The following is a 56417-nucleotide window of genomic DNA, read 5'->3' as shown; positions in this document are numbered from 1 at the left end:
GGTCGCGCGCGGTGATCTCGCCGACATGACGGATGCCCAGCGCGAAGAGGAAGCGGTCGAGCGCTATGTCGCGCCGCGCGTCGATCGCGGCGAGCAGTTTGTCGACCACCAGTTCGGACATGCGCTCGCGCTGGATCAACGCCTCGCGATGCTGGTGCAGACGGAAGATATCGGCGGGCGAGGCGATCAGGCCATCGCGGAAGAATTCCTCGACGCGGACAAGGCCGAGACCCGTAATGTCGAAGGCGTGGCGCGAGACGAAGTGGATCAGGCGTTCCACCCGCTGCGCCGGGCAGATCAACCCGCCGGTGCAGCGGATGACGACCTCACCCTCTTCGCGCGTTGCCAGGCTGCCGCATTCGGGGCAGTGATCGGGGAAGACGAAGGGTTCTCGCGCGACGTCGCGGGTCAGATTCTCGACGATCTGCGGGATGACGTCGCCCGCGCGTTGCAGGACCACGCGGTCGCCGGGGCGGACGCCCAGCCGTTCGATCTCGTCGGCATTGTGCAGCGTGGCGTTGGTGACGACGACACCGCCGACCGTCACCGGCTCCAGCCGGGCGACGGGGGTGAGGGCACCGGTGCGGCCGACCTGGATGTCGATTTTCTCCAGGGTGGTCTGGGCGCGCTCGGCCGGGAATTTGTGCGCGATCGCCCAGCGCGGCGTACGTCCGACGATGCCGAGCCGGGCCTGCCAGTCGAGCCGGTCGACCTTATAGACGACTCCGTCAATGTCGAAGGGCAGGTCGGCACGCTGCGCCTCGATGGTGCGATAGATGGCCAGTGCAGCGGCGGCATCGGGCACGCGGGCAAAGGCGTCGGCGATGGGAAAACCCCAGCGGCGCCACGCCTCGACCATGTCGAATTGGGTCTCGACCGGCACGTCGCTCGCCTCGCCCCAGCCATGCGCCAGGAAGCGCAAGGGACGCCCGGCGGTGATCGCCGGGTTCTTCTGGCGCAGCGATCCGGCGGCGGCGTTGCGCGGGTTGGCGAACTGGCGCGCCTCCTTGCCGGTTTCGGCCGCTTCCTGCGCCAGCCGGGCGTTGAGCGCGGCGAAATCGGCCTTGCTCATATAGACCTCGCCACGCACCTCGAACACGTTCGGCGCGTCGGCGGGCAGAGTCTGGGGTATGTCGGCGATGGTGCGGACATTCTCGGTCACGTCCTCGCCGATCGCGCCATCGCCGCGGGTCAGCGCCTGGACCAGCCGCTGGTCGACATAGCGCAGCGAACAGGACAGGCCGTCGATCTTGGGCTCGGCGGTCAGGGTGACCGGCTCGTCCTCGGGCAGCTTGAGATAGCGGCGGACGCGGGCGACGAATTCCTCGACCTCTTCGTCGGTGAAGGCATTGTCCAGGCTGGTCATCGGCCGGGCGTGCGGCACCTTGGCCAGGTGCGCGGCGGGGGCGGCACCGACCTGGGTGTTGGGCGAGTCGGCGCGGATCAGATGCGGGAAGGCCGCCTCGATCGCGCTATTGCGGCGGACCAGCGCGTCATAGTCCGCATCCGAAATCTCGGGCGCATCCTCGGTGTGGTAGAGGCGGTTGTGATGGGCGATCTCGCGGGCGAGGCTGGTCAGCTCGGCGGCGGCTTCGAGATCGGTCTGGGGCAGGGGGGGCTGGGGCGTCACGCGGCCCGTGCTAGTCCAGCCCCGGTCACGGGATCAAGGTAGCAGCGTGCGAAGGACGTCAGGACGCGCGGCGATGCGCCGGCCCACACCGGGTCAAGATAGGGGAGCGGCGCCGGACGGCATGAAGGATTTCGGCGTCGCGCAGGGCAACTCGTTGACGTCACAACCATTTTCGAGGAGCCAGCAGCGCGCCTCGTCGATATGGATCGCGACGCGAGACAGGTCGAGCTTGTCCGCCAGCGCCAGACAAGACTGAAGCCCCGCCAGCAACGCGGTCATATCGTTTGCGCTGGGCGGCATGGGAGAAGAAGTCAGTCGGCTCAGCATCGGCTACGTCCAATGGGATCACGAAAACATTCCGGCGTTTCCGTCCTACCACAAGCACGTATCGTGTATAAAATAATTTTCCACTAATTGTCAGTGGGACTCCAACAGTCTGTCGGCCTGGGCGCGCGCTTCGTCGGTAATGGTCGCGCCGGACAGCATGCGGGCGATCTCCTCGCGCCGCTCGGCTTCGCTCAGGCGGCGCACGCCGGTGCGGGTGACGGTGCCGTCATGGCTCTTGGCGATCAGCAGATGCGCGGCCCCGCGCGCCGCGACCTGCGGGCTGTGCGTGACGACAAGCAGCTGGGTCCGCTGCGCCAGGCGGTGCAGCCGGTCACCGATCGCCGAGGCGACCGCGCCGCCCACGCCGCGATCGATCTCGTCGAAGATCATGGTGGATGCGCCGCCTTCCTCGGCCAGCGCGACCTTCAGCGCCAGGATAAAGCGCGACAATTCGCCGCCGCTGGCGATCTTCATCAGGGGCGCGAAGGGGGCGCCGGGATTGGTCGAAATCTCGAATTCCACCCGGTCCTTGCCCGCCGCCGACCAGCCGCCCGACTCGACCGGGGCGACGACGGTGCGGAAGCGCGCGGCGTCGAGCTTCAGGGGCGCAAGTTCGTTCTTCACCGCTTGGTCCAGCCGTTCGGCAGCGGCGGCCCGGGCGGTCGAGACTTGCGCGGCGACCTTGTCATAGGCGGCGCGGGCGGTGGCGACCGCCGCCTCCAGCCGTCCGATGCCTTCCTCGCCCGCATCGAGCCGCTCCAGCCGCCCCTGTAGCTGTTCGGTCAGCGAGGCCAGATCGTCGGGCTGGACCCGGTGCTTGCGCGCCATGCCGCGCAGCTCGAACAGCCGCGCTTCGTCCTCCTCCAGTGCGCGGGGATCATAGGCCAGCTCGCGCTGCGCCTCGATCAGCCGCTCCTCGGCCAGCGACGCCTCGATCACCGCGCGGTCGATCGCGGCGAGCGCGTCGGCCAGCGCCGGGTGATCCTCACCGATCCGCTCCAGCACGCGGGCGGCTTGGCGCAGGCCCGCCAAGGCTCCGTCCGAGCCCTGCAGATGCTCGTCGATCGCGCCGAGTTCGCCCGCGATCTTCTCCGAACGCTGCATGGTGCGGCGGCGATCGGCCAGCGTCTCTTCCTCGCCGGGTTCGGGGGAAAGCTTGGTGAGTTCGGCGACCGCATGTTCCAGCCATTCGCGGTCGCGCGCCGCCGTCTCGATCTCGTCACGTGCGGTCGCCAATGCGGTCTCCGCCTCGCGCAAGGCGGCCCAGGCGACGCCGACGGCATGGGTGTCGATCCGCCCGAAGCTGTCGAGCATCATCCGGTGGCCGCGCGGGTTCAACAAGCCGCGATCGTCATGCTGGCCGTGAATCTCGACCAGGAAGGGCGCGATTTCGCGGAGCAGGGCGGCGGAGGCGGGCTGGCTGTTGACGAAGCCCCGGCTGCCGCCATCGGCCTTGACCTGACGGCGGACGATCAGCGGCTCGCCGGGTTCGACCTCGATCCCGGCTTCGTCCAGAATCAGCGACAGGCGGCTGTCGGGGGCAGGGGGCTCGAAACTGGCGGTGACGATCGCCTGTCCCGCGCCGTGGCGGACCAGTCCGCTATCGCCGCGCCCGCCCAGCGCCAGGCCCAATGCGTCGAGCAGGATCGACTTGCCCGCCCCCGTTTCGCCCGTCAGGACGCCCAGGCCACGGCCGAAATCGAGGTCCAGCGCCTCGATCAGGACGACATCACGAATGGACAGCGCGGTCAGCATGGCGCGCGATATAAAGGCAAACGCCGCGCGATGTTATCCCCCGCGACGAAAATGATCCCGATTTGTTCGGGGGTGAGGCGTGCAGCCAATCGACCGCTAAGCCAATGTCTCCCCTCGCCCCTCTTTGAGGGGAGAGGGGTGCGCAGACTTGGTCTTTGCGAATGCAAAGGCTTAGTCGGAGCTGGATGAGGGGTGAATGCTCGCGTGAGCAAGCGCGACCCAAAGGCTCGCACGACCCCTCACCCAAGCTGCGCTAGCCAGCAGGCTGGCAAGCTCCGCTAACCCTCTCCCCTTCCCAGGGGAGAGGGAAAAGACGTGGAAATTTTACCCCGTCGGCGAGCTGTTGTTGCCCGTCGGCGTCGGACGGCCCGGCGCGGCTGCGCTGGGTGTCACGGTGCCGCCGCCGCCACCCGGCTGGCCGATATTGACCGAGCCCGGCGTGCCGGTCGGGACGATGGGCTGGCCCGGCTGGATCGCGGGGATCGGCTGCACCGGATACTCGCGCATCAGCTTATAGGCGCGGTTGTACCAGTCGCTGCCCGGATAATTGGCGCCCAGCACGGCGGCAGCGCGCTCGGCCTCGGGGCGGACACCCAGCGCCAGATAGGTCTCGGTCAGCCGCATCAGCGCCTCGGGCGTGTGGCTGGTGGTCTGGTATTTGTCGACGACGGTGCGAAAGCGCATCGACGCGGCCAGCCACTGGTGGCGGTCCTCGTAGAAGCGGCCGATCTCCATCTCCTTGCCCGCCAGGTGATCGTTGACCAGATCGACCTTCAACCGCGCATCGGCGGCATAGCGGGAATTGGGATAGCGGCGCATCAGTTCGCCCAGCGCGTCCAGAGCCTGGCGGGTGATCTTCTGGTCGCGGGTCACGTCCTGGATCTGCTCGTAATAGCCGAGCGCGATCAGATAATAGGCATAGGGCGCGTCGCGATTACCGGGGTGCACCGACAGGAAGCGCTGCGCCGACTGGATCGACTGGGTATAGTCGCGGCCGAGATAATAGCTGAACGCGCTCATCAACTGCGCGCGGCGGGCCCAGATCGAATAGGGGTGCTGGCGCTCCACCTCGTCGAACAGCAGCGCCGCTTCCTTGTAGCGGTGCTGGTCCAGCCGGTTCTTGGCGGCCGTGTACAGCGTGCCCACGTCGCGCGCGACATAAGGCAGGTCGGTGCGGGTGCGGTTGCGGGCGCAACCCGCGATCGGAAGGGCCATGGCGGCGATGAGCGCCAGCGACAGCGCACGGGAACGGGGGTTACGCATCGCGCATGTCCTTAGCGCAGCATTGGGGCGGGGAACAGTCCTTCCGCGCACATGGCATCACGACGGATTCGCGGGCGGAACGGCTTGCCTTCGGCTATCGGCTCGCGGCATGGGCGGGCGCGACGATGACCGGGCGGGCAGCGGGGCGGAACGGCCCGACGCACCGACGGTTTCATCGTCGCCCGATCGGAAGGATTGAACGACCCATGCCCGCCACGCTGCTCCACACCCACCGCGTCGAAAAGCCCTGGGGTCGCCACACGCTGTATCCCGGGTTCGAGGATACTCCGGCCGATGGCGCGCCGATCGGCGAAGTGTGGTTCCAGGAGCCTGGCGACACCTCGCCCGACCTGCTCATCAAATATCTGTTCACCAGCGAGAAACTGTCGGTGCAGGTCCATCCCGATGACGAACAGGCCCAGGCGCGCGGCCTGCCGCGCGGCAAGGACGAATGCTGGACGATCCTGACCGCCGAGCCCGATTCGACCATCGCGCTGGGCCCCAAGGCGCCGATGACCAAGGAACAGTTGCGCGCCGATGCGCGGGACGGCTCAGTCGAGGCCGATCTGGACTGGGTGCCGGTGAAGGAAGGCGACTTCTATTACGCGCCCTCGGGCACGATCCATGCGATCGGCGCTGGGCTGACCGTGATCGAGGTGCAGCAGAACAGCGAAACCACCTATCGCCTGTACGATTATGGCAGCGACCGCGAACTGCATCTGGAGGACGGTGTCGATGTCGCGCATCTGACCCCGTATCAGCCGATCGTCTCGCCGGGACCGGCAGGCGAGGGACGCGATATCCTGGTCGAGGGGCCGAAATTCGTGCTCGAGCGCTGGGCGGCGGGCGAACATGCCGTGGCGCTGCCCGAGGGGCGGACGGCGTGGCTGATCCCGATCACCGGATCGGGCGAAGTCGCGGGCGTTGCGTTCCAGGCCGGCCAGTGCCTGACGGTCACGGGTGCGGAGACGGTCACGCTGTCGGCTGATGGCGATGCGCTGTTCGCCTATGCGGGCACGCAGCGGCTGTAAAATTTAGGTGCCTCCCTCTCCCAGTGGGAGAGGGAGGCGGCCCAGCCGCTCTGGCGGGTGGGAAGGGTGAGAGTGGTTCGTCGGCTAAGACTGCGGGCTTAGAACAGTCCGGGCACGTCGCGCTGCGCTGGCGAGGGATTGTTTGGCTGAACCAGCTTGCGCGGGCCGTCGCTGATTGACAGTGCGCGGAACGACGATGTGCTGATCGGCGTACAGCTCTTGCCCTGCAGAAAGTTGAGCGCGGCGCGGGTCGAGCTTTCCTGCGGATCGCCCATGCGGCGGGTCAGGTCGTCGCCCGCTTGGCAAGTGGCGCTCATCCGGCTGGCCAGCCCGTCATAGTAATCGCCTTGGCGATTGGCGTTTTGGGAGGCAAAGGCGATGACGCGCAGCCGGTCGTCGCAAGCCGCATTGTCGAGCCCGATCTGCCCCACCGGCTTGCCATAAGTGTTGGCGCCGATCAGGCCGCTGTTCGATCCCATATAGGGCAAGCTGCGATTAATGACCAATTCGCTCGCCGAGGCGGTGCCACCGGTGCCGATAAAGGCGATGCGGGTCGGTGCGATCGATTCGGGCTGTGGCGCGAAATAGTCCGTCTCGTTCTGCGCCGATTTGCTGGGGCGCAGCGTCACATAACCCAGCACGTCCGTCTTCTGACGCGCGCCGCCGAGCAAGTTGTTGAACAGGTCGGCAATATTGACTGCGCCGCCACCATTATAGCGCAAATCGACGATCACTTGGGTGATCCCCTGCTGCTTGAAGGCCGCGAAGGCGGCGCGCAGTTGTGGATCGGCGGTGCTGATGAAAGTGCGCAGGTTTATGTAACCGTAACGCTGGCCGTTTTCGACGATCACCTGCGTGCCGTAATTGGGCGAGACCGGCTGGATGGTATAACTGGCCTTGGTCAGCGTGACGTTGCGGACATTGCCCGACGGATCGGCGACGCGCAGCACGCGGGTGGTCCCCGCCGTATCGGGCCCGAGTGCGTTTTCGATTCCGTTATTCTGGTCGGCGCGCACGATGTCCGAGATCGAGCGGATGGTCGAGCTGGAGGTGCCGATCCCCTGAATCTCGGTTCCGCGATCGATCCCGGCGGCCAGCGCGACACCGCTTTCGAAGGATTCGGCGACCATCAGCTTGGTCTGGGTCGAGTCGGCGGTCAGGCGAAAGCCGAACCCGGCGTCCGAGCCGGAATTGTAATAGGCGTCCTCCTCCTTGATGGAGGTGATGTGCGTGAAATAGCGATCCTTGCGCTGGGCGCGCGCTGTCGCGGACAGCGCGTCGATATAGTCGCTGATATTGGTATATTGGCTGGGGTCGAGGCTGGTCGGCAGCGTCTCCGGGAAGAGATACCATTCGTTCATCTGGGCTAGCACCCAGTTCTGGCGGTCTCGCAGCGAACATCCCGCGACCGCCGTCGATCCGCCACCGCCGCCGGATACGATCTGGCCGCCACCACCGCTGCCGCCGCCGCCATCGCCGCAACCTGCCAGCATGGCCGTCAAAGCCAAAAGCGCGCCGAACCGTCCCATCTGCTTCATGAAAACCCCCTCGAACGGGATGACTCCATCCCGCCGTGTCAATGTGTCCGTGTCGAACTGTCCGGCGCATGAACGATTCGAGCGGGTGCCGATCATCGATCGACAATCTTACGCTGCCATGACGTATCCCGTGCTGACAAGACGATGCTGACGCGCAAACATCGTGGCGATCATCGCCCGGGGCGGTTACGAACAAAGCTCGGCCAAGCTGGTCGAAGGCGGTGATGGGGATCGGAAGAGCGGATGATGCATGTCCTGACCCTGTCGAGTCTGTTCCCCGATGCGACGCGGCCCAATTTCGGTATCTTCGTCGAACGGCAGACCGCGGCACTGGCGTCGCGGCCGGGCGTGGCGGTGCGGGTGGTCGCGCCGATCGGCCTGCCGGTCTGGCCGCTGGCGGGATCGGCGCGATTCCGGGCGCAGGCGGCTTTGCCGAGCCGGGAAAGCTGGGCCGGGCTCGACGTATCGCGGCCGCGCTTCACCACCCTGCCGGGGACGGGTGGGCGATTCCATGTCGCGGCGTTACGCCGGGCGCTGGTCCCCGTGCTCGACCGGCTGCGCGACGAGCAGCGGTTCGACGTGATCGACGCATCCTTCTTCTTTCCCGATGGTCCGGCGGCGGTGGCCTTGGGGCGGCGCTATGGCGTGCCCGTCTCGATCAAGGCGCGCGGGGCCGATATCCATCACTGGGGCCACATGCCCGCCACGCGGCGCCAGGTCGCGCGCGCGGCGGCGCAGGCGGATGGCCTGCTGGCGGTCAGCGATGCGATGGCCGAGGATGTCGCGGCGCTCGGCGTCTCGCGGCATCGCATCCGGGTGCATCATACCGGGGTCGACCAGGCGCGGTTCCAGCCGGTCGAGCGTCTCGCGGCCAAGCAGGCCTTGGGCATCGCGGGGCCGCTGGTCGTGGCGCTGGGCGCGCTGATCCCGCGCAAGGGGCATGGCGTGGTGATTGACGCCGTCGCGCGCCTGCCCAGCGTCACGCTGGTCGTCATCGGCGAGGGGGCTGAGCGCGGCGCGCTGGCCGCACGGGCGGAGCGGGCGGGCGTGGCGGACCGGGTGCGGCTGATCGGCGGTGTGCCCCATGCCGCGCTGCCGGAGTGGCTGGCGGCGGCGGACGTGATGGCGCTGGCGTCGGTGTCCGAAGGGCTCGCCAATGCCTGGGTCGAGTCGCTGGCCTGCGGCACGCCGGTCGTCATCACCCCGGCGGGCGGCGCGGCCGATGTCGTGACCAGCCGCGCAGCGGGCCGGATCGCGCAAGCGGACCCGGACTCCTTTGCGACCGCGATTCGTGAGTTGCTCGATCAACCGCCCGAGCCGTGGGCGACGCGCGCAGCGGTGCGCGACTTTACCTGGACGGCCAATGCAGCGGCACTGCACTCGCATTTAGCGGAATTGGTGGCGGTAAGAAGTCAGGCGTCGAGCGGGTAGAGGGCGGCGACGATCTTGCGACCTTCGCCCCGCAGCACGCCCCAGGAGCGGGCGGCGGCACGGCTGTCCATCACCTCGACGCCCAGACCACGCGCTTCCAGCGCGGCGACGAAGGCGGCGGGCGCGCGGCGCAAGCTCGCACCGGTGCCGAGCAGCAGGAATTCGGGCGCCTCGTCGACCAGCGCGGCCACCGCCTCGGCGGTCAGCGAGTCGAAGGGCGGGGGGCTCCAGGGCTCATGCCAGTCGGGCGCGAGGAGCAGCGCCGGATAGGCGATCTCGCCGACCCGATAGCCCGTGGCGGCAAAGCCACGGACGATCGGGCCGGGCGCGGTCGGATCGCGCGTGATGCGGATCGAGTCGCTCATATTGTGCGACTCAGCCCTCGCGCGGGGTGATGCGCTCGGCGTCGGACACCTTGCGCTTGTCGGTCGTGCCCGGCTTCTCGCGGTTCGGCTCGGCGCGCAGGCCTAGCGTGATGAGCAGCGAGGACGAGACGTAGATCGACGAATAGGTGCCGACCACGATGCCCAGGATCATCGCGGCGGTGAAGCCGCGCAGCACATGGCCGCCCAGCAGCAGCAGCGCGATCAGCGCCAGCAGGATCGTGACCGAGGTCATGACCGTGCGCGGCAGTGTCTCGTTCACCGACAGGTTGATGATCTCGCGCATGTCCATCTTGCGATAGCGGCGCATATTCTCGCGGATGCGGTCGTCGATGACGATCTTGTCGTTGATCGAATAGCCGATGATGGTCAGGAACGCCGCGATGATCGTCAGGTCGACCTCAAAACGGGTGACCGCGAAGAAGCCCAGCGTCACCAGAAGATCGTGCACGATGGCGACGATGGTCGACACGCCGAACTGCCATTCGAAGCGGAAGATGGCGAACAGGCCGATGCCCAGCACCGCCAGGACGACCGCCAGCACGCCGTGCTTGATGAGCTCGCCCGAAACCTTGCCCGACACCGTGTCGTAACGGCTGAAGGTCGCGCCGGGGAATTGCTGGCCCAGCACGGCCTCGACCTTGCGGACGACGGCATTGGTCGCGCCATCGTCGTTCGAGGTGGGAGCGGGCAGGCGGATGCTGATGGTCCGGCCGTCGCCGACCGTCTGGATATTGGCTTCGCCGACGCCCAGCCCGTCGATGACCGAACGGACCCGGTCGACCGACGGCGGATTGGGGAATTTTTCTTCGATCATCAGGCCGCCGACGAAGTCGACGCCCAGATTGAGGCCCTTGGCGAACGTGACCCCGACCGCCAGCAGGGTGAGCGCGAGCGTCAGCCCGAACGCCCAGCCGCGCAGGCGGACAAAGTCGATGTTCGTGTTGTCGGGGACGAGTTTCAGGAGGCGCATGATCTGTTCTCCTGCCTCAAATGTTGATGGTCTTGGGCTTTTCGCGGCGCAACCATAGCGCCACGAGCATCCGGGTGAAGGTGACGGCGGTGAACACGCTGGTCACGATGCCGATCAGCAGCACGACCGCGAAACCCTTTACCGGGCCCGAGCCGAGCACGAGCATGATGATGCCCGAGATCGCATGGGTGACGTTCGCCTCGAAGATCGTGCGGCTGGCTTCCTTATAGCCCAGCTCGACCGACTGGACGACGCTTCGTCCCCGCCTGCGTTCCTCGCGGATACGCTCGTTGATCAGCACGTTGGCGTCGACCGCGGTGCCGATGGTCAGGATGAAGCCCGCGATGCCGGGCAGGGTCAATGTCGCCTTGATCATCGCCATGACGGCCAGGATGACCAGCACGTTGATGACCACCGCCAGGTTCGCATACATGCCGAACCGACCATAGGTGACGGCCATGAACACGATCACCGCGACCGCCGCGATCGCCGAGGCCAGGATGCCCGCGCGGATCGAGTCGGCGCCCAGGTCGGGCCCGACGGTGCGTTCCTCGATGACCTTCAGGTCGATCGGCAGCTTGCCCGAGCGCAGCGCGATGGCGAGTTCGTTGGCCGACTGGGCAGTGAAGTTGCCGTTGATGACGCCGCGACCGCCCAGGATCGGGGTTTCGATGTTCGGGGCCGAGATCACCTTGTTGTCGAGGATGATCGCGAACGGCTTGCCAACATTCTCCTGGGTGATGCGCGCGAACTTGCGGCCGCCCTGTCCGTCGAAGGTGAAGGCGACCTGTGCCGCATTGGTCTGCTGGTCGAAGGTCTGCTGCGCGTCGATCAGCTGATCGCCCGAGATGACGACCGGACGCTTCACCGCGATCACCGGAATGCCCAGCGGATTGCCCGGATAGGGCAGGACCTGGCTACCGGCCGGGGCATTGCCCTTCAGCAGGTCGGCAGGGTTGGCGGTGGTGTCGACCAGCTTGAATTCCAGCTTGGCAGTCTTGCCGAGCAGATCCTTCAGCGCCTGTGGGTTCTGGAGGCCGGGCACCTGCACGACGATGCGGTTGGTGCCCTGCTGCAGGATGGTGGGCTCCTTGGTGCCCAGTTCGTCGATACGGCGACGCACGACCTCGGTCGCGGTCTTCATCGCGGTGTCGATCGCCTGGGTCAGGCCCGCCTGGGTCGGCTTCAGCACGAAGCGCGAGGTGTCGACGACCGAGATATCCCATTCGCGCTGGCCGGTCAGGCCCGCACCGCCGCCGGTGATCGACAGCAGCCGCTCGCGCGCCGCGTCGACCTGCGACGGGTCGCGCAGCATGAAGCTGAGCTGGCCGCCCCGGACCGAGATGTCCCCGATGTCGATGCGCGGGGTGCCGCGCCGCATCTCGGCCGCGACCTGGTCGCGCATCGTCTCCAGCCGCGAATTGGCGAGATCGTCGGTATCCGCCTCCAGCAGCAGATAGCTGCCGCCCGCCAGGTCCAGACCCTTGCTGATACGCGGATGGGGGATCGCTCCCCATGTGTCCGTCATGCTCTCGGGCAGGAAGCTCGGGATCGCCAGCAGGCACAGGGCCGCCAGGAACGCGACGATGGAAGCGACCTTCCAGCGGGGGAAATCCAGCATGGGATCAGTCGTTCGCGGGCTTGGCGGTGGGGTCGATGACGTCGGTCAGCGTCGCCTTGACCACACGAACGCGGACGTTCGGCGCGATCTCGACCTCGACCAGCTGGTCCTCGACGCGGGTCACCTTGCCGACGATGCCGCCTGCCGTGGTGACCTGATCGCCCTTCTTGACCGCCTCGATCGACGCCTGCAGCGTCTTCATGCGGCGCTGTTGCGGACGGATCATCAGGAAATAGAAGACGACGAAAACGAGGAGCAGCGGCGCGAGGCTCAGGAACGAGGCGGCTCCGCTGGATGCGGCCCCGGAAGCGGCCTGGGCGGTGAAGGGAATGAACATTCGGACCCGTCTATGCTGAATGGGCACGGGCACCGGTCGACCGATGACGATCGACAAGCCCCCATGTCGGATAGCCTGCCCGCTACCATCGCAGGCGGACAGGCGCAATGGAGACGCCGATGTGGGGTGTCGACTATCTGCACATCAAGGCTTGCATGTCCCGAACAACCCGCCTAAAGGCCGCCGCTCGGTCGGGGCGTAGCGCAGCCTGGTAGCGCATCACACTGGGGGTGTGGGGGTCGCAGGTTCGAATCCTGTCGCCCCGACCAATCTTCTACTGACATCGGTGGTAAGACGACGAAGCGGGCGAAAGCCCGCTTTTTTCGTTTTTGGCGTATCCGGTTTTCCCGCCGCCATCGCGGATCGCATTGGCGCAGGTTCAATGTCTACTTTGGGTGGTTAGCGGACATTCCTCCGCAACCAGCGCGGCACCATCTGTCGTGGTTCACCCACATGGTCTAGCCGCACGCTAGGCCTGCCAAACGCGGTTCCCTCCACTTCTCCGTCGACTTGAGCCTCATAGAACAGGCGCTCGGGAGGAACGCTCAAGTCCGCACCTCCATAGCCGGGAAGAACCACACCGTCTGGCAGGTCGACCGTGACACCACCGTCGCATGCGACCGGAAAAATCATTGGCCTTTGATCGTAACCAGCAAAGATTAGGACTGCGCCACGGAAGCGCTCGCGTTGCTGCAAATCGGCCGCGCGCCAGCACGGTGACAACGTCGTCGGGGTCGACCCGCATGCAGCAAGCGCTGCAAGCGTGAGAACAGCTTGCAGTAGACAGGTGAGCCGCATGGCCGAACTATACGTGAGGCCCGAATGTCTGCAATTGGGCGAAACGCGTCGTTCTACCGCACCGTCATCCCCGCCGTCGCGATCTGCGACAGCAGGTTCGCCCGCACCGCGTCCGAGACCGGCGGCAAAGGCCGTGCCGCCTTACCGTGGCGCAGGCGTTCGCGGTCCTTTTCGTCCGGCTCGACGACCCGTACCCGCACCGCCGCCTTGCCGACCGCGCGCAGGCCCAGTTGCTCGGCAGCACCGCGCGACAGGTCGATGATCCGCGACGATCCCGCAAAAGGCCCGCGATCGTTGACCCGCACGATGATCCGCCGCCCGGTGTCGAGCGCCGTCACCTCGACATAGCTGGGCAGCGGCAGGGTGGTGTGCGCCGCCGTCGCCCAGCCGGGGCGGAAGCGTTCGCCGTTCGCGGTGCGCTTGCCTGATTCGTTGCCATACCAGCTGGCATAGCCCAGCATGTCATAGGTCGCGTCCTCGGCGGGGACATAGGTGATGCCACGCACCGTATAGGGCTTGCCGATCCGGACCGGATAGTCGCTGACCGGCCGGTAATTCCCGCCCGAACAGGCGGCGAGCAGGGCCGCCGCCGCCGGGGTGCATCGGCGCATCGCTTTCCAAACCATGGTGCCCGATTAGGCCGCGCGGGGCGCGCGATAAAGCGGTTTGCGCCTCGGTTGGCCGCATAGTAGCGTGCGGGCAGGGCGGGCTTTCAGCCGGTCCGATCAATCGCATCGGTGCCCCCCTTTGGGCTGAAAACGGGAATGGGGTGCAAGGCCCCGGCTGTCCCTGCAACTGTAAGCGGTGAGCGAGCGATGCCGGTCCATCAGGACGGCCCCTGGAGACATGCTCCGGGAAGGCTGCATCGCATTCGCCTCGACCCGCGAGCCAGGAGACCTGCCGAAGCGAGTCGCTCTTGCCACGACCCAGGGGATGGTCATGGCTAGGATATATTGTATCATGCGAGCGACGCCATAGGGCGACCTGAATCGGAACCCGGCCCGGCGTGCGCCCGCCGAAGCTGGGGAACCGCCGCGACAGCGGAAAGGTCTTCCCGAGTCGCAACGGCGCCCTAAAAGCGTGATTCGTCCATGTCCGAAGTTTCCGCCCGACCATCGTTGAAACGCCGCGTCACCCTGCTGATGAGCGCGCTGGTCGTCATCAATATTGCCGTCTGGGGCTGGGCGCTGAGCGTCTTTGCGGGCAACAGCCTGATGCTGGGCACCGCCTTGCTCGCCTACAGCCTGGGTCTGCGTCATGCGGTCGATGCCGATCACATTGCCGCCATCGACAATGTCACCCGCAAGCTGATGCAGGACGGCCAGCGGCCGATCGCGGTCGGCCTGTGGTTTGCCATCGGCCATTCCGCCATCGTCCTGATCGCGGCGACCACGGTCGCGCTCGCCGCCAGCACCCTGTCCGACTTCGAGGCGTTCGGGCAGAGCGGCGGGACGATCGCAACCATCGTCTCGGCCAGCTTCCTGTTCGCCATCGCGATCATGAACCTCATCATCCTGCGCGACGTCTGGACCCGTTTCCGCCGTGTCGCGCGCGGCGAGCCGATGGCCGAGGCGGATGCCGATATGCTCTTTTCGGGGCAGGGGCCCTTGTCGCGGCTGTTCCGACCGTTGTTCCGGCTGATCCGGCGCAGCTGGCATATGGCGCCGCTGGGGTTCCTGTTCGGGCTGGGCTTCGACACCGCGACCGAGGTGGCGATCCTTGGCCTGTCGGGCTCGCATGCGGCGGACGGCGTGTCGCTCGCGACGATCCTGGTGTTTCCGGTGCTGTTCGCGGTCGGCATGGCGTTGATCGACACCGCCGACGGGCTGGTGATGCTGGGTGCCTATGAGTGGGCGTTCGTTCATCCGCTTCGCAAGCTTTACTACAATATGACGATCACATTGGTCTCCGCGCTGGTCGCGCTGGTGATCGGCGGCATCCAGGCGACCGCGCTGCTCGCCGAGCGGTTCGGCTGGACGGCGGGGCCGTTCCGCTATGCGGCGGCGCTGTCCGAGCATTTCAATGTGCTGGGCTTTGCCATCGTCGGGCTGTTCGTCCTCTGCTGGGGGGCAAGCTTCCTCCTCTATCGCTGGCGCGGATTCGCGGCGATGGAGGCGCGAATTGCCAAGCCCGGCGCGGCGGGATAAATGCCGCTGATCGGAGGGTGACAAGCCTTCCGAAGATCGCGCCGGTGCCCGCAAGGGCTTTAACGGGAATGGGGTGCAAATCCCCGGCTGTCCCTGCAACTGTAAGCGGTGAGCGAGCGATGCTGGTGCTCCTATGAGGGCACGGCCACTGGAGTGATCCGGGAAGGCGCATCCCTTCGCTTTGACCCGCGAGCCAGGAGACCTGCCGGCGTCATGGTCGCTCTTGCCTGGGCCCAGGGGGTGGTCGGGGCACGGTTCTCCGTCGGGGAGCGACGAAGCCATGCGGCCGGGGCCGCATCGGTCGCCGGTATAGCGGGGTGGACGCATGTCGCGCGCCCGTTCGTCACCGCTCCGGCGATAGGCCCCGTCCGCGCTCGCTCGTCCGGCGCGTCGGAGAATTACCATGCGTGACCTCAGCAAGGTCCCCGTCACCATCGTCACCGGCTTTCTGGGCGCAGGGAAAACCACGCTCATCAGCCATCTGATCCGCCATGCGGGCGGCCGTCGCCTGGCGGTGGTGGTCAACGAATTCGGCACTTTGGGCGTCGACGGTGACATCCTTCAATCCTGCGCCATCCCTGACTGCCCGGCCGAGAATATCGTCGAGCTGGCCAATGGCTGTATCTGCTGCACAGTCGCCGACGATTTCATCCCCACGGTCGAAAAGCTGCTGGCGATGGAGCCGCGCCCCGATCACATCCTGATCGAGACCTCGGGCCTGGCGCTGCCCAAGCCGCTGCTGAAGGCCTTCGACTGGCCCGCCATCCGCTCGCGGATTACCGTCGATGGCGTGGTGGCGCTGGCCGATGCGGAGGCGGTGGCTGCGGGCCGCTTCGCCCCCGATCTCGATGCGGTCGAGGCGCAGCGCGCCGCCGACCCCAGCCTCGACCATGAAACGCCACTGTCGGAAGTGTTCGAGGACCAGCTGGCCTGCGCCGACATCGTCCTGCTGACCAAGGCGGACCTCGCCGGGCCGGAGGGTGTCGCCAAGGCGCGGGAAATCATCGCCGCCGAGGCGCCGCGCCCGCTGCCGATGGTCGAGGCGGTCGACGGTATCGTCTCCGTCGAGATCGTGCTGGGGTTGGAGGCCGCCGCCGAGGACGACATCGCCGCGCGTCCCTCGCACCATGACGGCGCGGACGATCATGAGCATGACGATTTCGACAGCATCTCGGTGATGCTGGGCGAGGTGGAGAGCCCCGAGGCGATCGCCGCACGCATCGTCACGCTGGCCGAACAGCAGGATATCCTGCGCGTGAAGGGTTATGCGGCGGTCGCAGGAAAGCCGATGCGCTTGCTGGTCCAGGCGGTCGGCCGCAGGGTGCGCACCAGCTATGACCGGCCCTGGGGTGCGGGCGAGCCGCGCGGCACGCAGCTTGTCGTCATCGCCGAGCATGACCGCATCGACCGGCCTGCGATCGAGGCCGTGCTGAAGGGCTGAACACGTGCATCTCGTATTTCGCGAGAGCCATGGGCTGGAGGAACAGGCGGTTCCACAGGATCTGGGGCAGCGTCCCGGTGACGTGGTCGTGCTGTCCTTCTCCGACAGTGACCTCAGCGCCTTTGCGGCGGGCTGGCGGGCCGGGGGATTCCCCTGGTCGCTGCGGCTCGCCAATCTGGCGGCGCTGGTCCATCCGCTGTCGGTCGACACCTATGTCGAGCAGACTTTGGTGCACGCGAAGGCGATCCTGATCCGGTTGATCGGTGGGGCGGCCTATTGGGATTACGGCCTACGTGAGGTCGAACGGCTGGCGCGCGAGCGGGGGCTTGCGCTGGTGGTGCTGGCAGCGGACGGGCGCGAGGATCGGCGGTTGATGGCGACGTCTACGGTCGATGAAGCGGTGGTGCGGCGGTTGACGGCGCTGTGCGATGCGGGCGGGGCGCAGGCGGCGGCGATGGCGTTAGCAGAGCTTGCAGCAGCGGCATCGCTTGGGGCTCTTGCCCTTCCCCAACCCCTCCCCCTGCCGGGAGAGGGGCTTTTGCGCGGAACGGTCGCCCCGAGCACGCCCCTCCCGCAGGCGGGAGGGGATGGGGGAGGGCCGTCTCCACGAGCGACGTCGCCCGTGGCCTTGCCCCTCCCCAACCCCTCCCCCTGCCGGGAGAGGGGCTTTCAAGTGGCGCCCGTTGGAGGCTGGTCACCGGAAGGCCTGTCCTGCCCGGCCGCAACCCTGCTGACCGCAACCCGCCCCCGCGTCCTGATCACCTTCTACCGCGCCTATCTCACCGCCGCTGATCTCGAACCCATCGCAGCCCTCCACACGGCCCTGAGCGAACGCGGTTTCGACCCCGTCGCCCTGTTCGTCCCCTCGCTGAAGGCCGAGGGCGCAGGCCCCTGGATCGCGCGCTGGGTGAAAGCCCTCACCCCCGCCGCGATCATCAACGCCACCGCTTTCTCTGCACGCGGCGAGGACGACACCACCCCGCTCGACGGCGCGGGCGTACCGGTGTTTCAGGTCGCGCTCGCCACCAGCGACCGGGCGGGTTGGGAGGGCGCGGCGCGGGGCCTGTCGCCCGCCGACCTCGCCATGCATGTCGTCCTGCCCGAGATCGACGGACGCCTGTTTGCAGGCGTGGTCAGCTTCAAGCAGCCCGGGGAGCGCGACCCCGACTTCGACATCGCGCTGCGTCTCCACCGTGCCGAGCCCGAGCGGATCGCGGCGGTGGCGGATAAGGTGGCGGGCTGGGCGAGGCTGGCGACGACCCCGGCGGTGGAGCGGCGGATGGCGATCCTGCTGTCGACCTATCCGGGCAAGGACTGGCAGGCCGCGCACGCGGTCGGGCTGGACGGCTTTGCCTCGACGGCGGCGATCCTCGCCGATCTGGGCGAAGCGGGTTATGACGTGGCGTGCCCGGCCGACCTGCCCGAAGCGTTGCTGGAGAGTCGCATCGCTTGGCCGGTGGCTGCGTACCGTGAGGCGCTGGCCGCGCTGCCCGAAGCCTTGCGCGCCGATCTTCTGGACAGCTGGGGCGCGGTCGAGGACGATCCACTGGTGGAGGGTGACACCTTTCACTTCCCCGCCCTGGCGTTGGGGAAAGCGATCGTCGCGCTGCAACCCGAGCGCGGGCGGCGAGATGTGCGGGCGGAGGAGTATCACGACCTCTCGCGCTGCCCGCGTCACGGTTACGTCGCCTTCTATCTCTGGCTCCGCGCGCAAGGGATCGATGCGCTGATCCATGTCGGCGCACATGGCACGCTGGAGTGGCTGCCCGGCAAGGCGGTCGCGCTGTCGGACGCCTGCTGGCCCGAGGCGCTGACGCGCGACTGGCCGGTGCTCTATCCCTTCATCGTCAACGATCCGGGTGAGGCGGCGCAGGCCAAGCGGCGGCTGGGCGCGGTGACGATCGGGCATGTCCCTCCCGCGCTGGTGCAGGCGGGGACGGGCGCGGGGTTGGGGCGGCTGGAGGCGCTGCTCGACGAATATGCCAATGCCGATGGCCTCGACCCCGCCCGCCGCGACCGGTTGCGCGCGAGCATTGCTGAGGAGGCGGACAGCGTCGGCCTGGGCGAGACGCTGGGGCTGGCGGGGGCGGAGGACCCGCTCGCTCGGATCGACGCTTTTGTCTGCGATGTGAAGGACAGTCAGTTCGGCGAGGGGCTTCACGTCTTTGGTCGCGGTGAACAGGGCGCGGCGGAGCGGGCCGGGCTGCTCGCCGGGCTGGACGGAAAGCGCGTTCCGGCGGGGCCTTCGGGTTCGCCCTATCGTGGGCGCGCCGATGTGCTGCCGACCGGGCGCAACCTTTACGCCATCGACCCGCGCGCGGTGCCGAGCCGGGCCGCGCATCTTCAGGGCGTGAAGCTCGCCGAGGAACTGCTCCGCCGCCATATGCAGGGGGAGGGCGATTACCTGCGCACCCTGATCGTCGATCTCTGGGGCTCGGCGACGATGCGCACGGCGGGCGAGGAATTCGCCATGGCGCTGCACCTGATCGGGGTCGAGCCGGTGTGGGACCACCGCTCCGAACGGGTGACGGGGTTCGAGGTGATGCCGCTGATGCGCTTCGACCGGCCGCGCGTCGATGTGACGTTGCGCGTGTCGGGGCTGTTCCGCGATGCCTTCCCGCATCTGGTCGCGCTGTTCGGGCAGGCGGTGCGGGCGCTCGGCCAGCGGGACGAAGAGACGGAGTCGAATCCTTTCGTCGGGCAGGCGACCCCGCGCGTCTATGGCCCCGCGCCGGGACGCTATGGCATCGGGCTGGACCCGAATGCGGGTTACGACGAAGCGGCGCGGATCGAAGCGGGACAGAGCTGGCTCGCCGCCTCGGCCACCGCGCTGGACGATGGCGACCGGCGCGATGCGGCAGGGATCGCGGCGCGGGTGGCAGGGGCGCAGGCCTTCGTGCACCTGCACGATCTGCCCGAAAGCGATCTGCTGCTCGCCGCCGATTATGCCGCGCATCAGGCGGGTTTCGCAGCGGCGCGCGCGGCGTTGGGGGAGGGCGCGGCGGCGCTCTATCATCTCGACACGCGCGACCCGGCGATGCCGAAGGCGCGGACGCTGGCCGAGGAGATCGCGCGCACCGTCCATGCCCGTGCCGCCAACCCGCGATGGGTGGAGGGAATGATGCGCCACGGCTTCCGAGGCGCGGCGGAGATTGCCGCGACGCTCGACCATTTGGGCAGCTTCGCGCATCTGGCGGACGCAGTGCCCGCCGCGCTGATCGACCTGTATTGGGACGCGACTTTGGCACAGGAAGCGGTGCGCGACTTCATGGCGCAGGCGAACCCGGCGGCGTTGAAGGCGATGGAGGCGCGCTTTGCGGCGCTTCATGCGGCGGGGCTGTGGCCGACGCGGCGCAATTCGGTGCTCGCAATGCTGGACGGCGCGGCATGAGCGGCTTTGTGGTCAAGGGCTGGTGCCCCGATGCGTGGCGGCCGATGATGGCGGGCGACGGGTTGCTGGTGCGCGTTCGCCCGCCGCTGGGACGGTTGACGGCGGAACAGGCCGTAGGGTTGTGCGCGGGCGCGATCCGCCACGGCAATGGCCAGATCGACCTGACGGTGCGTGCGAACCTGCAAATCCGGGGTGTGACCGAGACCGGCTGGCCCATGCTGTTGGCGGAGTTGCAGGCGTTGGGGCTGGTCGATCCCGATCCGGTGTCGGAGGGGCGGGGGGCGATGCTTATCAACCCGGATTGGCGTGAGGGCGACGATAGTCATGCCATCGCCAGCGAATTGCGGGCGCGACTGGTCGAATTGCCCGAGCTGCCGGGCAAGGTGGGCTTCGTGGTCGATGTGGGGCCTGCGACGGTGCTGATGCCAGCGTCCGGCGATTTTCGAGTCGAGCGGGCTGCCGATGGCGGCTTGTTGCTACGCGCTGACGCGCGCGCGCGGGGCGTGACCATCACGCCCGCGACCGCTGTCGATGCCTTGATCCGGCTGGCGCACTGGTTCGTCGAAAGCGGCGGCCGCACGGCGGGGCGTATGGCGCGTCATGAGGCGGCCTTGCCCGATTGGGCCCAGGGTGACGCCAAGCCCGCTCCGTTCGGCGTGCCGATGCAGCCCGGCGTGCATCCGATCGGCACGGTCTATGGTCTACCCTTCGGCCGTATCGCGGCCGCGTCGCTGGCCGCCCTTGTCCGCACACATGGTTGCGCCGTCCGCCTGACCCCTTGGCGGTTGCTGGTCGCGGAAGGCATCGCACCGGCCCCCGCCGCCGACATGCTCCTCGCCGACAGCCCGATCCTTCACGTCGATGCCTGTGTCGGCGCGCCCGCCTGTCCACAGGCGAGCGTCGCAACCCGCGAGCTCGCCGCCCGCCTCGCGCCGCTGATCGACGGTCATTTGCACGTCTCGGGTTGCGCGAAGGGCTGCGCACGGGCACGGGCGGCGGACTGGGTGCTGACCGGGCGGGAAGGGGCTTTCGATCTGGCCCGCAACGCCCGCGCCGGGGCCGCGCCCCTTCACACCGGATTGACGCCCGAGCGGGTGGTCGCGCTTCTCGGAGCCTGTTGATGCCGTACACTTACGAAACCAATGGCGCGGCGATCTATCGCCAGTCTTTCGCCATCATCCGCGCCGAGGCGGAGCTGGCCCGCTTCGATGCGGAGGAAGAGCCGGTCGCGGTGCGCATGATCCATGCCGCCGGGCTGGTCGAGCTGGCGCCGTCGATCCATTTCTCGGCCGGTTTCGCGGTGGCGGGGCGGCAGGCGCTGGCGAGCGGCGCGGCGATTCTGTGCGACGCGCATATGGTCAGCGAGGGGGTCACGCGCGCCCGGCTGCCCGCCGACAATCCGGTGATCTGCACCCTGCGCGATCCCGCCGTGCCCGTGCTGGCGAAAGAGATGGGCACGACCCGTTCCGCCGCCGCGCTGGAGCTGTGGCGGCCGCATCTGGACGGTGCCCTAGTCGCGATCGGCAATGCGCCGACCGCGCTCTTCCATCTGCTGACCATGCTGGAAGACCCCGACTGCCCACGCCCGGCGGCGATCATCGGCTGTCCGGTCGGTTTCGTCGGCGCGATGGAGTCGAAGGACGCGCTCTGGGAGACGCAGCCCGTGCCCTGCGCTATCGTCAAGGGCCGCCCCGGCGGCAGCGCGATCACGGTCGCCGCGATCAACGCGCTGGCGAGCCGCGCCGAATGACGGGGACCGTTCACGGGGTTGGGCTGGGGCCCGGCGCAGCGGACTTGATGAGCGTCCGTGCCGACCGGCTCGTGCGCGGGGCGAGGCATGTCGCCTATTTCCGTAAAAGCGGACGGCGGGGCCATGCGCGGACCATCGTCGACGGAATGCTGCGGGCCGACGTGGTCGAATATCCGATGGACTATCCGGTCACGACCGAGATCCTGTTCACCGACCCGCGCTATAACGAGTGTCTGGCGGCCTTCTATGCGGAGTGCACCGCGCATATCCTGTCGCTGGCGCAGGGCGGCGAGGACGTGGTGGTGCTGTGCGAGGGCGATCCGTTCTTCTACGGCTCGTTCATGCACCTGCACAGCCGGTTGAAGGACCATGCGCCGGTTGCGGTTGTGCCCGGCATCACCGGCATGTCGGGCGCCTGGACCGCCAGCGGCGCGCCGATCACCTGGGGCGACGATGTGTTGACCGTCGCGATGGCGACCCTGCCCGAGCCGGAGCTGACCCGCCGCATCGCCGAGACCGATGCGCTGGTCGTGATGAAGATCGGCCGCCATTTGCCCAAGCTGCGCCGCGCGATCGCGGCGGCGGGACGGACGGAGCAGGCCTGGCTGGTCGAACATGCCGCCCAGGCCGGGGAGCGCGTCCGCCGACTGGCAGAGGTAGAGGATGCTCCCGCCCCCTATTTCTCCATCGCGCTGATCCACGGACAGGGGCGGCGGCCATGAGCGGCTGGCTGATCGTCGTCGGGCTCGGGCCGGGCGCGGAGGCGATGGTGACGCCCGAGGTATCGGCGGTCCTGGCCGAGGCGACCGATGTCGTCGGCTATATCCCCTATGTCGCGCGCGTGCCCGAGCGGCCCGGTCTGACCCGTCATGCCAGCGACAACCGGGTCGAACGTGACCGGGCGCTCCACGCGCTGGAGATGGCGGAAGCTGGGCGGCGCGTCGTCGTCGTATCCTCGGGCGATCCGGGGGTGTTCGCGATGGCGGCGGCGATCTTCGAGCGGGTGGAGGAAGACCCCGCCCGCTGGCACGATCTCGACATCCGTGTCCTGCCCGGCATCACCGCGATGCTGGCGGCGAGCGCGCGGGCGGGGGCGCCGCTGGGCCATGATTTCTGTGCGATCAACCTCTCCGACAACCTCAAGCCGCAGGCGCTGATCGAGCGGCGGCTGGCGCTGGCGGCAGAGGCGGATTTCGCCATCGCGCTCTACAATCCCCGGTCCAAGGCGCGGCCCGATGCGCTGGATGCGGCCTTTGCGCTGCTCCGTGAGACATGCGGCGACGAGCGTCCGGTGCTGTTCGCCCGCGCGGTTTCCACGCCGGAGGAGCATTTGCGTATCGTGCCGCTTCCGCAAGCACGCGGCGAGATGGCCGACATGCGCACCGTCGTCATCATCGGCTCCAGCCGTACGCGGATGATCCCGCACGCTGGCCAGCCGATCCTCTACACCCCCCGGACGACGCCGTGATCCAGCCAGTCCAGCACGGCTGCGACGCTGCCGACCTGCGGGCGGGGCGGGATGAAGGGCCGGTCGATCATCACGACCGGCAGCCCGATTTCGCGCGCCGCGTCGAGCTTCGCCCGTGCGCCGGAGCCTCCGGCATTCTTGGCGACCACCATTTGAATCCGGTGCTCGCGCAGCAGCGCCAGTTCGCCCGCCAGTGTGAAGGGGCCACGGTCCACGACCAGATGGTGGCGGGGCAGCGCAGGCGGCGCGGCGGCATCGACGAAGCGCAACAGGTAGAAATGTTGCGGCGCGCTGGCGAAGTCGCCGATGGTCTGGCGACCGAGCGCCAGGAAGATGCGCGCCGGATCGGAGCCGAGCGCGACCACCGCCTGTTCGGTATCTGCCACGCGAGTCCAGCGGTCGCCGGGCGTCTCCACCCATTCGAGTCGGGTCAGCGCGAGAAGGGGTACGCCCGCCAACTCCGCCGCCGCAATCGCATTGGCACTGATCCGCGCGGCGAAGGGATGGGTGGCGTCGACCAGATGGGTCACGCCTTCGCGGCGCATATGGTCGGCCAGTCCCTCGACACCGCCGAACCCGCCGACCCGCGTCGGGATCGCCTGCGCGCGCGGAGCTTCGGTGCGGCCCGCATAGCTCAGCACCGCGCGTTCGCCGCGCGCCGCCAGCGCGGTGGCCAAGGCGCTCGCCTCGGTCGTGCCGCCGAGCAGAAGGATATGGCGCATGGCTGACTCCCAGGCGTGGCTGACGATCGTAGGCATCGGCGAGGATGGCTGGGACGGCCTGACCGCCCCCGCGCGCGCCGCGATCCTGGCGGCCGATAGCGTGATGGGCGCCCCCCGTCACCTGTCGCTGCTGGCCGAGCAGGGCCGGGCCGAGCGGATCGTCTGGCCCGTTCCGTTTGCCGATGGCGTTCCCATGCTGCTCGAACGGCGGGGCGAGCGGGTGGTGATGCTCGCCTCGGGCGATCCCTTCTGGTTCGGGGCGGGGTCGGTGGTGACCCGCCATCTGGAGCCGGGCGAGTGGGTCGCCTATCCGGCCCCGTCTACTCTGTCGCTGGCGGCGGCGCGGCTGGGCTGGCCGGTCGAGACCATCCAGAGCGTCGGCCTTCACGCGCGGCCCGTCGAGACGCTGCGCCCGCATCTGGCCCCGGGGCGGCGGGTGTTGGCGCTGATGCGCGACGGCGCGTCGGTGACCGGCTTGGCCGCATGGCTGGCGGAACAGGGGTTCGGCGACAGCGCGTTGACCGTACTGGAAGCGCTGGGCGGCCCGCGCGAGCGGGTGCGGGCGTGCACGGCGGACGCGCTCGACTGGACCGACATCGTCCACCCGGTCGCGGTGGTGATCGAACCTGTCGGGCCGGGCCGTATCCTGCCGCGTGCGAGTGGCTTGGACGACGACTGGTTCGCGCATGACGGACAGATCACCAAGCGTCCCGTCCGCGCGCTCGCCCTGTCCGCGCTCGCCCCGCGACCGGGCGAGTTGCTGTGGGACATCGGCACCGGATCGGGATCGGTGGCGATCGAATGGCTGCTGAGCGACCCGACCACCCGCGCTATCGGCTTCGAGCGCGATCCCGCGCGCTTGGCCCGCGCCGCCGACAATGCCGCGCGGCTGGGCCTGACCCGGCTGGACCTAATCGAGGGTGATGCGGTTTCGGAGCTGGCCGAGCGTCCGCATCCCGATGCGGTGTTCGTCGGCGGCGGCCTGTCGCGCCCGTTGGTCGAGGCGCTGCAGACGCTGCCGCGCTGTCGCCTCGTCGCCCATGCCGTCACGCTGGAAACCGAGGCGCTGCTGGCCGAGTGTCACGCCCGTTTCGGTGGCGAATTACTGCGCATCGAACTGGCCCGCGCGCGTCCGCTCGGCACCAAGCGCGGGTGGAAGGCGAGCTATCCCATCGTGCAATGGCGGGTCGCATGGTGATCGCGGGGTTCGGATGCCGGGCGGAGGCGACCTCCGAGTCCTTCCGCAGCGCGCTGGCCGCCACCGGCATGCGTCCCGATGCGCTGGCCGTGCCCGCTGACCGGGCCGGGGTGATCACGCCCTTTGCCGAGGCCGAGGGGCTGGCCGTTCTCCGCATTGCCGCCGATCTGCTGAAAGGCGTCGACACCCCGACCCATTCCAGCATCAGCATGGCGGCACGCGGCGTCGGCAGCGTCGCCGAAGCCGCAGCCCTTGCCGCCGCCGGGCCGGGGGCGCGGATCACCGTAGCCCGTGTGATTTCCTCCGACCGCATGGCGACCTGCGCCGTTGCTCAAGGACCTGAAGAATGACCGTCCATTTCATCGGCGCCGGACCTGGCGCCCCCGACCTGCTGACCCTGCGAGGCCGCGATCTGATCGCCGCCTGCCCGGTCTGCCTCTATGCCGGTTCGCTGGTGCCGGAGGCGGTGCTGGCGCATTGCCCGCCGGGTGCGAAGATCGTGAACACCGCGCCGATGACGCTCGACGAGATCATGGCCGAGATCGCGGACGCCCATGCCAAGGGGCAGGACGTCGCCCGCCTCCATTCGGGCGACCTGTCGGTCTGGTCGGCGATGGGCGAGCAGGTGCGGCGCTTGCGCGAACTGGGCATCCCCGTCTCGGTGACGCCGGGCGTGCCGTCTTTCGCGGCGGCGGCGGCGGCGCTGGAGAGTGAGCTGACCTTGCCCGGCATCGCGCAATCGGTGATCCTGACCCGCACCCCCGGCCGCGCGAGCGCCATGCCGGAGGGCGAGTCGCTGACCGCCTTCGCCGCGACCGGCGCGACGCTGGCCATCCATCTGTCGATCCACAATCTGGCAAAGGTGGTGGCCGACCTGACCCCGCATTACGGCGCGGACTGCCCGGTCGCGATCGTCTGGCGCGCCAGCTGGCCCGAGCAGCGGATCGTCCGCGCGACGCTGGCCACCATTGAACAGGCGGCCGCCGATGGGCCGGAGCGGACCGCGCTGATCCTGGTCGGCCGCGTGCTGGCCCCAAGCGATTTCGCCGAGAGTCGTTTGTACGCGGAGGGCTATGACCGCCGCTATCGTCCCGGGAACAGCCTCGTATGACACCAGGTCTGATGATCGCCGCGCCCGCTTCTGGCACCGGCAAGACGACGGTGATGCTGGGCCTGCTGCGCGCGTTCCGCGATGCGGGCGTGGCGGTGCAGCCGTTCAAGAGCGGCCCCGACTATATCGACCCCGCCTTTCACCGTGCGGCCTGCGGGCGGGCGTCGTTCAACCTCGACGGCTGGGCGATGCCGGCGACGCTGCTCGATACGTTGGGTCAACGCGGTGCCGATGCCGAGCTGGTGCTGGCGGAAGGCTCGATGGGCCTGTTCGACGGCGTCGCCAGGCCGGGCGCAACCGGCATGGGCAGCAGTGCCGAGACGGCCAGGCGCATGGGCTGGCCGGTGATCCTCGTCATCGATGTGTCCGGACAGGCCCAGTCGGCGGCGGCGACCGCGCTGGGCTTTGCGCGCTATGATCCCGAGTTGCGGGTGGCGGGCGTCATTCTCAACCGGGTGGCGAGCCCGCGTCACGAGCGGCTGGCCAAGCTGGGTTTCGAGGAGATCGGCCTGCCGGTCTTCGGCGCGCTGCCCCGGCGCGGCGATCTGGTCCTGCCCGAACGGCATCTGGGGCTGGTGCAGGCGGTCGAGCATCCCGAACTCGATCGGCTGATCGGCGACTATGCGGCGTTCCTAGCGGCGCATGTCGATCTGGCGGCGGTCCGCGCGGCGGCCTATGCCAAGCCCGTCACGCCCGCGTCCGGCACCCTGCCGCCACCGCCCGCGCAGCGCATCGCGCTGGCGCAGGACGCGGCCTTTTCCTTTGTTTACCCGCATATGCTGGAGGGCTGGCGTGCGGGCGGGGCGGAGATTTTGCCCTTCTCGCCCCTCGCCGACGAAGCACCCGATGCGTCGGCCGATCTGGTCTGGCTTCCGGGCGGCTATCCCGAACTCCACGCCGGGCGACTGGCGGCGGCGGAGACATTCCGCGCGGGGCTCGCCGCTCATGCCGCGACCAAGCCGATCCATGGCGAGTGCGGTGGCTATATGGCGCTGGGCGAGGCGCTGATCGATGCGGAGGGGGTGAGCCACCGGATGGCGGGGCTGCTCGGCCTCGTCACCAGCTATGCCAAGCGCAAGATGCATCTCGGCTATCGCCGCGCGACCTTGCTGGGCGAGGTGGCCGGGATGCCCGAGGGGGCGGTGCTGGGCGGGCATGAGTTTCATTACTCGACTGTCTTGGAACAGCCCGATGCGCCGCTCGCCCATGTCGTCGATGCGCAAGGCGAGGCGGTGCCGGAGACCGGATCGCGGCGGGGGACCGTGACCGGCACCTTCTTCCATCTGGTGGCGCGCTGGTGGTGAGGGGTTTCGTCTCCCTTGTCGGCGCGGGGCCGGGCGATCCCGAACTGCTGACGCTGAAGGCGGTGCGCTGTCTTGGCGCGGCCGATGTCGTGTTGTTCGACGATCTCGCCGCCGGGCCGATGCTGAGCCATTGCCGCGCCGATGCCGAACTGATCGCGGTCGGCAAGCGTGCGGGCCGTGCCTCGCCCAAGCAGGGCGAGATCGACCGGCTGCTGGTCGATCATGCGCTAAGCGGCAGCCAAGTCGTTCGGCTGAAGTCGGGCGATCCCGGCATCTTCGGGCGGCTGGAGGAAGAGATTTCCGCGTTGAAGGCGGCGGGCATCGCTTTCGAGATCGTCCCCGGTGTCAGCGCGGCGAGCGCGGCGGCGGCGGCGGCGGGCATTCCGCTAACCCGGCGCAACGCGGCGCGACGGGTGCAGTTTGTGACCGGTCATGACGTCACCGGCGCGCTGCCCGCCGATCGCAACATGGCGGCGCTGGCGGATGCGGGCGCGACGACCGTGGTGTTCATGCCCAAGCGGACATTCCCTGCGCTGGCCGAGGCGCTGGTCGCGGCGGGCCTGTCGTCGGAGACCCCTGCGCTGATGGCCGAGCATGTCGGCTGCCCCGACCAGCGGCTGACCCGCGCGACCGTGGGTGCGCTGGCCGCGCAACTGGCGGAGGGGGTGTCGGACAAGGCCGCACTGATCCTTTACGGTCCGCTGATGGAGGATCTGTGATCCATCTCGACCTGATCGGCATCGGCACGGGCAATCCCGATCACCTGACCCGCGCGGCGGAGACGGCGATGCGTGCTGCCGACCTGATCCTGCTGCCGCGCAAGGAAGACAAGGCCGAGCTGATCGACCTGCGCCGCGACATCTGTGCGCAGGTGCTGGCGGGCACAAGCGTGCGGGTGGTCGAGTTCGACCTGCCGGTTCGCGCCGCCGAGGGGGCGTATCTCGATACGGTCGAGCGCTGGCACGACGCGATCGCCGGATGCTGGGCGGCGGAGATCGCGGCGCACTTGCCGCAGGGCGGGCGGGTGGCGCTGCTCGTCTGGGGCGATCCGTCGCTTTACGACAGCACCATCCGGATCGCGCGGCGGCTGATCGCGGTCGAGCGGGTCACGGTGGTGCCGGGGATCACCAGCCTGCAACTGCTCTGCGCCGCGCACGCCATTCCGTTCAACGCGGTCGGCGCGCCAGTGATGGTGACGACCGGGCGGCGCCTGCGCGAGGGCGGCTGGCCCGAGGGGGCGGACAGCGTGGCGGTGATGCTCGACGGCGGATGCGCGTTCACCACGCTGGATCAGCCGGATGCGGTGATCTGGTGGGGCGCGTATCTGGGCATGGCGCAAGCGGCGGTCGAGGCCGGGCGGCTGGCGGATGTCGCCGAGCGGATCGTCGCACGCCGGGCGGAGTTGCGGCGGGTCCATGGGTGGGTGATGGACGTGTATCTGCTGCGGCGGGGTGGGGATTTGGTGGGATGATGCGGACACCATCTCGCCTGTGGCTGGGCCCCCACCCCAAACCCCTCCCCCCTGCCGGGAGGAGGGGCTTAATGCGTATCGCTCAGATCCAGGACGCTCCCCTCCCGCAGGCGAGTTGCGGGTCGGCCATGCCCCCGGCATGGCCTGAACGATGCGGGGCATCGTTCACCCGCAACTTGGATGGGGGAGGGAAAGGCCACAAGCTCAAACGCTTGAGCCACTCTCATTCCTTTATAGGCTTAAAACTCGATCCCCTTTTGCGCCTTCACGCCCTGTTCCCGGAAGGGGTGCTTCACTTGCGTCATGTCGGTCACCAGGTCCGCCGCTTCGATCAGCGCGTCCGGGGCATTCCGCCCGGTAATAACCACATGCGTCATCGCGCCCTTGGTGCCGAGCACTTCCAGCACCTCGTCGACCGGCAGATAATCATAGCGCAGCACGATGTTCAGCTCGTCCGCGACGATCAGGTCGTAGGACGGATCGGCGATCATCCGCTTCACTTCCTCCCACGCGGCGCGCGCGGTGGCGATGTCGCGACTGCGGTCCTGGGTGTTCCAGGTGAAGCCTTCGCCCATCGCGTGGAAATCCACCTCGGGAAAGCGCGCCAGCACCGCGGCCTCGCCGGTGGTCATCGCGCCCTTTACGAACTGGACCATGCCGACGCGCATGCCGTGGCCGACCGCGCGCATCACCATGCCGAGCGCGGCGGTCGTCTTGCCCTTGCCCTTGCCGGTATGGACGATGATCAGGCCCTTTTCGGCGTCGCGCGCGGCGACCTTGCTGTCCTGCGCGGCCTTTTTCCTGGCCATGCGCTCGGCATGTTCGGCGTCGGTTCGCATCATTTCTCTCCTGAAAGCCGCAAGGGAAGCCCCGCCACCACCAGATCGGTCGCATCGCACACCCGCGCCAGCCGCTGGTTGAGCGTGCCTTGCGCATCGCGAAAGCGCCGGGCGAGCGCATTGTCGGGGACGATGCCGAAGCCGACCTCGTTGCTGACCAGCACCACCGGGCCGGGGGCGTCCCGAATCGCGGCGACCAGCGCATCGCCCGCCGCCGCCAAGTCCTCTTCGCCGAGCAGCAGGTTGGTCAGCCAGAGCGTCAGGCAGTCGACCAACAGCACCCGGTCGGCCCGGCTATGCTCGGTAACAGCGTCGGCCAGCGCCAGCGGCGCCTCCACCGTCTTCCAGCGTTCGTCGCGATCGGCCTGGTGCCGCGCGATACGGTCGCGCATCTCATCGTCCCAGGCCTGCGCGGTCGCGATGAAGCAGCCGGTGGGCGTCATCGCCTCGGCCAGCGCCTGCGCATGGCGGCTCTTGCCCGACCGGGCACCGCCGAGGACCAGCAGGGTGCGGGGCTTCGTCATGCCGGTCCGCATCGCGGGAGCGGGGCTGTGACGCAAGCGGAAATGGGTGCGCTGACCCATCATGGCGGGCGGATCGACGCGGCCAAGGCGCTGTTTCCTGACGCGCCGACGCCGTGGCTCGACCTGTCGACCGGGATCAACCCGGTGCCCTGGGCTCCTCCCGCCGGCTTGACGGTGGATGCCGCGCCCTTGCCCGATCGCAGCGCGCTCGCGCGGCTGGAGGCGTTGGCGGCGGCGCATTTCGGTGTCCCCGCCGAGCGCGTGGCGGCGGTGCCGGGAAGCGAAATGGCGCTCCGGCTGTTGCCGCTGCTGGGCGTAGGCGCGCCTATCGTCGCCGTGCAGCCAAGCTATGGCACGCATGGCGCGGTCGCGGGCCTGCGGGTCGATCATGTGGCGCTGGAGCACTGGACGGGGCAGGCGGGGAGCCTGTTGCTGGCCAATCCCAACAATCCCGATGGCGTCCATCGCTCGGCCGACCGGCTGGCGGCGCTGGGCGAGGTGCAGGCGCGGGTGGGCGGCTGGCTGATCGTGGATCAGGCCTTTGCCGATGCGATGCCGGACGAGGATGCCACTGGAGGGAAAAGGGTCGTGGCGTTGCGCTCGTTTGGTAAGTTCTTCGGGCTGGCGGGTGTGCGGCTGGGCTTCGTGATCGCTGCCCCGGACATCCTGTCGCGGCTGCGTGACTGGCTCGGCGACTGGCCGGTGTCCGCCCATGCCATCGCCTGGGGGAGCGCGGCCTATGCGGATCGTGCCTGGATCGCCGCGACGCGGATCGCCCTGGTCGAGCGGGCGGCCGCGCTGGACGCGGTTCTGGCGCGGCATGGCCTGATCGCGACCGGCGCCTGCCCGCTGTTCCGCATGGTCGAGACACACGGAGCCCCAGCCATCTTCCAGCGCCTGGGGGCGAAGGGGATTCTGGTCCGTCCCTTCGCCAATGCACCGGAGCGGTTGCGCTTCGGGGTGCCGGTGGCGGAGGATCTTCCGCGCTTGGAGGAGGCGTTGCGACATGGCTGACCCCGTGGCGCTGGTCGCGCTGGCGCTCGATGCCGCGATCGGCTGGCCGGACCGGCTTTATGCGCGGGTTGGGCATCCGGTGGGGGCGTTTGCGCGGTTCCTGAATTTTGCCGAGCGGTGGGGCAATCGCCCCGAGCGATCCGAAGGCGTGCGGCGCGGGCTGGGTGTCGTGACCATGCTGACGCTGATCGTGCTGACGGGCGCGGTAGCGTGGTGGCTCGACCGAGAGTCGCACCTTCTGCTTGGCCACTGGGGTTGGATCGCCAGTGCGGTGCTGGCCTGGCCCGCCCTGGCGCAGCGCAGCCTCTACGTGCATGTTCGGCCCGTGGCCGACGCCCTGTTGCGCGGTGACCTGCCCGCCGCCCGAGCGCTGGTCGCGCGCGTCGTCGGCCGCGACACCGAGCGGCTGGATCAGGCGGGCGTGTCGCGCGCGGCGATCGAGACGCTGGCGGAGAGTTTCTGCGACGGCATCGTCGCGCCGCTCTTCTGGCTGCTGTTGCTCGGCCTGCCGGGGGTGTGGGTCTATAAGGCGATCAACACCGCTGACAGCATCATCGGGCATAAGGAACCACGCTGGCGGGCGTTCGGCTGGGCGGCGGCGCGGATCGATGACGGGGCGAACTGGGTGCCTGCGCGGATCGCGGGTGTGTTCGTGTGCGTGGCAGGTGCGGGTGGCGGGGCGGTGATGACGCGCGATGCGCACGCCCATGCCTCGCCCAATGCCGGTTGGCCCGAGGCGGCCATGGCGGGGGCGCTGGGCGTCGCGCTGGCGGGACCGGTCGCCTATGACGGTGTGACCCAGATCAAGCCATGGATTGGGCGGGGGGGGCGGGCGGCGGCTCCCGCCGATATCGTCACCGCGCTGCAAATCTATGCGCGCGCCTGCCTGTTGCTGTGGGTGATCGCGGGGAGTGTCGCATGGCTGGCGTGATGATCCAGGGCACCGGCTCGGATGTCGGCAAGTCGGTGCTGGTGGCGGGGCTGTGTCGCCTCTTCGCCAATCGTAGCCTGACCGTCCGCCCGTTCAAGCCACAGAATATGAGCAACAACGCCGCCGCCACCCCCGATGGCGGTGAGATCGGCCGGGCACAGGCGACCCAGGCGATGGCGGCGCGAGTGCTCCCGCATGTCGACATGAACCCGGTGCTGCTGAAGCCGCAGGGCGACCGCACCTCGCAACTGATCGTGCGCGGGCAGGTGCGGGGGATGTTGCCCGCGTCGAAATGGCGCGAGGGGCGGATCGGGCTGCTGCCTGAGGTGGTCGAATGCTATCGCCGCCTGGAGGCGGAGTGCGATCTGGTGATCGTCGAGGGCGCGGGCTCCCCCGCCGAGGTCAATTTGCGCAGCGGCGACATCGCCAATATGGGCTTTGCCCGCGCGGCGGGAGTGCCGGTGGTGCTGGCGGGGGATATCGATCGCGGCGGGGTGATCGCTTCACTGGTCGGCACGAAAGCGGTGATCGCGCCCGAGGATGCGGCCATGATCCGGGGCTTTTTGGTCAACAAGTTTCGCGGCGACCCGGCGTTGTTCGCCGATGGCATGGACCTGATCGCGGAGCATACCGGCTGGCGCTCGCTGGGGTTGATTCCCTGGCTGGCGGATGCCGCGCGGTTGCCCAGCGAGGATGCGGTGGTGCTGGAGCGCGCGACGGCGGGGGCAGGTGGGCGGGTGGTCATCGCCTGCCCGATCACGCCGCGCATCGCCAATTTCGACGATCTCGATCCGCTTCGCCTGGAGCCGCAGGTCGATCTGGTCATGGTCCGCCCCGGCGAGCCCATTCCCGATGCCGCGATGATCGTACTGGCGGGATCGAAGGCGACCATCGCCGACCTGACCTTTGTCCGTGCGCAAGGCTGGGACATCGACATCGCCGCGCATGTCCGGCGGGGTCGGCTCGTGCTGGGGCTGTGCGGGGGCTATCAGATGCTGGGGCGCGTCGTGGCCGACCCGGACGGTTTGGAAGGTCCGGCGGGCAGCGTCGCCGGGCTGGGGCTGCTCGACGTCGAGACGGTGCTGACCGGCGAAAAGACGGTGCGGCCGGTCACGGGCGAGGCGCTGGGGGCCCGCTTCTCGGGCTATGAGATCCATCTCGGCCGCACCGATGGCCCGGATACCGCGCGTCCTGTCGGCCATCTCGCCGATGGTCGCGCGGAGGGGGCGATGCGTGCCGACGGGCTGGTCGCGGGCAGCTATATCCACGGTCTGCTTGGGCAAGCGGGGCAGCGCGCGGCGTGGCTGGCGCGGATCGGGGTGGCGGGGCAGGGGCCCGATCACCGCGCCGATGTCGATGCCGCGCTCGACGCCATCGCCGCCGTGTTGGAGGCGCATGTCGATGGCGACGCGCTGTTGCGGATCGCTCAGGGCACCCAATAGGCGAGGGTGGCGATCAGCAGCCCGGTCTCGGTCAGTTCGATCCCCGCGCCATGCACGTCGCCGGTCATGCCGCCCAGCTTGCGCCGAAACCAGCCGAGCAGGCCGAGCGTCAGCATCGGCGCCATGGCTAGCGGGGGAAAGACGTATCCCACCGCCAGCACGGCGACGATCCAGCCGATCAGGTCGAACGGGCGCACCGCGCGCGCGACCAAGGCCCCCAGCCCGCCGGGGCGCAGCGGTGGCAGGAAATGGGCCCAGACCAAGGGCCCGATCCGCGCCGCCGCCGGGATCAGCGCCAGCATCGGCCACGCTCCGGCAGGCAGGCCGTGAAGCAGCACCAGCTTGGCCAGAAGCTGAGTCACCAGCGCCACCACGCCGAAACTGCCGATGTGCGGATCGGCCATCACCGACAGCAGCCGCGACCGGTCGCCATGCGCCGCGCCCAGCCCGTCGGAGAGGTCCGCCAACCCATCCAGATGCAGCGCCCCCGTCACCCAGACCCAGGCGACCAGCGCGGCCAGCGCTCCGGCCCAAGGATCGATCCGCGCGCCCAGCCACAGGGCGCCCGCGACGATGGCCCCGATGACCAGCCCGGCGACCGGATAAAGCCGGATCGCCCGCGCGAAATCGGCTTCGTCCGCCTGGACACGCGGCATGGGCAGGCGGGTGAGAAAGCTCAGGGCGAGGATCAGCGCCTTCATCCCGTCACCAGTCCCGTCACCTGTGCCGAGCGAGGACTGCCGTTCCAGACATCCAGCGTCACCAGGCTGGCATAGGGCAGGGCAAAGGCCCAGATCGTGCGGGTATCGAACCCGCACAGCACATGCAGCGCCGCCCGCATCGCGCCGCCATGGGTCACGACCAGCGTCGGCTCGGGCGGCAAATCGTCCAGCGCGGCCCGCACCCGCGCGGCCAGATCGGACCAGCGTTCGCCGCCGGGGGGCGGGGCGGCGTCGGGGTCATCCCAGAACCGGCCGAGCGCCTGCGGATCGATCTCCGCCGCCGCCAGCCCGTCCCAGGCCCCGAAATCCAGTTCCCGCCAGCGCGGATCGATCTCGACCGGGCCGACCGCTTCGGCACAGGCGCGTGCGCGCGATAGGTCGGAGGTGACGCGGCGCGCGACATCCAGTCCGCTCGCGCGCGCGGCGCAGGCGGCGATGCCCTGCGCCGTCGCCGGGCTGTCGGTGCGCCCGAGCATCCGCCCCACCAGCTCGGGCTCGCCATGCCGGAGCAGGTGGAGGCGAAAGCCGGTCACGCGGTCGCCACGCCCGCTTCGGCAAAGGTCGCCATGCCGTCATGCGCGGCCAGGGCCGAGCGGATGACCTGCACCGCCACCGCCGCGCCGCTGCCTTCGCCCAGCCGCATCTTCAGCGACAGGATCGGCTCCAGCCCCAGACGCGCGAGCAGCAGCGTATGGCCCGGTTCGGCCGAGCAATGGCCCGACAGGCAATGGGCGGAGATGTTGGGATTGGCCGAGGCGAGCGGCGCGATGGCCGCCGTGCCGATAAAGCCGTCGAGCACGACCGGAATCCGCTTGATCCGCGCCGCCAGCACCGCGCCCGCCATGGCGGCGATCTCGCGTCCGCCCAGGCGACGAAGGATTTCGAACGCGCTGGTCAGATGCTCGCGGTGGAGCGTCAGGCCCTCGGTCACCGCCATCGCCTTGCGCGAAAGCCCCTGCGCATCGACGCCGGTGCCGGGACCGACCCACAGGGCTGCGTCACCCCCGAAGCTCGCGGCGGCCAGCGCGGCGGCGGGGGTGGTGTTGCCGATCCCCATCTCGCCCAGCACCAGCAGGTCGGCGTCGCCCACCGCCTCGGCCCCGGCGGTCAGCGCAGCCAGGCATTCCGCCTCGCTCATCGCCGGACTGGTGGTGAAGTCGACGGTCGGCCGGTCGAGATCGAGCGGGACGACGCTCAGCTCCAGGCCCGCCGCCGCCGCCAGTGCGTTGATCGCGGCCCCCCCGGCGATAAAATTGGCGACCATCTGCGCCGTCACTTCCGCCGGAAAGGCGCTGACCCCGCGCGCGACGACGCCGTGATTGCCTGCAAAGATAACGGCGCGGCCGCGCGTGATCCGGGGGTGCTCCACCCCCTGCCATCCGGCGAAGAAGACCGCGATATCCTCCAGGCGGCCGAGCGAACCGGGGGGCTTGGTCAACTGCCCCTGGCGGTGGGCGGCGGCGTCGCGGGCGGCCATGTCGGGCTGGCTCAGGCTGTCCAGCGCCGCCTCGAAGGCGGCGACGGTCGGGAACAGGGTCATTCGACGACAAATCCTTCCGGTGGCGTGCGGGTGAGGAAATGGCCCTTCACCCCTTGCGGCCATTGCTTGTACGGCACCTGTCCCCACTCGCTGTCGGCATAGGCGCGGGCATAGTCCAGAATGGCGCGGGCGGCCTCGTCATCGGGGGCGAACTTGCCCATGACATAGCCGACCTTGCCGGGGCAGCGCAGGTGGACGGTGCAATAGGACTGGCAGGCGAAGAGGCAGGGCATTTCCTCGACCGCGACATCCGCATAGGCCGGGTCGGACGCCTGGACCCGGCGCAACGCCTCGACCAGCAGCGCGCCGCCGCGCTTGCCTTCGTCATTCTCGCGGGTCTCGTCGGACAGGCGACAGGTGTTGCAGGCGACCACGGCGGGGCCGTTCGCGGCGGGCTTCAGCATCGGACAGGCTTGGTCATTCGGGGCATATCTCCACAGGCGCTGTCGTCGCGCGCGGGGAAAAGCCCCGTTCCGCCCGGCACACCCTGACCGGTCGAAGGACGACCGCGACGGGCAGGTCTCCTGGCTCGCGGGTCGGGGCCGGTCCGCCGCCTTCTCGGGGGCGGACCCCCAATGGCGTGATGGCGGACGGCTCGCCGCTTACAGTTGCAGGGGCAGCCGGGGCGTCACACCCCATTCCCTTTTGATCCCCGAGGGGAACCTGTCGCGGGGGGAGCGATAGGCGCGTGGGAGGAGGGAGGCAACACCGCTATTCCCTTCCCATCTCCTGCCGTCCACCCCGGCGGAGGCCGGGGCCCAGTTGCTGTGACGTTTCTGGCGCTTCATGGGACGCCGAAACTGGACCCCGGCCTTCGCCGGGGCGGCGCTATTGTTGTTGGGGAGAAGAGCGTTACTCCTCGCCGCGCAGCGCCTTCAGGAAAAAGGCATATTGCCGCCGCATCGCGTACGCCACCGGGCCGGTGCTGCGCCCCGCCGTGTGCTCGCCGCCGGGAATGACCAGCAGGTCGAAATCCTTGTCGGCCTTGATGAGCGCATCGACGACCTGGGTCGTGCTGGCGGGATCGACATTGGAATCCTGCTCGCCGACGACCAGCATCAGCTTGCCCTGCAATTGGTGCGCATGGACCACGCCCGAGGCGTCGAGATAACTCTGGTCGACCGGATAGCCGAGCCATTGTTCGTTCCAGTCGATCTTGTCCATCCGGTTGTCGAAACACCCGGCATAGGCGACCCCGGCCTTGTAGAATTCGGGATGGAAGAGCAGCGCGTTCAGCGTGCTCTGCCCACCCGCCGAGCCACCATAGATGCCGACGCGGCTGATGTCGGCGGCGGGGTCTTTCACGTTCAGCGCCTTCATCCAGGCGATGCGGTCGGGAAAGCCGCTGTCCGCCAGATTCTTCCAGGCGACGTCGTGGAACGACTTGGACCGATTGGCGGTGCCCATGCCGTCGATCATCACGACGATGAAGCCCAGGTCGGCGAGCTGCTGCATCCCCATGACCTTGTCGCCGCCGGAAAAGCCGCCGAACGGCCAGAAGGCCTTGGGCACGAAACTGTCGTGCGGCCCGGCATAGATATTCTCGATCACTGGATAACGCTTGGCCGGATCGTAATCGCGCGGGCGCACGACCAGGCCGTAGATATCGGTCCTGCCGTCGCGGCCCTTGGCGGTGAAGCGCTCGGGCGGGCGGAACCCGGCGGCGGTCAGCGCGGTAATGTCGCCCTTTTCCAGCGTCTGGATCAGGCGGCCGTCGCGCGCGTCGTGGAGTTCCATCGTTTCGGGCAGGTCGGTGCGTGAATAGACGTCGACGTAAGTGGTCATGTCGGGGGAGAAGCGCACCTCGTGCGTCGCATTCTCCCGGGTCAGCCACGTCAGGTTGCGACCATCGAAATCGACCCTAAACCAGTGTTTGTAATAAGGGTCCTCGCCGGGCACGAAGCCGCTGGCCGAGAACCAGATTTGCCGCTTGTCGTCATCGACCTTGGCAATGTCGCGGACCAGCCAGTTGCCCTTGGTAATCTGGCGCACGATCCGGCCGGTCGCGCCGTCGACCAGATAGAGATGCCGCCACCCGTCACGCTCGGACGCCCAGAGGATTTCGCGGCCCAGTCCCTTCACGTCATGCGACCAGATACGGTCGCGAAAGACGAAGGTCTTTGCCGTCTCGGTCACGGCGGCGTGCGCCCGACCGGTATCGGCATCGACGGCGATGATCTTCGCCTCGCCGAAGCCGCGCTTCAGGTCGTTGAAGGCAAAGCTCTTGCTGTCGGCCCGCCACTCGGGGGCGGACAGGGTATAGGCGTTCGCGAACAGGCTCGGGTCGATCTCGGTCCGCTGGCCGTCCGACACCCGGAACAGAACGGGCTCTTCCTGATCCACCGCGTCGCCGGGCTTGGGGTAGAGTTGCTGGACGACCTCGGGCTGGACCTTGCCCGGCGGCGCGGCGAGGACGCGGGTGACCATGCGAGGATAGCCGGGGCGGACGCGCTGGAGCGCGATATGCTGGCTATTGGGGCTCCAGGCGATGCTCTCGGGGTCGTAGAAATGGGCGGGGCTGCCGTCCTGGCTCCGCCAGATATCCTTGCCGCCCCTGGCCTCGCGGACGACCAGATTGTCGTCGAGGACCAGCGCTTCGAGTTTGCCGTCGGGCGACAGGCGGGGGTGATTGTCGGCCGCCACGCGCAGGTCGCGCACCACGCCGAAGCCGCGCGGGCGGGCGGGGTTCTCGGGCGGCACGATGCGGCACACCGGCCGGGCGAGAACGCAGGAATAGGTCACGCCGTCGTCATAGCCGATGGTGAAACGGATCGCCGACCGGTCCGGTGTATAGTCGAAATGCTCGAAGGGCAGGCGCAGGGGCGCGACCGGCTGGTCCATGACCTTCGCCAGTGCCGGGGCCAGCGCGGCGGCGTCGAAGGCGGGCGCTTTGGCGCGGGTGGCGGCGTCGACATCGACGAACGCAAAGCCGCCCGCCACCGTCTTGCGATAATGGAAATGCCGTCCATCCGCATCCCATTCGGCGGGCGAGGCTATATCGCGGGTCAGCCATTGCCATTGGTCGCGTAAGCCCATCGATGCGCCGATCCGCTGGGGCACGGTCTGTGCCGCCAGCGGTGCCGTCGTCAGGAGGAGCGAGAGGGCCAGCCAATGTCTCACTGCGCCCCCCCGATGGTGAAGCTGTAGGTCAGCGGCTGGAGCGCGATGCGATAGGGCATGTGCGCCCGGCCATCGAGGTTCCAGCCGGTGTCGCCGCCCACGCCTGCCTGGCCTGCGTCGATCAACAGCGTGCCGTCGCCATGCGGATAGATGTCCGAGCTGTGCGCCTTGGTCGGCGGCTTCAGCGCGAGGTCGCTGTACGGGAAGGGCAGGGCGTTGACCGACAACGGCTGCGCCCCCGTCACGCGAAGTCCGACGCCGGTGCCGGTCAGCTGGACCCAGCGGACATCGGTCTTGTTGCCGCTCTCCTGCGGCCGGGCATAGTCGTGATACTGGTCGGCGAGCTTGCCGTTCCAGCGCGCGATGATCGCGCCGGTCTTGCGATCGGCATAGCTTTCCCAAGGGCCCCGCCCGAACCAGCTGACTTTGCTGAACTGCTGCCCTGGTGTCGCGAAGGCCAAGCCGACACGCAACGGATCGGGCAGGGTCGCGCGGAGCGGCGTGAAGCGCACCGTTGCGGTCGCGGCGCCGTCCGGGGCCATGGTCCAGCGGGTCTGCATCTTGACCGATCCGACGCCCATGTCCTGATCGACCACGATCGCATTCCCGTCGCGGTGAATGTCGTCCAGACGGCGATGCTCGGAGAAATAGCGCCACATCGCATGGCTCTTGGGCACGTCCGACCCGACGTCATTGTCGGTCGGCGCGCGATAGAAATTGGGCGCGCCGCCGGTCAGCAGGGTCTTGCCGTCGCGGGCATAGCGGCGGACCAGGCCGGTCATGCGGTCGATCTCCAGCACCGCGTTGCCCGCCTTCAGCGTCATCGCGTCGGCGCTTTCCTCCGGCGCGACCGATCCGGCGGGCGCGGCGGCGAAGACGGGGGCGGAGAGGGCGAACTGCTCCCAGCCGATGACCTGGCCTGCGGGCAGTGGCGGGATCGCGCCCGCCTTGGTCCGCGCGCGCAGGATCAGCGAGCGTTCGGCCGAGGCGTCCTTGGGCGCGGGCAGGGGGAAGGCAATCGGCGCGCTCTGGCCGGGCAGGACCTGCGGCGTCGCGATGCTGCCATGCGCAGTCTCGACACCATTCTCCAGCACCGTCCAGTCCAGCGTGAAGCGTGACAGGTCGATATGGTCGTGGCGGTTCACCACCTGCCAGCCGCCGCCCTCATGGGTGAAGTGGATCGGCGACTGGACATGCGCCATCTCATAATATTCGGGGTCGGGGGTGCGGTCCGACTGGATCACGCCGTCGCCCACGGGGCTGTCGTCGCCGTGCAGCCCGGCATCCTTGGGGTCGGGATCGTAATCCAGGCCCTGACCCCAATAGGGGCGGCCGGCCTTGTCCTTCAGGATCATGGTCTGGTCGACCCAGTCCCAGACGAAGCCGCCCTGAAGCTTGGGATATTTGCGGAAGGTATCCCAATAGCCCTGGAAGTCGCCGAGGCTGTTGCCCATCGAATGGGCATATTCGCACAGGATCAGCGGCTGGGTGAATTCGGGCCGCTGGGCATAGTCGGCCAGCTTTTCGACATCATCATACATGGGTGCGAAGATGTCGACATAGTCGTTGGTCGGGTGCCGCCAACCGCTCATGCTATAGCCGAGGAAGTTGATGAGGCGCGTCTTGTCATGCGCGCGAACCCACTTCGCCGCCGCCTCGAAATTCGGGCCAACGCCGCTTTCATTGCCCAGCGACCAGAAGATGACCGAAGGGTGGTTGCGGTCCCGCTCGACCATGCGCTGCACCCGGTCGAGATGCGCGGCGGCCCATGCGGGATCATGGCCCAGGTTCAGCGTCGGGTCGTTCTTTTCCTGGGTGAGGCTTAAGTAGCCGTGGCTCTCGATATTGGCCTCGTCCATCACATACAGGCCATATTCGTCGGCCAAATCGTACCAGCGCGGATCATTGGGATAGTGCGAGGTGCGGACCGCGTTGATGTTGGCGGCCTTCATCAACGCGATATCCTTGCGCATCGTCTCCTCGGACACGATTCGGAAGGTGTGGGGATCATGTTCGTGCCGGTTGACGCCGCGGATCATGATCCGCTTGCCGTTCACCCGCACTTCGCCGCCTGCGATCTCGACGGTGCGGAAGCCGATGCGGCGGCTGGTCGCCTCGATCAGCTTGCCCTTCGCATCGAGCAGTTCGACCAGCAGGGTGTAAAGGTTCGGGTCCTCCGCGCTCCAGGTCTTCACGCCCGGCACCTCGGCGGTGATCGTCGCGTTGGTGCCGGTCGGGGTCGCGGTGCGGGTCAGCACCGTGCGCTTCCCGTCGAGCAATGTCGCGCGTACGGTCGTCGCCTCGGCCGCGCCCGCCATGTCGATCGCCGCCGACAGCGTGCCGTCGCGATAGTCATGGGTCAGCCCGGCATCGATGCCCAGGTCACGGATATGGGTCTGCGGCGCGGCATAGAGGGTGATCGAGCGCTCGATCCCGTTGACGCGCCAGAAATCCTGATCCTCCAGATAGCTGCCGTCCGAATGGCGATAGAGTTCGATCGCGACCGTGTTCCGGCCCGTCTTGGCCGCGCGGCTGATGTCGAATTCGGTGGGGAGCTTGGAGTCTTCCGAATAGCCGATCTTCTGGCCGTTGACCCACAGATAATAGGCCGCCCCCGCCGCGCCGACGGTCAGCAACAGGCGACGCCCGGCGAAATGGGCGGGCACGACGAAATCGCGGCGATAGGAGGCGACCTCGTTCAGCCGATGCTCGATGAAGGGCGCGTTGCGGGGGAAGGGATAGCCGCTGCCCACGAAAATCGCGCGGCTCAGCCCCTCGGCCTGCAATATGCCGGGGACCTTCACGTCGCGCCAGCTCGATACGTCGCGGGCCGGGTCCTCGAACCCGACCGGCCGCGCCTCGGGATTGGGGGACATGTGAACCTTCCACGTCCCGTCGAGCGACAGGTGATAGCGGGACTTGGCAACATTGCCGGACAGGGCGGCGGCGCGCGTCTCGAACCCGGCGAAGCTACTGTGCATCGGTTCGGCGCCGATATGGTTGACGGCGGGATTTTCCCAATCCGGGCGGGCCCCGTCCTGGGCTGGCGCCGGGTCCGCGGTTGGGGGCGCCTGGGGCACCGTCTGTGCCGACGCGGTCCCCACGATCAGGACGGACAGGCTCGCGCATATCAACAGCCGGGTGCTGGCCATTCCATCTTCCTCATTCTGATTTGAGGACAGCCTATATTATACGGAATACCGATTAAAGGGCCGTAATCATGGTGGGTTGATTTTGATGATATAATATTACATGGGCGCGCCAAGGTCATTGGCAAGGCGATAAAGCATGATTCACAGCACGACCGTCGAACAGGGGCCAGAGCGCGTGGCGCCGGAATCGGTCGAAAATTCGGGGCACCGCCCCGGAGCGTCGGCAGAGCGGCTCGATGGCCTGGCGATTGGTGCGTCCGCTCTATGCCTGATCCATTGTCTCGCCTTGCCAGTCGTCATCGCTTTCCTCCCTGCGCTGGCGGCCTGGGCGGATGGTGGCGAACTGTTCCATATCGTGATGCTCGCCATCGCTGTCCCGCTGAGCACCTGGACGCTGATCGCGGGGTGGCGGCGGCACGGCGCGATCGCCCCGCTGGTCATCGGTAGCCTCGGGCTGACCCTGCTGGTCGCCGGTTTGGGCTTCGAGGGGCTCACGCTGGGCACCGTTTTGACCGTCGCGGGCGGCGTCACGCTGGCGATGGCGCATGTCGGCAATCTGCGCGCGACTCGTCTCTTCTATCTCACCTCGCTTTGAACCGGAGTTTCAGGGGCATGTTCAAACACACCATCGGCTGCCTGGGGGCGGCACTGCTCGCCTTGACCTGCACGGCGGCGGTCGCCGACATCCGCGAGGGCGACGAGCCGGCCCATTATCTGGCGAAGGGCAGCTTCGATCTGCTCGCCGTCCTGCCGCCGGCACCCCGGCCAGACGACATACGCGGCCGTGCCGATCGCGCCATCTTCCGCCAGACGCGCAAGCTGATCGGCACGCCGCGCTGGGACCTGGCGACCAACGACGTGCAACTGGACGATGGGCACATGGCGCAGGACTTCTCCTGCGCGCTGGGCGTGACGCTGACCCCGCAAGCCGCGCCCGCGACGATGCGGCTGATCCACAATGCGGGCTCCGACACCGCGCGCGCGACCGGCATCGCCAAGAATTTCTACAAGCGCCAGCGCCCCTATCTGATCGATAAGGGCCCGACCTGCCAGCCCGCCGTCGAATTGAAGGGCAGCTACGACTATCCCTCGGGCCACACCACGGCGGGGTGGACCTGGGCGACGCTGCTGGCCGAACTGGCCCCCGATCGGGCAACCCAGATCCTGGCACGTGGTCGGGCGTTCGGGGAAAGCCGCATCGTGTGCGGTGCGCATAATGCCAGCGCGGTGGAAGGCGGGCGGCTGTCGGCCACCGCGACGCTGACCGCCTTGTCGCAAAGCCCGGATTTCCAGCATGACTTGGCGGCGGCCCGGGCCGAGATCGATGCGCTGCGCCGCGATCCCGCCGCGCCGCGCCCCGATGCTGCCCAGTGCCAGCGTGAGGCTGCGCTGGTCGCCCAGCCCATTTTCTAAGTCCTCTCGCCCGCCTGTGCGTCCCCGCCCCCGGCTGTGGGGCGGGGTCGATCGTGCTGGAATCTTGCCTGCCACCCGGCGAAACCGCGCGACACCCTTGACCCGGGCACGCGGTTTCGCGCAGTCGCGACGCGCAAGAAACCCCAGAATGACGGGCAGGAGACTGGAATGGCCGAGGCGGATGATCGGATCGTGGCGGGCGTCGAACTCGGCGGTACGAAATCGATTGTATTGATCGGCCGTGGGCGCGACATTCTGGTGTCCGAACGGCTGCCGACGACCAGCCCGGCGGTGACGCTCGCCGCGCTGCGCCAGCGTCTGGCCGAGTGGCGCGACCAATATGCCCCCGAGGCGCTGGGCATCGGCAGCTTCGGCCCAATCGCGCTCGACAAGAGCGGCATGGACTTCGGGCATATGCTGGCGACGCCCAAGCCCGGCTGGGCGGGCGCGTACGTGGTCGGCGCGCTGGGCGAAGGCTTTGGCGAGCGGGTCGCGATCCACACCGATGTGACCGGCGCGGCGCTGGCCGAGGGGCAGTGGGGCGCGGCGCGCGGGCTGGCCGATCATGTCTATGTCACGGTCGGCACCGGCGTCGGCATGGGCATCATCGTCAACGGCCAGCCGGTGTCGGGGCGGATGCACCCGGAGGCGGGCCATGTCCGCGTCCGCCGGATCGCCGGGGACGACTTTGCGGGCGCCTGTCCCTTTCACGGCGACTGCCTGGAAGGGCTGGTCGCCGGACCCGCCATCGCGGCGCGGGCGGGTAAGCCCGCGCAGGAGCTGGCGGCGGACGATCCCGTCTGGGCCTATGTCGCGGATGCGCTGGCAGAGAGCTTTGCCGGGCTGTTCCTGACCCTGGCCTGCGGCCGCATCGTAATTGGCGGCGGCGTGGGCGTCGGCCAACCGCAGTTGCTAGACATGATCCGTGCGGGCGTGGTCGAGAAGCTGTCCGGCTATCTCCCCTTCATCAACCAGGCCGAGATCGCCAACCGCATCGTCCATGCGCAACTGGGCGACCAGGCCGGGCCGCTCGGCACGCTGGCGCTGGCGCGGACGGTGCTGGACTGACGGCATATGCCCTTCCTCCCCTTGCAGGGGAGGAAGGGCAGAATCCTCTGTCCTACAGCGAACCGATATGGTTCGTATCTCCTCGAAACGGGGGAGAGCATCATGGGACAGGGGGACGAGACCGGAGTGGACGCCCTGATCGCGCAGGTGATCGCGCGGGAGGGGGATTATAGCGACCACCCCGCCGATCGCGGCGGCGCGACGCGGTTCGGGATCAGCGAGGCTGTGGCGCGGACGGACGGCTATGCCGGGTCGATGCGCCGCCTGCCGCTGGCGCGGGCGGAGGCGATCTATCGCCGTCTCTACTGGGTGGCACCGGGCTTCGACCGGGTGGCGGAGCGTGCACCGCGTTTGGCGGCGGAGCTGTTCGACACCGGGGTGAATATGGGCACCGGCGTGGCGGCGACGTTCCTGCAACGCGCGCTGAACGCGCTCAATCGCGGAGAGCGCGACTATCCCGATCTGGTGGCCGATGGTCGGATCGGTGCGGCGACGCTGGACGCACTCGACGCGTTCCTGCGCCATCGCGGAGCGGCGGGTGAGACGGTCCTGCTGAAGGCGGTCGAGGCGCTCCAGGGCGAGCGCTATCTGCGGCTGGCCGAGCGGCGTCCGGCCAATGAGGCGTTCCTCTATGGCTGGCTGGCGGACCGGCTGTCATGAGCGGCGATACCGACCTGTGGACCCGGCGGGCGCGGCCGAGTTTCCTCTACGTCATGTATGCGCTGCTGCTGTGGAGCATTCCGATGGGGCTGCTGGCGGGCATCCGGCCCGCCATGGCCGCGGCGATGATCCGGGGTATGGCGGCGTATCTGGCCGCCATCCCGGAGCCGCTCTACGCGCTCTTCGGCACCGGTTATCTGGGCTACACCGCCGCGCGCGAATGGGGAAAGCGGCGTCAGTAGAAGCGGGCGAGCGTCAGCTTGCGGTCCTGTCCGTCGCAGGTGCGCAGGGTCACGGTCGTACCTGGCTTGCCGATGGTCCAGCGAGCGATCGGGCTGTCGACATAGTCGCGGGGCACCGGCTGTCCGTCGATGGCGCAGATCGTGTCCCCCTCGCGCCAGCCGCTCGCCGCCGCCGGGCCGCCGCGCATGACGTGGAGGACGCGCAGCCGGTCGCTCGCCACCCCCAGCAACAGGCCAGCGGTGGAGCGCTGGGCGGGCGCATCGGCATGGGGGCCGGGCTTCAGGATCATCCGCCCCGCGCCGGGGTCGAGCAGCACGCGGTAACGTTGCAGGAAGCCCGATCCGATCCGCCCCGCCGCGCCGACCGATTCGCTAAAGCCCTGGGGCGGCTCGACCCGCACCTCGATGTCATGCGCGGTCAGGTTGCCCAGCCGGACCGTCGGCACGATCGCCAGGTCGTTGACCGTCGGCCCCGCCAGGCCGAAGCCGATCGCGGTCGTGGTCGGCAGGGTGGTGAGCTTGGCCGTCCGCCACCCCGCCTGGGTGACGGTCAGCGCCGAGCCGTCGCCGGTATCGACGATGATCGGCGACAGCTTCGCCGCGCCCAGCCCGACCGCGCTTTCATAGACCCGCCGCTCGGGCGAGACGGTCAGCGGCGCGGTCGATCCGGTGAACGGCATCCGCCCCGACGGGATCAGGCGGAACCGCTTGGCGGCATAATCGATGTCGAGCGCATGCGGGGCGAGCAGGTCACGCCCGACCAGCAGGTCGACCGCCGTCGCATCGCCCGTCGCCAGCGCGGGCAGCGGCGCTACCACTACCCCGCCGCCCGTGCGGGTCAGGCCGCCCAGTTCCAGCCTCCGGGTCGGCATCCACCCGATCGCGACCGCACCACCGATGGCGCTTGCCTCGCCACCGGGTCGGACCTTGGCCTTCGCGGCCAGCGGGGAGGATTGCGACAACAGGGTGAAGCTGACCCCGGTATCGAGGATCGCGGTCACGCTCCGCCCGTCGATGGTCATGGCAAAGCGGATCTGGTTGCCGGGTGTCAGTTCAAAGGGAATCCAGCGTTGCTCGGCGTCGGGAGCCAGCGTGGCCACCCCCGGATCGCGCGCGGCCGCCGCGACGACATCCTCCTGTACGGGCGCGGCGGCGGCGGGCCTGGCTTGTCGTCCCGCATGGGGCAGCGCCATCGCGGCGATCAGGAGCAGGGGGAGGGGCAGCAAATAGAGCGGTCGGGGCATCACGCCTCAACGCGTAGCGGATCGGGAAGCTGCGCGCGCGGCAATTCGTGACGACGACGGTGCGCCGTGCATCGGGTATCGGTCAGGTGTCGGTCAGGCCGCGTCGGCGAGGCGCAGTGTTCCCTTGCCCGCGCGCTTGGCGGCATAAAGCATCGTATCGGCGACATGCAGGGTGTGGCGCACATCGGATGAGGGTGCCAGTGCGACGCCGCCGATGCTGACGCCGATGGTGATGGGCGGGCGGTCTTCCAGGTGGAACGGGGCGCGGGCGGCGGCGATCAGACTTTCGCCGACCGCCGCTGCCTGGGCGGCGTTCGTATCGCGTAGGATCACGGCGAACTCGTCCCCGCCCAGCCGCCCTAACAGATCGCCGGGGCGCAGCGGGGCGGAGAGGCGTTCCGCCACCGCCCGCAACAGGTCGTCGCCGGTCGTATGGCCATAGGTGTCGTTGACCGGCTTGAACCCGTCGAGATCGAGATAGAGCACATAGCTCGTGCGCCCCCCGGGACGCGCCACGCGGGTGCATTCGTTGGACAGTTGATTCATGAACTGCGCCCGATTGGGCAGACTCGTCAGGCTGTCGTGAAAAGCGAGGTGCTGGGCCTTGTTCTCGGCGCGGATCAGCTGGGCGTGGGTCCGGTGCATATTGAAGATCATCATCACGATGCCGATCAGCCAAAGCGGCAGCTGAAGCAGGATGACCGGCATCCCCGGCATGCCCGAAAGACCCGCGAAAAGGGTATAGGGCGTGATGAACAGGATCGTCTGCAGCGTGGCGAAGCGCGGTGCCCCGGCGTTGTTATAGGCCCCGCCAAAGCCAACCGCGACGATGACCAGCCCGCTCAGGATCATCAGCAGCGGTTCGCCGGTCCGCGCGCCCTCGCCACAGATCGCGCCGACGATGATCGACCAGTACAGGCTTGCCGCCAGCAATCTGGTCGGCGAGTCGACCCGCTCGGCATAACCGATCATCCGATAGCGCAAGACGGCGGCGGGGATGAACAGGGTGACCAGCACGGCGGGAACGCGCCAGTCGAAATAGAAGCCGTAACAGCCCAGGACCATCAACAGGCATAGGGTCGCGAACAGCACGCTCGACCGATTGGTATAGAGCAGCCGGGTCAATTCGGGTCGGATGGCCTCGTTCTCGGGATCGGCCGGGCGGGTCAGCCAGCGGACCCACGCCGGATCGGCGGGGCAAGCGGCATCGCCGGGATTCTCTCGGTCGATCCGTATCGGTGACGCAGATGCCACAGGTTCGATCTCTCTCCGCGGTCGCTCTCCGGACGTGCGGCACGTGAAAGCGAGAGACCTAATGATAGGCTATAATGGTAAATATTGGATAAACGGGACCTGCACCGTCGCATGGCCCGGACTTGCCGAACCGCCGTTACAGGCAGACCTCCAGCAACGGCTTGTCGAAGCCGAACTGCTTGGCCTTGTCCAGCGTATAGGGGCGCAGGCCCGCCGAGCGATACTCGCCGATGATCTTGCCGTCGGTGCCTTCGTCCAGATACTCGAAGCTGAACAGCTCCTGCGTGACGATCACCGGGCCTTCCATGCCGATCACCTCGGTGATGTTGGTCACGCGGCGGCTGCCGTCGCGCAGGCGCTTCACCTGGATGACCAGATCGACCGAGTCGGCGATCTGGCGGCTGATCGCTTCCTTGGGCACCTTGATGTCGGACATCATCACCATATTCTCCATGCGGGCCAGCGCCTCGCGCGGGGAATTGGAGTGGAGCGTGCACATCGAGCCGTCATGGCCGGTGTTCATCGCCGCCAGCATGTCGAAACATTCCGCGCCGCGAATTTCGCCCAGGATGATCCGGTCGGGGCGCATACGCAGCGCGTTCTTCACGAGGTCGCGGATGCTGATCTCGCCCTGTCCCTCCAGATTGGCGGGACGGGTTTCGAGCGGGAGCCAGTGCGGCTGCTGCAGGCGGAGTTCGGCCGCGTCCTCGATGGTCAGCACGCGCTCGCCCGGGTCGATCATCTTGGACAACGCGTTCAGCATCGTCGTCTTGCCCGAGCCGGTGCCGCCCGAGATGACGATGTTGAACCGCGACGCGCCCGCGATCTTCAGGAAGGTCGCCATGTCCTGGCTCATCGATCCGCCGTTCGCCATCATGTCGAGCGTGATCGGTTTCGCCGAGAATTTGCGGATCGAGATGGCGGTGCCGCGCAAGGACAGCGGCGGGACGATCACGTTGACGCGGCTGCCGTCCTTCAGCCGGGCGTCGGCCAGCGGCGTGGTCTGGTCGACGCGGCGGCCGACCGAGTTGACGATGCGCTGCGCGACCTGGAACAGATGCTCCTCGTCGCGGAAGCGGATATTGGCGAGCTCCAGCTTGCCCTTGCGCTCGACATAGGTCTGTTCGGGTCCGTTGACCATGATGTCGGTGATGTCGGTATCGGCCAGCAGTTCCTCGAGCGGCCCCAGGCCGAGCAGCTCGTCGACCAGCACCTTTTCCAGCGCGAACTGCTCGCGCCGGTTCAGCGTCAGCTTCAGCTCGGCCAGCACCTCGCCGATGATCGGGCGGAATTCCTCGGCCAGCTCGTCCTTGCCCAGCGTCGCGGCGGCCTCGGGATCGACGCGTTCGAGCAGGCGGGGGAGGACCTGTTCCTTGATCCGGTGGATCGACGCCTCGAACCCCTCGCCGCGGGCGGGGGTGGGCTCGGCCGGGGCGGCCTGGCGCTCGGCGAGGCGCTGCATCGCGTCGGGGACGGGGCCCGCATTCTCGGCCAGCGTCGACAGCGGCGGGAACTGGTCGCCGCCGGGCGCGGGCGATTCGGGGCGGATGGCCGGGCCCGGCCCGTGCATCGGACGCGCGACACCGAAGGCCGGGCGCCCTCCCGGCGCACTACCCAAACCCTGACGGCGACCGAACGCGTTCATGCCCATCTTTCCCATGACATGGGGTCCGTTCGTAATTGGCAAGATTTACCATATGCCTAACCGATCGCGGTTGCGGCGGATGGAGCGGGCGGGATATGGCCCGCTCCTGATGCTGAGCCGGTTCGTCCTTGCCCCCCTGTTATCGGCCCTGCTGATGGTCGCCGGACTGTGGCCCGTCGCGGCGGGCGCCGACGATATCGCCGCGACCGCGCGCGGCGTGGTGCGGGTCGTCACCATCGCGATGGTCGACGATGAAGTGGCGGGCTTCGGCCATGGTTCGGGCTTCGCCGTCGCGCCCAATCGCATCGTCACCAACGCGCATGTCGTCGAACTGGCCGAGCGCTATCCCGACAATGTGGTGATCGGCGTGGTCCCGTCGGAGGGCAGCAAATCCTATCAGGGCCGCGTCATCGCCTATGATTCGCGGCGCGACCTGGCGCTGATCGAGGTGAGCGAGGCCAAGCTGCCACCCGCCGCTCTGTTCACCGGCCCGGTGACCGAGGGGGATCAGGTGATCGCGCTGGGCTATCCCGGCAATGTCGACCTGGCGACGGCGCAGTCAGCGGCGGACTATATCCGCCCGCTTTCGCCCGTTCGGTCGCAGGGCGTGGCCTCGGGCCGCCGCGCACTGACCGGGATCGAGGTGCTGCTCCACACCGCCAGCATCGCGCGCGGCAATTCGGGCGGACCGCTGCTCGATCCGTGCGGGCGGGTGATCGGGGTTAATTCGGCACTGACGCGGGCCGATGACGGCGATTCGACCTTCGGCTTCGCCATCGCCGATACCGAGCTGATGGCGTTCCTGCGCGCCGCGAAACAGCCTTACGCCTCGGTCGGTGTGCCCTGCACCTCGATCGAGGAGCGGCTGCGCGAGGATAGTGCCGCCGATGCCAAGGCGATCGCCGATGCCGCCGCCGCCAAACGCGAAGAGGCCAATGCCGCCGCCTTCCGCCGCGAGGAGGCGCTGAACACCGCGCGCGCACAGGCCGAGCGGTCGCGCGAGAATGCCATGGCGGTGGCCGCGCTGCTGCTGGTCGCGGGCGCGCTGGTGATCGGCGGGGCCGGATTGCTGGAGACCCGGGGCAAGCGGCGTCATGCGATCATCGCCGCCTCGGTTGGTGGCGTGACGATCGTCGTGGCGGTGGCCGTCTTCCTGCTGCGCCCGTCCGCCGAGATCAGCCTGCCGCGCGAGAGTATCGCGACGACGACCGGCCAGACCCCGCCGGGCGCGGCGATCGGTCCGCTGCTGTGCACGCTCCAGCCCGATCGCAGCCGGATCACCGTTTCCTCGACCGCCGAGACCCGGCTCGATTGGGGCGCCAAAGGCTGTGTCGACGGCAAGACCCAGTATCTGGAAGGCGAGGGCGGATGGCAGCGGATCATCGTGCCCGATGAGGAGCCGACGGTGACCGTCGCCCGCTTCGACCCCGTGACGCGGACCTATACCCAGACCCGCTACATGCTGCCCGCCGCGACGATGGAGTCGATCCGCAAGCTGCAACAGCCGACGACACCGCGCGGCTGTGTGAAGACCGACACCGCGCTCCAGAATCTGGAAGGCGTGCAGGCGCAGATTCGCCAGCAGTTGCCGCCGCTGCCCAATGAGAAGCTGGTCTATAGCTGTCGCGCGGGCCGCTGACGCGAATAGGGCTTGTCCCCGTTTCCTCGATCCGGTGAGATAGCGGTCCGATCGGGGGAACGGCTTGGGAGGGCCGGGGGGGACATGAAAAGGACGGGATCGCGTGTGCGCGGCTGGGTGATGGCCGCGTTGACGATGATGGGCATCGGGCTGTCGGTGGCACCGGCCCAGGCCGAATGGCGCGAGGCGCGGGCGAAGCACTTCGTCCTGTACGGCAACATGTCGGACGGCGATATCCGCGCCATGGCGACGCGGCTGGAGCAGTTCGACGCCGTGCTGCGCTATTTTTACCAGCTGCCCGAGGTCGAGGGGCAGGAAAGCAATCCCGTCACCGTCTATGTCGTGCCCAATGTCGCGGCGATCCGGCGGCTTTATGGCAAGGGCGGCGATCACGTCGCGGGCTTTTACCAGCCGCGCGTCTCGGGCTCTGTCGCCTTCACCCCGCTCCGGGGCGAGGGGGAGGGGCCCAACGCATTGCAGCCGCAATATGTGCTGTTCCACGAATATGCCCATCATTTCCTGTTCGGCAATTCGGGGGCGGCCTATCCCGCCTGGTTCTCCGAGGGCTTTGCCGAATTCGCCAGCACCGCCCGTTTCGATCGTAACGGGGTGATGGTCGGCGTCGCGGCGCAGCACCGGGCGTTCGGGCTGTTGGACAGCAGCAAGCTGTCGATCGACACGCTGTTCGATTCGTCGCGGCGCAAGCTCGACCCGCAACAGCTCGACCAGCTTTATGGTCGCGGCTGGCTGCTGACCCATTATACCATGTTCGACCCGGACCATCGGGCCCGGTTCGGCCGCTATTTGGATCTGCTCAACACCGGGACGCCGAGCCTGGCGGCGGGCAACGAGGCCTATGGCTCGCTCAAGCAGCTCGACCGCGATCTCGACAAATATCTGGGACGCAGCACGATTCCGGGGATGATGGTGCCGTTCGACCGCCTGCCCCAGGTGGCGGTGACGGTCCGCGCACTCTCACCGGGCGAACAGGCGCTGATCGCCTATCGCATGCAGTCGGATCGTGGTGTCGATCAGAAGACCGGGCGTGATCTCTATACCCGCGTGGCGTCGGTCGCGGCGGCCTATCCGCAGGATTCAGCCGCGCAGGGCTGGTTCGCCGAGATGGCCTATGACGCGGCCGAGGATGCGGTGGCCGAGGCGGCGGCCGACCGGGCGCTAGCAGTCGATGCCAAGTCGCAACAGGCCCTGCTCTACAAGGGGCTGCTCCATCTGCGCCGGGCGCAGGCGGCGCACAGCCAGGACAAGGCGGTGTGGGACGAGGCGCGCGGCTGGATCGTCAAGGCCAACCGCGCCGACCCGAATGCCGCCGAGCCGCTGGCGGTCTTCTACCGCAGTTTCGCGATGGCCGGGGAAAAGCCGCGCCCATCGGCGATACGCGGGCTCGAGCGGGCCTTTCAGCTGGTGCCGCAGGACAAGGGGCTGCGCTTCACCCTGGCGGCGCAGCAGATCGAGGCGGGGGATATCGACATGGCGAAGGCGTTGCTCCGCCCGCTCGCCTTCGATCCGCACATGCCGCCCGACAATCCGGCGGCGCAGTTGCTCGCCTTGCTGGAAAAGGGCGATCGTGATGCGGTGCGGAAGGGGCTTGCGGCCATGTCGGGTCCGGCGGCCGACGACTGAGCGTCACTCGACCGACAGCCACGCGCGGGACAGCGCCTCGCTAAAGGCGGTGCGGCGGGCCGGTTCGGCCAGCAGCGGATCGGGCAGGGCGGTGGCGGCGATCAGCCGGGCCATGCGGGCATGGGTCTTCGGTTCGGCGGGATGAAGGGTGGCGGCCGGGAACAGCGCGCGCAGGCGGTCGCCATCCCCCTCGAACGCGATCCGCGCCAGTCCGCGCGCGGTGGCGGCGATCAGCAGGTCTCCCAGCGGCGTGGGCAAGATCGCCCATTCGATCGTCACCCCTTCGCCGCCGCGCCGCCACTGGCCCGGCGCCATACCCAGGCGCTGTTCGCTGTCGGCGTAGAAGCGGCTGGGCCCGGCATAGCCCGCTTCGTACAGCGCGCGGGTCACGCTTTCCTCGGTGGCCAGCGCTTCGGTCGCCCGGACGCCGCGTAGCGCACGGGCATAGGCGGCAGGCGTCACCCCGGTCGCCCGCTTGAACAGCCGGTGGAAATGGTGGGGGGTATAGCCGACCCGCTCCGCCAGCGTGGCGAGCGGGGGCATCGCGTCGGCGGCCTCCAGAATCGCGATGGCCTCCGCCACCGCCTGGCGATCACGAGTCACCGCATCGGGCAGGCAGCGCAGACAGGCGCGATAGCCCGCCGCCCTCGCCGTATCGGGGCTGTCCATGAATCGGACATGCTCGCGCCGGGGCCGCCGGGCGGCGCAGCTGGGGCGGCAATAGATGCCCGTCGTCCGCACCGCGACAACGAAGCGGCCATCCGCCGCCCGATCCCGGCGCGCAAAGGCATCCCAGGCGGCGTCTTCGTCGATCGGGCAGGGGGTATGAGCGGTCATGGCGACGATCTTGCCAGAAGCCGCTGTGGCATTCATCCCACGGCTTGCGCGCAAACACGTTACAATGGCGTCACCGACCTGTCACAAGTTGCGCCACGCACCTTGCATAGAAATGTTCCCGATGCTAACCGCCCGCCAACCCATCGGAGGCGCGTTTTTCGCGCCCCGTTCCCCATGGGGCCAACCCGTTCGTTGTTCGAGGAATTCGCATCCGTGGAGATGTCCGGCGGTACTATAAGCGGCACAGGCGGCATCCAGGCGAGCCTGGGTGGTCGTTATGCGCTCGCGCTGTTTGAAACGGCCGAACAGGGCCGTTCGATCGACACGATCGAGGCGAGCCTCGTGACCCTTCGCGACGCGCTGGTCGCCGACAAGGATCTGGTCGCGCTGACCAAGAGCCCGGTCGTGGCGCGCGGGCAGGCGGTCAAGGCGATCCTGGCGGTCGCCGATACGCTGGGCCTGGACGGGGTGACCAAGAATTTCCTCGGCGTCCTCGCCGAGAATCGGCGCCTCTCGGCGCTGCCGCAGATCATCCGTGCCTTCCGCCAGCTGGCCAGCCGCCATCGCGGCGAGGTCGCGGCCGAAGTGACGAGCGCCCACCCGCTGACGGAAGGACAGGTCGCCGAGCTGAAGCAGCAGCTGCGCACCCGCGTCGGCCGCGAGGTGTCGGTCGACCTGTCGGTCGATCCCGACCTGCTCGGCGGGCTTGTCGTCCGCATCGGTTCCCAGATGATCGATAGCTCGATCCGCACCCGTTTGAATGCGCTCGCCAGCGCGATGAAAGGCTGACGTTCCCATGGATATCCGCGCCGCAGAAATCTCCAAGGTCATCAAGGACCAGATCGCCAATTTCGGCACCGAGGCCCAGGTCAGCGAGACCGGCCAGGTGCTGAGCGTCGGTGACGGCATCGCGCGCATCTACGGCCTCGACAATGTCCAGGCGGGTGAGATGGTCGAGTTCGCCAATGGCGTGCAGGGCATGGCCCTTAACCTCGAAGCCGACAATGTCGGCGTCGTGATCTTCGGCTCGGACGCCGAGATCAAGGAAGGCGACACCGTCAAGCGCACCGGCACCATCGTCGACGTGCCGGTCGGCCGTGGCCTGCTGGGCCGCGTCGTGGACGGTCTGGGCAACCCGATCGACGGCAAGGGCCCGATCGAGGCGACCGAGCGTCGCCGCGTCGAGGTGAAGGCACCGGGCATCATCCCGCGTAAGGGCGTGCACGAGCCGGTCCAGACCGGCCTGAAGGCGATCGACGCCCTCGTTCCCGTCGGTCGTGGCCAGCGCGAGCTGATCATCGGCGACCGCCAGACCGGCAAGTCGGCCGTCGCGATCGACGCCTTCATCAACCAGAAGACGGTCAACGCCGGCACCGACGAGTCGAAGAAGCTCTACTGCATCTACGTCGCCGTGGGTCAGAAGCGCTCGACGGTCGCGCAGCTGGTCAAGACGCTCGAAGAGAATGGTGCGATGGAATATTCCATCGTCGTCGCCGCGACCGCGTCGGAGCCCGCCCCGCTTCAGTTCCTCGCGCCGTACACCGGCACCGCGATGGGCGAGTATTTCCGCGACAACGCGATGCACGCGCTGATCGTGTTCGACGATCTGTCGAAGCAGGCCGTGGCGTACCGCCAGATGTCGCTGCTGCTGCGCCGTCCGCCGGGCCGTGAAGCGTATCCTGGCGACGTGTTCTATCTGCACAGCCGTCTGCTCGAGCGTGCGGCCAAGATGAACGACGCCAACGGCGCCGGTTCGCTGACCGCGCTGCCGATCATCGAGACCCAGGCGGGCGACGTGTCGGCCTATATCCCGACCAACGTGATCTCGATCACCGACGGCCAGATCTTCCTCGAAACTGACCTGTTCTTCGCGGGCATCCGTCCGGCGATCAACGTCGGCCTGTCGGTCAGCCGCGTCGGCTCGGCCGCGCAGACCAAGGCGATGAAGAAGGTGTCGGGCTCGATCAAGCTGGAGCTCGCCCAGTACCGCGAAATGGCGGCCTTCGCGCAGTTCGGCTCGGACCTCGACGCCTCGACGCAGAAGCTGCTGAACCGCGGTGCGCGCCTGACCGAGCTGCTCAAGCAGCCGCAATTCTCGCCGCTGCCCTTCGAGGAGCAGACCGCGTCGATCTTCGCGGGCACCAATGGCTATATCGACAACGTGCCGGTGGCGCAGGTCGTCCGCTACGAAGCGGCGATGCTCGCCTATCTGCGCAACGACCATGCCGATGTGCTGGCGATGATCCGCGACACCAAGGATCTGGGTGACGAGGCCAAGGGCAAGCTCAAGGCCGCGCTCGACCAGTTCGCGAAGATCTTCGCGTAAACTAAACATGGCCCTCTCCCCGCTGGGGAGAGGGTTGGGTGAGGGGACGCCCTAAGCGACCCCGCCCGTGGCAA

General features: G+C 68.4%; 50 protein-coding genes, 1 tRNA gene and 3 riboswitches (1 of these 54 running past the window's edge). Of the genes, 28 read left to right on the top strand and 23 right to left on the bottom strand.

What is annotated here, in order from left to right; genetic code table 11:
• The 4 genes from ligA to SSA01S_RS07970 all read right to left on the bottom strand — a co-directional run.
• Window positions 1-1630 carry the 5' portion of an NAD-dependent DNA ligase LigA gene (gene ligA / locus SSA01S_RS07985; protein WP_244885619.1) on the bottom strand. The gene continues 509 nt to the left of window position 1, outside the view, so only the first 1630 of its 2139 coding nucleotides appear in the window; its start codon is at window positions 1628-1630; its stop codon lies off the left edge, out of view.
• A 93-nt stretch (window positions 1631-1723) separates the two neighbouring features.
• Window positions 1724-1909, bottom strand: a complete 186-nt coding sequence (locus SSA01S_RS07980) for a hypothetical protein (protein ID WP_156477711.1) — start codon at window positions 1907-1909, stop codon at window positions 1724-1726.
• Window positions 1910-2047: 138 nt separating this feature from the next.
• Window positions 2048-3712, bottom strand: coding sequence for a DNA repair protein RecN (gene recN / locus SSA01S_RS07975; protein WP_061779966.1), 1665 nt, complete (start codon window positions 3710-3712; stop codon window positions 2048-2050).
• Window positions 3713-4036: 324 nt separating this feature from the next.
• Window positions 4037-4975 (bottom strand): outer membrane protein assembly factor BamD, encoded by a 939-nt coding sequence (locus tag SSA01S_RS07970; RefSeq protein WP_058717112.1) that lies wholly within the window; start codon window positions 4973-4975, stop codon window positions 4037-4039.
• A gap of 206 nt (window positions 4976-5181) precedes the next feature.
• Here SSA01S_RS07970 and SSA01S_RS07965 point away from each other — a divergent pair, with 206 nt between their 5' ends.
• Window positions 5182-6006 carry a pirin family protein gene (locus tag SSA01S_RS07965; RefSeq protein WP_061779965.1) on the top strand — a complete coding sequence of 275 codons (825 nt, stop codon included), beginning with the start codon at window positions 5182-5184 and terminating at the stop codon, window positions 6004-6006.
• Window positions 6007-6104: 98 nt separating this feature from the next.
• Here the strand turns inward: SSA01S_RS07965 and SSA01S_RS07960 are convergent, their stop codons facing one another.
• Window positions 6105-7544 (bottom strand): S41 family peptidase, encoded by a 1440-nt coding sequence (locus tag SSA01S_RS07960; protein WP_082794993.1) that lies wholly within the window; start codon window positions 7542-7544, stop codon window positions 6105-6107.
• A gap of 243 nt (window positions 7545-7787) precedes the next feature.
• Here SSA01S_RS07960 and SSA01S_RS07955 point away from each other — a divergent pair, with 243 nt between their 5' ends.
• On the top strand, window positions 7788-8975 hold the full coding sequence (locus SSA01S_RS07955; protein ID WP_061779964.1) for a glycosyltransferase: 1188 nt from the start codon (window positions 7788-7790) through the stop codon (window positions 8973-8975).
• Here SSA01S_RS07955 and SSA01S_RS07950 read toward each other — a convergent pair.
• Genes SSA01S_RS07950 through yajC form a run of 4 tightly spaced genes read right to left on the bottom strand, consistent with a single transcriptional unit; the run spans window position 8957 to window position 12289 of the window.
• Complete coding sequence (locus tag SSA01S_RS07950) at window positions 8957-9340, bottom strand: Mth938-like domain-containing protein (protein WP_061779963.1); 384 nt, start codon at window positions 9338-9340, stop codon at window positions 8957-8959. The genes SSA01S_RS07955 and SSA01S_RS07950 overlap by 19 nt on opposite strands.
• 10 nt (window positions 9341-9350) lie before the next feature.
• On the bottom strand, window positions 9351-10331 hold the full coding sequence (gene secF / locus SSA01S_RS07945) for a protein translocase subunit SecF (protein ID WP_058753480.1): 981 nt from the start codon (window positions 10329-10331) through the stop codon (window positions 9351-9353).
• A 16-nt stretch (window positions 10332-10347) separates the two neighbouring features.
• The gene (gene secD, locus SSA01S_RS07940; RefSeq protein ID WP_061779962.1) at window positions 10348-11952 is read right to left on the bottom strand and encodes a protein translocase subunit SecD; all 1605 of its coding nucleotides are present in this window, start codon (window positions 11950-11952) and stop codon (window positions 10348-10350) included.
• A 4-nt stretch (window positions 11953-11956) separates the two neighbouring features.
• Complete coding sequence (gene yajC, locus SSA01S_RS07935) at window positions 11957-12289, bottom strand: preprotein translocase subunit YajC (RefSeq protein WP_058717106.1); 333 nt, start codon at window positions 12287-12289, stop codon at window positions 11957-11959.
• 192 nt (window positions 12290-12481) lie between these two features.
• Here yajC and SSA01S_RS07930 point away from each other — a divergent pair.
• Window positions 12482-12558, top strand: a tRNA-Pro gene (locus SSA01S_RS07930).
• Window positions 12559-13140: 582 nt separating this feature from the next.
• Here SSA01S_RS07930 and SSA01S_RS07925 read toward each other — a convergent pair.
• Entirely contained in the window at window positions 13141-13698 is a 558-nt protein-coding gene (locus tag SSA01S_RS07925; protein ID WP_061779961.1) for a septal ring lytic transglycosylase RlpA family protein, read from the bottom strand.
• Window positions 13699-13805: 107 nt separating this feature from the next.
• Window positions 13806-14006: riboswitch (cobalamin riboswitch) on the top strand.
• A 172-nt stretch (window positions 14007-14178) separates the two neighbouring features.
• Between SSA01S_RS07925 and SSA01S_RS07920 the strand changes: the two genes are divergently transcribed.
• From SSA01S_RS07920 to cobJ, 7 genes are all read left to right on the top strand, one after another.
• Window positions 14179-15234 (top strand): HoxN/HupN/NixA family nickel/cobalt transporter, encoded by a 1056-nt coding sequence (locus SSA01S_RS07920; protein ID WP_061779960.1) that lies wholly within the window; start codon window positions 14179-14181, stop codon window positions 15232-15234.
• Between the two features lie 25 nt (window positions 15235-15259).
• A riboswitch (cobalamin riboswitch) is annotated at window positions 15260-15458 on the top strand.
• Between the two features lie 179 nt (window positions 15459-15637).
• A complete protein-coding gene (cobW, locus tag SSA01S_RS07915; protein WP_061779959.1) occupies window positions 15638-16675 on the top strand; it encodes a cobalamin biosynthesis protein CobW in 1038 nt (345 codons plus the stop codon).
• 4 nt (window positions 16676-16679) lie between these two features.
• Window positions 16680-20066 carry a cobaltochelatase subunit CobN gene (gene cobN / locus SSA01S_RS07910; RefSeq protein ID WP_061779958.1) on the top strand — a complete coding sequence of 1129 codons (3387 nt, stop codon included), beginning with the start codon at window positions 16680-16682 and terminating at the stop codon, window positions 20064-20066.
• Window positions 20063-21187 (top strand): ferredoxin-like domain-containing protein, encoded by a 1125-nt coding sequence (locus tag SSA01S_RS07905; protein WP_061779981.1) that lies wholly within the window; start codon window positions 20063-20065, stop codon window positions 21185-21187. Before cobN ends, SSA01S_RS07905 begins: the two co-directional genes overlap by 4 nt.
• Entirely contained in the window at window positions 21187-21816 is a 630-nt protein-coding gene (locus SSA01S_RS07900; RefSeq protein WP_061779957.1) for a precorrin-8X methylmutase, read from the top strand. Before SSA01S_RS07905 ends, SSA01S_RS07900 begins: the two co-directional genes overlap by 1 nt.
• A complete protein-coding gene (cobI, locus tag SSA01S_RS07895) occupies window positions 21813-22538 on the top strand; it encodes a precorrin-2 C(20)-methyltransferase (protein WP_061779956.1) in 726 nt (241 codons plus the stop codon). The genes SSA01S_RS07900 and cobI overlap by 4 nt, the downstream gene beginning before the upstream one ends.
• Window positions 22535-23284, top strand: a complete 750-nt coding sequence (cobJ, locus tag SSA01S_RS07890) for a precorrin-3B C(17)-methyltransferase (RefSeq protein WP_061779955.1) — start codon at window positions 22535-22537, stop codon at window positions 23282-23284. Before cobI ends, cobJ begins: the two co-directional genes overlap by 4 nt.
• Here the strand turns inward: cobJ and SSA01S_RS07885 are convergent.
• On the bottom strand, window positions 23260-24006 hold the full coding sequence (locus SSA01S_RS07885) for a cobalt-precorrin-6A reductase (RefSeq protein WP_061779954.1): 747 nt from the start codon (window positions 24004-24006) through the stop codon (window positions 23260-23262). The two genes, cobJ and SSA01S_RS07885, sit on opposite strands and share 25 nt — an antisense overlap.
• Between SSA01S_RS07885 and SSA01S_RS07880 the strand changes: the two genes are divergently transcribed.
• From SSA01S_RS07880 to cobF, 6 genes are read left to right on the top strand one after another with little or no spacing between them, the layout of a single operon-like run.
• Window positions 24005-25204: a bifunctional cobalt-precorrin-7 (C(5))-methyltransferase/cobalt-precorrin-6B (C(15))-methyltransferase gene (locus tag SSA01S_RS07880; RefSeq protein WP_061779953.1), complete on the top strand. Its 1200-nt coding sequence runs from the start codon at window positions 24005-24007 to the stop codon at window positions 25202-25204. The genes SSA01S_RS07885 and SSA01S_RS07880 overlap by 2 nt on opposite strands.
• On the top strand, window positions 25186-25554 hold the full coding sequence (locus SSA01S_RS07875; protein ID WP_334316361.1) for a cobalamin biosynthesis protein: 369 nt from the start codon (window positions 25186-25188) through the stop codon (window positions 25552-25554). Before SSA01S_RS07880 ends, SSA01S_RS07875 begins: the two co-directional genes overlap by 19 nt.
• The gene (cobM, locus tag SSA01S_RS07870) at window positions 25551-26315 is read left to right on the top strand and encodes a precorrin-4 C(11)-methyltransferase (protein ID WP_061779952.1); all 765 of its coding nucleotides are present in this window, start codon (window positions 25551-25553) and stop codon (window positions 26313-26315) included. The genes SSA01S_RS07875 and cobM overlap by 4 nt, the downstream gene beginning before the upstream one ends.
• Window positions 26312-27619, top strand: a complete 1308-nt coding sequence (locus SSA01S_RS07865) for a cobyrinic acid a,c-diamide synthase CobB (RefSeq protein ID WP_061779951.1) — start codon at window positions 26312-26314, stop codon at window positions 27617-27619. Before cobM ends, SSA01S_RS07865 begins: the two co-directional genes overlap by 4 nt.
• Window positions 27616-28338: a uroporphyrinogen-III C-methyltransferase gene (cobA, locus tag SSA01S_RS07860; RefSeq protein WP_061779950.1), complete on the top strand. Its 723-nt coding sequence runs from the start codon at window positions 27616-27618 to the stop codon at window positions 28336-28338. Before SSA01S_RS07865 ends, cobA begins: the two co-directional genes overlap by 4 nt.
• The gene (gene cobF / locus SSA01S_RS07855) at window positions 28335-29090 is read left to right on the top strand and encodes a precorrin-6A synthase (deacetylating) (RefSeq protein ID WP_061779949.1); all 756 of its coding nucleotides are present in this window, start codon (window positions 28335-28337) and stop codon (window positions 29088-29090) included. The genes cobA and cobF overlap by 4 nt, the downstream gene beginning before the upstream one ends.
• Before the next feature lie 239 nt (window positions 29091-29329).
• Here the strand turns inward: cobF and cobO are convergent, their stop codons facing one another.
• Both cobO and cobU read right to left on the bottom strand, forming a co-directional pair.
• Window positions 29330-29929 (bottom strand): cob(I)yrinic acid a,c-diamide adenosyltransferase, encoded by a 600-nt coding sequence (cobO, locus tag SSA01S_RS07850; RefSeq protein ID WP_419836518.1) that lies wholly within the window; start codon window positions 29927-29929, stop codon window positions 29330-29332.
• On the bottom strand, window positions 29929-30453 hold the full coding sequence (gene cobU / locus SSA01S_RS07845; protein ID WP_061779979.1) for a bifunctional adenosylcobinamide kinase/adenosylcobinamide-phosphate guanylyltransferase: 525 nt from the start codon (window positions 30451-30453) through the stop codon (window positions 29929-29931). Before cobU ends, cobO begins: the two co-directional genes overlap by 1 nt.
• 27 nt (window positions 30454-30480) lie before the next feature.
• On the opposite strand from cobU, the gene SSA01S_RS07840 reads away from it, so the two are divergent.
• The 3 genes from SSA01S_RS07840 to SSA01S_RS07830 are packed head-to-tail and all read left to right on the top strand — an operon-like array spanning window position 30481 to window position 33840.
• The gene (locus SSA01S_RS07840; RefSeq protein ID WP_334316360.1) at window positions 30481-31467 is read left to right on the top strand and encodes a threonine-phosphate decarboxylase; all 987 of its coding nucleotides are present in this window, start codon (window positions 30481-30483) and stop codon (window positions 31465-31467) included.
• Entirely contained in the window at window positions 31460-32398 is a 939-nt protein-coding gene (gene cbiB, locus SSA01S_RS07835) for an adenosylcobinamide-phosphate synthase CbiB (RefSeq protein WP_061779946.1), read from the top strand. Before SSA01S_RS07840 ends, cbiB begins: the two co-directional genes overlap by 8 nt.
• The gene (locus tag SSA01S_RS07830; protein ID WP_061779945.1) at window positions 32386-33840 is read left to right on the top strand and encodes a cobyric acid synthase; all 1455 of its coding nucleotides are present in this window, start codon (window positions 32386-32388) and stop codon (window positions 33838-33840) included. Before cbiB ends, SSA01S_RS07830 begins: the two co-directional genes overlap by 13 nt.
• Here SSA01S_RS07830 and cobS read toward each other — a convergent pair.
• From cobS to SSA01S_RS07800, 6 genes are all read right to left on the bottom strand, one after another.
• Window positions 33825-34541, bottom strand: a complete 717-nt coding sequence (cobS, locus tag SSA01S_RS07825) for an adenosylcobinamide-GDP ribazoletransferase (RefSeq protein ID WP_061779944.1) — start codon at window positions 34539-34541, stop codon at window positions 33825-33827. The two genes, SSA01S_RS07830 and cobS, sit on opposite strands and share 16 nt — an antisense overlap.
• Window positions 34538-35095 (bottom strand): histidine phosphatase family protein, encoded by a 558-nt coding sequence (locus SSA01S_RS07820; RefSeq protein WP_061779943.1) that lies wholly within the window; start codon window positions 35093-35095, stop codon window positions 34538-34540. Before SSA01S_RS07820 ends, cobS begins: the two co-directional genes overlap by 4 nt.
• On the bottom strand, window positions 35092-36102 hold the full coding sequence (gene cobT, locus SSA01S_RS07815; protein ID WP_061779942.1) for a nicotinate-nucleotide--dimethylbenzimidazole phosphoribosyltransferase: 1011 nt from the start codon (window positions 36100-36102) through the stop codon (window positions 35092-35094). Before cobT ends, SSA01S_RS07820 begins: the two co-directional genes overlap by 4 nt.
• Window positions 36099-36506, bottom strand: a complete 408-nt coding sequence (locus tag SSA01S_RS07810; RefSeq protein WP_061779941.1) for a DUF1636 domain-containing protein — start codon at window positions 36504-36506, stop codon at window positions 36099-36101. Before SSA01S_RS07810 ends, cobT begins: the two co-directional genes overlap by 4 nt.
• Window positions 36507-36599: 93 nt before the next feature.
• Window positions 36600-36784, bottom strand: a riboswitch (cobalamin riboswitch).
• A gap of 170 nt (window positions 36785-36954) precedes the next feature.
• On the bottom strand, window positions 36955-39222 hold the full coding sequence (locus SSA01S_RS07805; RefSeq protein WP_061779940.1) for a S9 family peptidase: 2268 nt from the start codon (window positions 39220-39222) through the stop codon (window positions 36955-36957).
• Entirely contained in the window at window positions 39219-42374 is a 3156-nt protein-coding gene (locus SSA01S_RS07800) for a glycoside hydrolase family 2 TIM barrel-domain containing protein (RefSeq protein WP_061779939.1), read from the bottom strand. The genes SSA01S_RS07805 and SSA01S_RS07800 overlap by 4 nt, the downstream gene beginning before the upstream one ends.
• 136 nt (window positions 42375-42510) lie before the next feature.
• On the opposite strand from SSA01S_RS07800, the gene SSA01S_RS07795 reads away from it, so the two are divergent.
• The 5 genes from SSA01S_RS07795 (at window position 42511) to SSA01S_RS07775 (ending at window position 45757) form a co-directional block, all read left to right on the top strand.
• Complete coding sequence (locus tag SSA01S_RS07795) at window positions 42511-42969, top strand: MerC domain-containing protein (protein ID WP_082794992.1); 459 nt, start codon at window positions 42511-42513, stop codon at window positions 42967-42969.
• A 17-nt stretch (window positions 42970-42986) separates the two neighbouring features.
• Window positions 42987-43787 (top strand): acid phosphatase, encoded by an 801-nt coding sequence (locus tag SSA01S_RS07790; protein ID WP_061779938.1) that lies wholly within the window; start codon window positions 42987-42989, stop codon window positions 43785-43787.
• A 168-nt stretch (window positions 43788-43955) separates the two neighbouring features.
• Window positions 43956-44855 (top strand): ROK family protein, encoded by a 900-nt coding sequence (locus tag SSA01S_RS07785; RefSeq protein WP_082794991.1) that lies wholly within the window; start codon window positions 43956-43958, stop codon window positions 44853-44855.
• 102 nt (window positions 44856-44957) lie between these two features.
• On the top strand, window positions 44958-45515 hold the full coding sequence (locus SSA01S_RS07780; RefSeq protein WP_061779937.1) for a glycoside hydrolase family 108 protein: 558 nt from the start codon (window positions 44958-44960) through the stop codon (window positions 45513-45515).
• Window positions 45512-45757, top strand: coding sequence for a 3TM-type holin (locus SSA01S_RS07775; RefSeq protein ID WP_061779936.1), 246 nt, complete (start codon window positions 45512-45514; stop codon window positions 45755-45757). Before SSA01S_RS07780 ends, SSA01S_RS07775 begins: the two co-directional genes overlap by 4 nt.
• Here the strand turns inward: SSA01S_RS07775 and SSA01S_RS07770 are convergent.
• The 3 genes from SSA01S_RS07770 to SSA01S_RS07760 form a co-directional block, all read right to left on the bottom strand.
• Window positions 45751-47001, bottom strand: a complete 1251-nt coding sequence (locus tag SSA01S_RS07770; RefSeq protein ID WP_061779935.1) for an aspartyl protease family protein — start codon at window positions 46999-47001, stop codon at window positions 45751-45753. The two genes, SSA01S_RS07775 and SSA01S_RS07770, sit on opposite strands and share 7 nt — an antisense overlap.
• Window positions 47002-47094: 93 nt before the next feature.
• The gene (locus tag SSA01S_RS07765) at window positions 47095-48255 is read right to left on the bottom strand and encodes a GGDEF domain-containing protein (RefSeq protein WP_061779934.1); all 1161 of its coding nucleotides are present in this window, start codon (window positions 48253-48255) and stop codon (window positions 47095-47097) included.
• A 136-nt stretch (window positions 48256-48391) separates the two neighbouring features.
• A complete protein-coding gene (locus SSA01S_RS07760) occupies window positions 48392-49900 on the bottom strand; it encodes a TadA family conjugal transfer-associated ATPase (protein ID WP_061779975.1) in 1509 nt (502 codons plus the stop codon).
• Between the two features lie 109 nt (window positions 49901-50009).
• Here SSA01S_RS07760 and SSA01S_RS07755 point away from each other — a divergent pair, with 109 nt between their 5' ends.
• A complete protein-coding gene (locus SSA01S_RS07755; protein ID WP_061779976.1) occupies window positions 50010-51539 on the top strand; it encodes a S1C family serine protease in 1530 nt (509 codons plus the stop codon).
• Between the two features lie 84 nt (window positions 51540-51623).
• On the top strand, window positions 51624-53180 hold the full coding sequence (locus tag SSA01S_RS07750; RefSeq protein ID WP_244885617.1) for a hypothetical protein: 1557 nt from the start codon (window positions 51624-51626) through the stop codon (window positions 53178-53180).
• 3 nt (window positions 53181-53183) lie between these two features.
• On the opposite strand, the gene SSA01S_RS07745 is transcribed toward SSA01S_RS07750, so the two are convergent.
• The gene (locus SSA01S_RS07745; RefSeq protein WP_156477710.1) at window positions 53184-54017 is read right to left on the bottom strand and encodes a bifunctional transcriptional activator/DNA repair enzyme AdaA; all 834 of its coding nucleotides are present in this window, start codon (window positions 54015-54017) and stop codon (window positions 53184-53186) included.
• A gap of 219 nt (window positions 54018-54236) precedes the next feature.
• Here SSA01S_RS07745 and SSA01S_RS07740 point away from each other — a divergent pair, with 219 nt between their 5' ends.
• The gene (locus SSA01S_RS07740; protein WP_061779974.1) at window positions 54237-54806 is read left to right on the top strand and encodes a F0F1 ATP synthase subunit delta; all 570 of its coding nucleotides are present in this window, start codon (window positions 54237-54239) and stop codon (window positions 54804-54806) included.
• 7 nt (window positions 54807-54813) lie between these two features.
• The gene (gene atpA / locus SSA01S_RS07735; protein WP_056430575.1) at window positions 54814-56343 is read left to right on the top strand and encodes a F0F1 ATP synthase subunit alpha; all 1530 of its coding nucleotides are present in this window, start codon (window positions 54814-54816) and stop codon (window positions 56341-56343) included.
• Window positions 56344-56417 lie beyond the last annotated feature (74 nt).

Origin of the sequence: Sphingomonas sanguinis NBRC 13937, from assembly GCF_001591005.1 — a bacterium.
GTDB lineage: Bacteria > Pseudomonadota > Alphaproteobacteria > Sphingomonadales > Sphingomonadaceae > Sphingomonas > Sphingomonas sanguinis.
This window is presented reverse-complemented; position numbering and strand designations above follow the sequence as displayed.

Bases quoted from the DNA above. Each gene is read 5' to 3' on its own strand.
- SSA01S_RS07980 (WP_156477711.1), bottom strand. From the start codon at position 1,909: ATGACCGCGTTGCTGGCGGGGCTTCAGTCTTGTCTGGCGCTGGCGGAC.
- recN (WP_061779966.1), bottom strand. From the start codon at position 3,712: ATGCTGACCGCGCTGTCCATTCGTGATGTCGTCCTGATCGAGGCGCTG.
- SSA01S_RS07970 (WP_058717112.1), bottom strand. From the start codon at position 4,975: ATGCGTAACCCCCGTTCCCGTGCGCTGTCGCTGGCGCTCATCGCCGCC.
- SSA01S_RS07965 (WP_061779965.1), top strand. From the start codon at position 5,182: ATGCCCGCCACGCTGCTCCACACCCACCGCGTCGAAAAGCCCTGGGGT.
- SSA01S_RS07960 (WP_082794993.1), bottom strand. From the start codon at position 7,544: ATGAAGCAGATGGGACGGTTCGGCGCGCTTTTGGCTTTGACGGCCATG.
- SSA01S_RS07955 (WP_061779964.1), top strand. From the start codon at position 7,788: ATGATGCATGTCCTGACCCTGTCGAGTCTGTTCCCCGATGCGACGCGG.
- SSA01S_RS07950 (WP_061779963.1), bottom strand. From the start codon at position 9,340: ATGAGCGACTCGATCCGCATCACGCGCGATCCGACCGCGCCCGGCCCG.
- secF (WP_058753480.1), bottom strand. From the start codon at position 10,331: ATGCGCCTCCTGAAACTCGTCCCCGACAACACGAACATCGACTTTGTC.
- secD (WP_061779962.1), bottom strand. From the start codon at position 11,952: ATGCTGGATTTCCCCCGCTGGAAGGTCGCTTCCATCGTCGCGTTCCTG.
- yajC (WP_058717106.1), bottom strand. From the start codon at position 12,289: ATGTTCATTCCCTTCACCGCCCAGGCCGCTTCCGGGGCCGCATCCAGC.
- SSA01S_RS07925 (WP_061779961.1), bottom strand. From the start codon at position 13,698: ATGCGCCGATGCACCCCGGCGGCGGCGGCCCTGCTCGCCGCCTGTTCG.
- SSA01S_RS07920 (WP_061779960.1), top strand. From the start codon at position 14,179: ATGTCCGAAGTTTCCGCCCGACCATCGTTGAAACGCCGCGTCACCCTG.
- cobW (WP_061779959.1), top strand. From the start codon at position 15,638: ATGCGTGACCTCAGCAAGGTCCCCGTCACCATCGTCACCGGCTTTCTG.
- SSA01S_RS07905 (WP_061779981.1), top strand. From the start codon at position 20,063: ATGAGCGGCTTTGTGGTCAAGGGCTGGTGCCCCGATGCGTGGCGGCCG.
- SSA01S_RS07900 (WP_061779957.1), top strand. From the start codon at position 21,187: ATGCCGTACACTTACGAAACCAATGGCGCGGCGATCTATCGCCAGTCT.
- cobI (WP_061779956.1), top strand. From the start codon at position 21,813: ATGACGGGGACCGTTCACGGGGTTGGGCTGGGGCCCGGCGCAGCGGAC.
- cobJ (WP_061779955.1), top strand. From the start codon at position 22,535: ATGAGCGGCTGGCTGATCGTCGTCGGGCTCGGGCCGGGCGCGGAGGCG.
- SSA01S_RS07880 (WP_061779953.1), top strand. From the start codon at position 24,005: ATGGCTGACTCCCAGGCGTGGCTGACGATCGTAGGCATCGGCGAGGAT.
- SSA01S_RS07885 (WP_061779954.1), bottom strand. From the start codon at position 24,006: ATGCGCCATATCCTTCTGCTCGGCGGCACGACCGAGGCGAGCGCCTTG.
- SSA01S_RS07875 (WP_334316361.1), top strand. From the start codon at position 25,186: ATGGCGGGTCGCATGGTGATCGCGGGGTTCGGATGCCGGGCGGAGGCG.
- cobM (WP_061779952.1), top strand. From the start codon at position 25,551: ATGACCGTCCATTTCATCGGCGCCGGACCTGGCGCCCCCGACCTGCTG.
- SSA01S_RS07865 (WP_061779951.1), top strand. From the start codon at position 26,312: ATGACACCAGGTCTGATGATCGCCGCGCCCGCTTCTGGCACCGGCAAG.
- cobO (WP_419836518.1), bottom strand. From the start codon at position 29,929: ATGCGAACCGACGCCGAACATGCCGAGCGCATGGCCAGGAAAAAGGCC.
- cobU (WP_061779979.1), bottom strand. From the start codon at position 30,453: ATGACGAAGCCCCGCACCCTGCTGGTCCTCGGCGGTGCCCGGTCGGGC.
- cbiB (WP_061779946.1), top strand. From the start codon at position 31,460: ATGGCTGACCCCGTGGCGCTGGTCGCGCTGGCGCTCGATGCCGCGATC.
- SSA01S_RS07830 (WP_061779945.1), top strand. From the start codon at position 32,386: ATGGCTGGCGTGATGATCCAGGGCACCGGCTCGGATGTCGGCAAGTCG.
- cobS (WP_061779944.1), bottom strand. From the start codon at position 34,541: ATGAAGGCGCTGATCCTCGCCCTGAGCTTTCTCACCCGCCTGCCCATG.
- cobT (WP_061779942.1), bottom strand. From the start codon at position 36,102: ATGACCCTGTTCCCGACCGTCGCCGCCTTCGAGGCGGCGCTGGACAGC.
- SSA01S_RS07810 (WP_061779941.1), bottom strand. From the start codon at position 36,506: ATGCTGAAGCCCGCCGCGAACGGCCCCGCCGTGGTCGCCTGCAACACC.
- SSA01S_RS07800 (WP_061779939.1), bottom strand. From the start codon at position 42,374: ATGGCCAGCACCCGGCTGTTGATATGCGCGAGCCTGTCCGTCCTGATC.
- SSA01S_RS07795 (WP_082794992.1), top strand. From the start codon at position 42,511: ATGATTCACAGCACGACCGTCGAACAGGGGCCAGAGCGCGTGGCGCCG.
- SSA01S_RS07790 (WP_061779938.1), top strand. From the start codon at position 42,987: ATGTTCAAACACACCATCGGCTGCCTGGGGGCGGCACTGCTCGCCTTG.
- SSA01S_RS07785 (WP_082794991.1), top strand. From the start codon at position 43,956: ATGGCCGAGGCGGATGATCGGATCGTGGCGGGCGTCGAACTCGGCGGT.
- SSA01S_RS07780 (WP_061779937.1), top strand. From the start codon at position 44,958: ATGGGACAGGGGGACGAGACCGGAGTGGACGCCCTGATCGCGCAGGTG.
- SSA01S_RS07775 (WP_061779936.1), top strand. From the start codon at position 45,512: ATGAGCGGCGATACCGACCTGTGGACCCGGCGGGCGCGGCCGAGTTTC.
- SSA01S_RS07770 (WP_061779935.1), bottom strand. From the start codon at position 47,001: ATGCCCCGACCGCTCTATTTGCTGCCCCTCCCCCTGCTCCTGATCGCC.
- SSA01S_RS07760 (WP_061779975.1), bottom strand. From the start codon at position 49,900: ATGAACGCGTTCGGTCGCCGTCAGGGTTTGGGTAGTGCGCCGGGAGGG.
- SSA01S_RS07755 (WP_061779976.1), top strand. From the start codon at position 50,010: ATGCTGAGCCGGTTCGTCCTTGCCCCCCTGTTATCGGCCCTGCTGATG.
- SSA01S_RS07750 (WP_244885617.1), top strand. From the start codon at position 51,624: ATGAAAAGGACGGGATCGCGTGTGCGCGGCTGGGTGATGGCCGCGTTG.
- SSA01S_RS07745 (WP_156477710.1), bottom strand. From the start codon at position 54,017: ATGACCGCTCATACCCCCTGCCCGATCGACGAAGACGCCGCCTGGGAT.
- SSA01S_RS07740 (WP_061779974.1), top strand. From the start codon at position 54,237: ATGTCCGGCGGTACTATAAGCGGCACAGGCGGCATCCAGGCGAGCCTG.
- atpA (WP_056430575.1), top strand. From the start codon at position 54,814: ATGGATATCCGCGCCGCAGAAATCTCCAAGGTCATCAAGGACCAGATC.